The organism is Shewanella sp. GXUN23E, from assembly GCF_050865035.1.
Taxonomy (GTDB): domain Bacteria; phylum Pseudomonadota; class Gammaproteobacteria; order Enterobacterales; family Shewanellaceae; genus Shewanella.
In genome coordinates, this window is record NZ_JBOZWP010000001.1 from 230,686 (window position 1) to 288,356 (window position 57,671).

50 protein-coding genes and 1 pseudogene (2 of these 51 only partly in view) are annotated in these 57,671 nt (G+C 52.1%); 16 read left to right on the plus strand and 35 right to left on the minus strand.

The features are described 5' to 3' along the window. From ACRRUX_RS00995 to ACRRUX_RS01005, 3 genes are all read left to right on the plus strand, one after another. Window positions 1-1,874, plus strand: the 3' portion of a protein-coding gene (locus tag ACRRUX_RS00995) for an efflux RND transporter permease subunit (protein ID WP_432526335.1). It extends 1,282 nt beyond the left edge of the window; 1,874 of the gene's 3,156 nt are visible here — the last part of the coding sequence; the start codon falls outside the window, past its left edge; it ends in the stop codon at window positions 1,872-1,874. A gap of 132 nt (window positions 1,875-2,006) precedes the next feature. Beyond that, the gene (locus ACRRUX_RS01000; RefSeq protein ID WP_432526336.1) at window positions 2,007-2,609 is read left to right on the plus strand and encodes a TatD family nuclease-associated radical SAM protein; all 603 of its coding nucleotides are present in this window, start codon (window positions 2,007-2,009) and stop codon (window positions 2,607-2,609) included. Between the two features lie 101 nt (window positions 2,610-2,710). After that, entirely contained in the window at window positions 2,711-4,936 is a 2,226-nt protein-coding gene (locus ACRRUX_RS01005) for a PAS domain-containing protein (RefSeq protein WP_432526337.1), read from the plus strand. On the opposite strand, the gene ACRRUX_RS01010 is transcribed toward ACRRUX_RS01005, so the two are convergent. From ACRRUX_RS01010 to ACRRUX_RS01020, 3 genes are all read right to left on the minus strand, one after another. After that, window positions 4,920-6,380 carry a hypothetical protein gene (locus ACRRUX_RS01010; RefSeq protein WP_432526338.1) on the minus strand — a complete coding sequence of 487 codons (1,461 nt, stop codon included), beginning with the start codon at window positions 6,378-6,380 and terminating at the stop codon, window positions 4,920-4,922. The two genes, ACRRUX_RS01005 and ACRRUX_RS01010, sit on opposite strands and share 17 nt — an antisense overlap. A gap of 86 nt (window positions 6,381-6,466) precedes the next feature. Further along, on the minus strand, window positions 6,467-6,985 hold the full coding sequence (locus tag ACRRUX_RS01015; RefSeq protein WP_432526339.1) for a hypothetical protein: 519 nt from the start codon (window positions 6,983-6,985) through the stop codon (window positions 6,467-6,469). Then, window positions 6,978-7,736: a winged helix-turn-helix domain-containing protein gene (locus ACRRUX_RS01020; protein ID WP_432526340.1), complete on the minus strand. Its 759-nt coding sequence runs from the start codon at window positions 7,734-7,736 to the stop codon at window positions 6,978-6,980. The genes ACRRUX_RS01015 and ACRRUX_RS01020 overlap by 8 nt, the downstream gene beginning before the upstream one ends. Window positions 7,737-8,134: 398 nt before the next feature. Between ACRRUX_RS01020 and ACRRUX_RS01025 the strand changes: the two genes are divergently transcribed. After that, window positions 8,135-8,953, plus strand: a complete 819-nt coding sequence (locus tag ACRRUX_RS01025) for a cytochrome C (RefSeq protein ID WP_432526341.1) — start codon at window positions 8,135-8,137, stop codon at window positions 8,951-8,953. A 12-nt stretch (window positions 8,954-8,965) separates the two neighbouring features. Continuing rightward, complete coding sequence (locus ACRRUX_RS01030; RefSeq protein WP_432526342.1) at window positions 8,966-9,475, plus strand: hypothetical protein; 510 nt, start codon at window positions 8,966-8,968, stop codon at window positions 9,473-9,475. Between the two features lie 218 nt (window positions 9,476-9,693). Here ACRRUX_RS01030 and ACRRUX_RS01035 read toward each other — a convergent pair whose 3' ends face one another. From ACRRUX_RS01035 to tkt, 8 genes are all read right to left on the minus strand, one after another. Beyond that, window positions 9,694-10,200 carry a hypothetical protein gene (locus ACRRUX_RS01035; RefSeq protein WP_432526343.1) on the minus strand — a complete coding sequence of 169 codons (507 nt, stop codon included), beginning with the start codon at window positions 10,198-10,200 and terminating at the stop codon, window positions 9,694-9,696. 22 nt (window positions 10,201-10,222) lie between these two features. Further along, window positions 10,223-10,969, minus strand: coding sequence for a winged helix-turn-helix domain-containing protein (locus ACRRUX_RS01040; protein WP_432526344.1), 747 nt, complete (start codon window positions 10,967-10,969; stop codon window positions 10,223-10,225). A 250-nt stretch (window positions 10,970-11,219) separates the two neighbouring features. Continuing rightward, on the minus strand, window positions 11,220-12,602 hold the full coding sequence (nhaD, locus tag ACRRUX_RS01045; protein ID WP_432526738.1) for a sodium:proton antiporter NhaD: 1,383 nt from the start codon (window positions 12,600-12,602) through the stop codon (window positions 11,220-11,222). Window positions 12,603-12,680: 78 nt separating this feature from the next. Beyond that, on the minus strand, window positions 12,681-13,436 hold the full coding sequence (locus ACRRUX_RS01050; protein ID WP_432526345.1) for a DUF481 domain-containing protein: 756 nt from the start codon (window positions 13,434-13,436) through the stop codon (window positions 12,681-12,683). A 164-nt stretch (window positions 13,437-13,600) separates the two neighbouring features. Next, complete coding sequence (gene fba, locus ACRRUX_RS01055) at window positions 13,601-14,668, minus strand: class II fructose-bisphosphate aldolase (protein WP_432526346.1); 1,068 nt, start codon at window positions 14,666-14,668, stop codon at window positions 13,601-13,603. A 145-nt stretch (window positions 14,669-14,813) separates the two neighbouring features. Continuing rightward, window positions 14,814-15,989 (minus strand): phosphoglycerate kinase, encoded by a 1,176-nt coding sequence (locus ACRRUX_RS01060; protein ID WP_432526347.1) that lies wholly within the window; start codon window positions 15,987-15,989, stop codon window positions 14,814-14,816. 68 nt (window positions 15,990-16,057) lie between these two features. Beyond that, entirely contained in the window at window positions 16,058-17,083 is a 1,026-nt protein-coding gene (epd, locus tag ACRRUX_RS01065) for an erythrose-4-phosphate dehydrogenase (RefSeq protein WP_432526348.1), read from the minus strand. Between the two features lie 231 nt (window positions 17,084-17,314). Continuing rightward, window positions 17,315-19,312, minus strand: a complete 1,998-nt coding sequence (tkt, locus tag ACRRUX_RS01070; RefSeq protein ID WP_432526349.1) for a transketolase — start codon at window positions 19,310-19,312, stop codon at window positions 17,315-17,317. A gap of 528 nt (window positions 19,313-19,840) precedes the next feature. Here tkt and metK point away from each other — a divergent pair. Beyond that, entirely contained in the window at window positions 19,841-20,992 is a 1,152-nt protein-coding gene (gene metK / locus ACRRUX_RS01075) for a methionine adenosyltransferase (RefSeq protein ID WP_432526350.1), read from the plus strand. A gap of 122 nt (window positions 20,993-21,114) precedes the next feature. Here the strand turns inward: metK and ACRRUX_RS01080 are convergent, their stop codons facing one another. Beyond that, window positions 21,115-21,459, minus strand: coding sequence for a hypothetical protein (locus ACRRUX_RS01080; protein ID WP_432526351.1), 345 nt, complete (start codon window positions 21,457-21,459; stop codon window positions 21,115-21,117). Window positions 21,460-21,472: 13 nt separating this feature from the next. Then, window positions 21,473-22,006 (minus strand): GNAT family N-acetyltransferase, encoded by a 534-nt coding sequence (locus ACRRUX_RS01085; protein WP_432526352.1) that lies wholly within the window; start codon window positions 22,004-22,006, stop codon window positions 21,473-21,475. Window positions 22,007-22,116: 110 nt separating this feature from the next. Here ACRRUX_RS01085 and ACRRUX_RS01090 point away from each other — a divergent pair, with 110 nt between their 5' ends. Together ACRRUX_RS01090 and ACRRUX_RS01095 are read left to right on the plus strand one after the other, a co-directional pair. Then, on the plus strand, window positions 22,117-23,085 hold the full coding sequence (locus ACRRUX_RS01090; protein WP_432526353.1) for a GGDEF domain-containing protein: 969 nt from the start codon (window positions 22,117-22,119) through the stop codon (window positions 23,083-23,085). A gap of 365 nt (window positions 23,086-23,450) precedes the next feature. Further along, window positions 23,451-23,864, plus strand: a complete 414-nt coding sequence (locus ACRRUX_RS01095) for an META domain-containing protein (protein ID WP_432526354.1) — start codon at window positions 23,451-23,453, stop codon at window positions 23,862-23,864. 91 nt (window positions 23,865-23,955) lie between these two features. On the opposite strand, the gene ACRRUX_RS01100 is transcribed toward ACRRUX_RS01095, so the two are convergent. Next, window positions 23,956-25,281, minus strand: a complete 1,326-nt coding sequence (locus ACRRUX_RS01100) for a dicarboxylate/amino acid:cation symporter (RefSeq protein ID WP_432526355.1) — start codon at window positions 25,279-25,281, stop codon at window positions 23,956-23,958. A gap of 232 nt (window positions 25,282-25,513) precedes the next feature. Further along, the gene (locus ACRRUX_RS01105) at window positions 25,514-25,780 is read right to left on the minus strand and encodes a hypothetical protein (protein ID WP_432526356.1); all 267 of its coding nucleotides are present in this window, start codon (window positions 25,778-25,780) and stop codon (window positions 25,514-25,516) included. 134 nt (window positions 25,781-25,914) lie between these two features. Between ACRRUX_RS01105 and ACRRUX_RS01110 the strand changes: the two genes are divergently transcribed. Further along, window positions 25,915-26,358, plus strand: a complete 444-nt coding sequence (locus tag ACRRUX_RS01110; RefSeq protein WP_432526357.1) for a GNAT family N-acetyltransferase — start codon at window positions 25,915-25,917, stop codon at window positions 26,356-26,358. Window positions 26,359-26,422: 64 nt separating this feature from the next. On the opposite strand, the gene ACRRUX_RS01115 is transcribed toward ACRRUX_RS01110, so the two are convergent. From ACRRUX_RS01115 to ACRRUX_RS01125, 3 genes are all read right to left on the minus strand, one after another. Then, complete coding sequence (locus tag ACRRUX_RS01115) at window positions 26,423-27,784, minus strand: L-serine ammonia-lyase (protein ID WP_432526358.1); 1,362 nt, start codon at window positions 27,782-27,784, stop codon at window positions 26,423-26,425. An 87-nt stretch (window positions 27,785-27,871) separates the two neighbouring features. Further along, window positions 27,872-29,149, minus strand: a complete 1,278-nt coding sequence (locus tag ACRRUX_RS01120; protein ID WP_432526359.1) for an aromatic amino acid transport family protein — start codon at window positions 29,147-29,149, stop codon at window positions 27,872-27,874. Between the two features lie 530 nt (window positions 29,150-29,679). Further along, window positions 29,680-32,235 (minus strand): acylase, encoded by a 2,556-nt coding sequence (locus ACRRUX_RS01125; RefSeq protein ID WP_432526360.1) that lies wholly within the window; start codon window positions 32,233-32,235, stop codon window positions 29,680-29,682. A gap of 221 nt (window positions 32,236-32,456) precedes the next feature. Between ACRRUX_RS01125 and yjjX the strand changes: the two genes are divergently transcribed. The 5 genes from yjjX to ACRRUX_RS01150 all read left to right on the plus strand — a co-directional run bounded on the left by yjjX (window position 32,457) and on the right by ACRRUX_RS01150 (window position 36,944). After that, complete coding sequence (gene yjjX, locus ACRRUX_RS01130) at window positions 32,457-32,999, plus strand: inosine/xanthosine triphosphatase (protein ID WP_432526361.1); 543 nt, start codon at window positions 32,457-32,459, stop codon at window positions 32,997-32,999. 63 nt (window positions 33,000-33,062) lie between these two features. Further along, window positions 33,063-33,998, plus strand: a complete 936-nt coding sequence (locus ACRRUX_RS01135; RefSeq protein ID WP_432526362.1) for a bifunctional helix-turn-helix transcriptional regulator/GNAT family N-acetyltransferase — start codon at window positions 33,063-33,065, stop codon at window positions 33,996-33,998. A gap of 137 nt (window positions 33,999-34,135) precedes the next feature. Then, the gene (locus tag ACRRUX_RS01140; protein WP_432526363.1) at window positions 34,136-35,176 is read left to right on the plus strand and encodes an NADP(H)-dependent aldo-keto reductase; all 1,041 of its coding nucleotides are present in this window, start codon (window positions 34,136-34,138) and stop codon (window positions 35,174-35,176) included. Between the two features lie 74 nt (window positions 35,177-35,250). Continuing rightward, window positions 35,251-36,459: an aminotransferase class V-fold PLP-dependent enzyme gene (locus tag ACRRUX_RS01145; protein WP_432526364.1), complete on the plus strand. Its 1,209-nt coding sequence runs from the start codon at window positions 35,251-35,253 to the stop codon at window positions 36,457-36,459. 20 nt (window positions 36,460-36,479) lie between these two features. Beyond that, window positions 36,480-36,944 carry a SufE family protein gene (locus ACRRUX_RS01150; RefSeq protein ID WP_432526365.1) on the plus strand — a complete coding sequence of 155 codons (465 nt, stop codon included), beginning with the start codon at window positions 36,480-36,482 and terminating at the stop codon, window positions 36,942-36,944. Between the two features lie 460 nt (window positions 36,945-37,404). On the opposite strand, the gene ACRRUX_RS01155 is transcribed toward ACRRUX_RS01150, so the two are convergent. From ACRRUX_RS01155 to mdh, 5 genes and pseudogenes are all read right to left on the minus strand, one after another. Beyond that, complete coding sequence (locus tag ACRRUX_RS01155; RefSeq protein ID WP_432526366.1) at window positions 37,405-37,779, minus strand: PH domain-containing protein; 375 nt, start codon at window positions 37,777-37,779, stop codon at window positions 37,405-37,407. A 335-nt stretch (window positions 37,780-38,114) separates the two neighbouring features. Next, window positions 38,115-39,413: a methyl-accepting chemotaxis protein gene (locus tag ACRRUX_RS01160; protein ID WP_432526367.1), complete on the minus strand. Its 1,299-nt coding sequence runs from the start codon at window positions 39,411-39,413 to the stop codon at window positions 38,115-38,117. A 153-nt stretch (window positions 39,414-39,566) separates the two neighbouring features. Further along, on the minus strand, window positions 39,567-40,295 hold the full coding sequence (folM, locus tag ACRRUX_RS01165; RefSeq protein ID WP_432526368.1) for a dihydromonapterin reductase: 729 nt from the start codon (window positions 40,293-40,295) through the stop codon (window positions 39,567-39,569). 104 nt (window positions 40,296-40,399) lie between these two features. Beyond that, a pseudogene (gene folX / locus ACRRUX_RS01170) lies at window positions 40,400-40,744 on the minus strand (dihydroneopterin triphosphate 2'-epimerase); the annotation flags it as partial. A gap of 274 nt (window positions 40,745-41,018) precedes the next feature. After that, complete coding sequence (gene mdh / locus ACRRUX_RS01175) at window positions 41,019-41,954, minus strand: malate dehydrogenase (RefSeq protein WP_432526369.1); 936 nt, start codon at window positions 41,952-41,954, stop codon at window positions 41,019-41,021. 287 nt (window positions 41,955-42,241) lie between these two features. Here mdh and argR point away from each other — a divergent pair, with 287 nt between their 5' ends. Then, window positions 42,242-42,712, plus strand: a complete 471-nt coding sequence (argR, locus tag ACRRUX_RS01180; protein WP_432526370.1) for a transcriptional regulator ArgR — start codon at window positions 42,242-42,244, stop codon at window positions 42,710-42,712. A 69-nt stretch (window positions 42,713-42,781) separates the two neighbouring features. Here argR and ACRRUX_RS01185 read toward each other — a convergent pair whose 3' ends face one another. The 10 genes from ACRRUX_RS01185 to ACRRUX_RS01230 all read right to left on the minus strand — a co-directional run bounded on the left by ACRRUX_RS01185 (window position 42,782) and on the right by ACRRUX_RS01230 (window position 54,401). Continuing rightward, complete coding sequence (locus tag ACRRUX_RS01185) at window positions 42,782-43,717, minus strand: Dyp-type peroxidase (protein WP_432526371.1); 936 nt, start codon at window positions 43,715-43,717, stop codon at window positions 42,782-42,784. A 184-nt stretch (window positions 43,718-43,901) separates the two neighbouring features. Continuing rightward, window positions 43,902-45,596 (minus strand): gamma-glutamyltransferase, encoded by a 1,695-nt coding sequence (ggt, locus tag ACRRUX_RS01190; RefSeq protein ID WP_432526372.1) that lies wholly within the window; start codon window positions 45,594-45,596, stop codon window positions 43,902-43,904. 93 nt (window positions 45,597-45,689) lie between these two features. Continuing rightward, window positions 45,690-46,718, minus strand: a complete 1,029-nt coding sequence (locus ACRRUX_RS01195; protein WP_432526373.1) for an ABC transporter ATP-binding protein — start codon at window positions 46,716-46,718, stop codon at window positions 45,690-45,692. Window positions 46,719-46,720: 2 nt separating this feature from the next. Continuing rightward, window positions 46,721-48,352: an ABC transporter permease gene (locus tag ACRRUX_RS01200; RefSeq protein ID WP_432526374.1), complete on the minus strand. Its 1,632-nt coding sequence runs from the start codon at window positions 48,350-48,352 to the stop codon at window positions 46,721-46,723. Window positions 48,353-48,415: 63 nt separating this feature from the next. Then, a complete protein-coding gene (locus ACRRUX_RS01205) occupies window positions 48,416-49,435 on the minus strand; it encodes a Fe(3+) ABC transporter substrate-binding protein (protein ID WP_432526375.1) in 1,020 nt (339 codons plus the stop codon). A gap of 206 nt (window positions 49,436-49,641) precedes the next feature. Then, the gene (locus ACRRUX_RS01210) at window positions 49,642-50,244 is read right to left on the minus strand and encodes a glutathione S-transferase N-terminal domain-containing protein (protein WP_432526376.1); all 603 of its coding nucleotides are present in this window, start codon (window positions 50,242-50,244) and stop codon (window positions 49,642-49,644) included. Between the two features lie 13 nt (window positions 50,245-50,257). Then, window positions 50,258-51,001 (minus strand): ferredoxin--NADP reductase, encoded by a 744-nt coding sequence (locus ACRRUX_RS01215; protein ID WP_432526377.1) that lies wholly within the window; start codon window positions 50,999-51,001, stop codon window positions 50,258-50,260. 181 nt (window positions 51,002-51,182) lie between these two features. Then, window positions 51,183-51,713: a hypothetical protein gene (locus ACRRUX_RS01220; RefSeq protein ID WP_432526378.1), complete on the minus strand. Its 531-nt coding sequence runs from the start codon at window positions 51,711-51,713 to the stop codon at window positions 51,183-51,185. Between the two features lie 564 nt (window positions 51,714-52,277). Continuing rightward, window positions 52,278-52,526 carry a hypothetical protein gene (locus ACRRUX_RS01225; RefSeq protein ID WP_432526379.1) on the minus strand — a complete coding sequence of 83 codons (249 nt, stop codon included), beginning with the start codon at window positions 52,524-52,526 and terminating at the stop codon, window positions 52,278-52,280. Window positions 52,527-52,613: 87 nt separating this feature from the next. Then, window positions 52,614-54,401: an ABCB family ABC transporter ATP-binding protein/permease gene (locus tag ACRRUX_RS01230; protein WP_432526380.1), complete on the minus strand. Its 1,788-nt coding sequence runs from the start codon at window positions 54,399-54,401 to the stop codon at window positions 52,614-52,616. A gap of 303 nt (window positions 54,402-54,704) precedes the next feature. Between ACRRUX_RS01230 and ACRRUX_RS01235 the strand changes: the two genes are divergently transcribed. Continuing rightward, on the plus strand, window positions 54,705-54,884 hold the full coding sequence (locus ACRRUX_RS01235) for a hypothetical protein (RefSeq protein WP_432526381.1): 180 nt from the start codon (window positions 54,705-54,707) through the stop codon (window positions 54,882-54,884). Between the two features lie 669 nt (window positions 54,885-55,553). On the opposite strand, the gene aroG is transcribed toward ACRRUX_RS01235, so the two are convergent. Together aroG and ACRRUX_RS01245 are read right to left on the minus strand one after the other, a co-directional pair. After that, window positions 55,554-56,612: a 3-deoxy-7-phosphoheptulonate synthase AroG gene (gene aroG / locus ACRRUX_RS01240; protein WP_432526382.1), complete on the minus strand. Its 1,059-nt coding sequence runs from the start codon at window positions 56,610-56,612 to the stop codon at window positions 55,554-55,556. A 150-nt stretch (window positions 56,613-56,762) separates the two neighbouring features. Beyond that, window positions 56,763-57,671, minus strand: partial view of a tetratricopeptide repeat protein gene (locus ACRRUX_RS01245; RefSeq protein WP_432526383.1) — the 3' portion only. The gene runs 258 nt beyond the window's last position; the window shows 909 of its 1,167 coding nt (coding positions 259-1,167); its start codon lies off the right edge, out of view; the stop codon is at window positions 56,763-56,765.

Sequence of the window (57,671 nt, forward strand, 5' to 3'; positions counted from 1 at the left end):
TCCGTGGTGCCAAACGGGTTGCCATGCCTGCCACCTTCGGCGTACTGACCACCATAGTGGCTTTTGTGCCCATGCTGCTGGTATCTGGTCCCATGGGGATTATCTGGCAATCGATTGGCGCTGTGGTGATCCTGTGTCTGACCTTCTCGCTGATTGAATCCAAATTGATCCTGCCCGCGCACCTGGCCCATATGAAGGTGCGCGACAAACAGGCCAAGCGCGGCTGGTTTGGCCGTCAGAAAGACGCGTTCAACGCCCGTATTCACCACTTTATCCACCACAGTTACCGGCATTTTCTGCAGCGGGCAATCAAGCACAGATACAATGTGCTGGCCACCTTCACCGGGGTGCTGATTTTGTCGGTGGCGCTGGTTGCCAGCGGTAAGGTTCGCTGGATTTTCTTCCCTGATATTCCCTCCGACTTTATTCAGGTCAATCTGGAAATGGAGGAAGGCAGCTCTGAACTCAATACTCTCAACACTGTAGTGGCGCTGGAAGATGCCCTGTACCGCATGAATCACCAGATGGCAGATGAAACCGGTCAGGATGTGGTGAAGCACAGTTTTGTGTATATGGGGTCGCGTACCTCGGCTTTCGTCCTGGCTGAACTGACCAAAGGCGAAGATCGGGAAGTGGACGGTGTCGCCATTGCAGAGGCCTGGCGCAAAGCGCTGCCTGAGCTGTTGTCGGTCAAGTCGCTGGATATGAACGCCAGCACCAACAATGGCGGCGGCGATATTTCCTTCCTGCTGGAATCCTCTGATCTGCAGCAACTGCAGCAGGCTGCCGAAGATCTGAAAGTCAAACTGGCGGACTATGAGGGGGTCTATGACATTGCCGATAACTTCTCTTCCGGCAGCCAGGAGATCCGTCTGCAGATCCTGCCTGAGGCTGAGGCACTGGGATTGACGCTGTCGGATCTCGCCCGACAGGTACGGTACGGCTTCTATGGCTATGAAGCCCAGCGGATCCTGCGCAACAAGGAAGAGATCAAGGTCATGGTGCGTTACCCGCTGGAGCAAAGACGCACCATAGGCCACCTGGAAAACATGATGATCCGCACGCCCTCAGGTATCGCCGTGCCATTCCAGTCGGTTGCCAATATTGAACTGGGCGAGTCGTTCTCGGCCATCACCCGGGTCAATGGCAGACGGGCGATCACCGTCAGCGCGGATGTCAACAAGGCCAAGGTTGAGCCATCCAAGGTCGTCAGTGAAATTCAGCAGGATTTCCTGCCCAAACTGCAGGCCAAATATCCTCATATCCGCACCGAACTCGATGGTGCCAGTCAGGATGAAGCTGACGCCATGATAGGTCTGGCCCAGGGATTCCTGTTCACCATGTTCGCGATTTTCGCGCTGATGGCCGTGCCGCTGAAGTCATACAGCCAGCCGCTGATCATCATGTCGGTGATCCCCTTTGGCATGATTGGCGCCCTGTTTGGTCACTTCATTCTGGGACTGTCACTCAACATTCTCAGTCTGTGCGGCATTGTGGCGCTGGCCGGGGTAGTGGTGAATGACTCATTGATCCTGGTGGACTTTGTTAACCGCGCCCGACAGGAGGGATACTCGATTGCCGATTCCGCCATTGAGGCCGGTTGTCAGCGCTTCAGGGCGATTATCCTGACCTCACTGACCACCTTCTTCGGCCTGGTCCCCATCATTCTGGAGAAGAGTCTGCAGGCGCAGATTGTGATCCCAATGGCCACCTCGCTGGCGTTTGGTATTCTGTTCTCCACTGTGGTGACCCTGATTCTGGTACCGGCTCTGTATCTCATTCTCGATGATATCCTCCGTACCAGCCGCAAGCTGTTCAACCTTTACTGGCATGGCAGCACCACAGGTAAGCGTGAGCCGCCGCTGTCAAATTGAGTCTCTCGGCATCTGCGGTAAATCCGCAGCCAATAAGGGTCGCCACCGGCGACCCTTATTTGCGATCCCGGTAGCGGAAGCGACCATTGGATAAGGGTAAACTGAAGTAAATTCAAGCAGCCCGGTTATGGGATGAATACGCCAACCCTAGTCTACGATATCCGCCACAGCCGCTATCTGAATATCACAGGTCGCTGCACCCTCAGATGTACTTTCTGCCCCAAGCAACAGGGCAGTACTCAGGTACATGAGTATCAACTCAAACTTGATGCCCAGCCCAAGCCCGACGACCTCATACCATTGCTTGGCGAAGTCACTGACTTTGAGGAATATGTGTTTTGTGGTTACGGTGAGCCTACGCTGAATCTGCCAACTCTGCTGGCCGTGGCCAGCGAGATCAAGCGTCGTGGCGGCCGGGTGCGGATCAATACCGACGGCCTTGGAAATCTGTTTCACCGCCGCAATATTCTGCCGCAGTTGGCAGAATGTACCGATGCCCTGTCGGTCTCCCTGAACGCCCAGAATGAGGCACTGTACCGGCAGCACTGTCAGCCCAGACTGGCCGGATCCTGGCAGGCGGTCAATGAATTTATCCGGCTTGCCCCTCAGTACATCGACAAAGTTGAAGTGTCAGCCATCGATGGCCTGGAAGGTGTGGATATTGAAGCCTGCCGACAAATCGTAGAGGCTGCGGGTTGCACGTTCAAACATCGCCGGCTGGATATCGTTGGATAAGCAGCCAAATACACGCTGCAGTACGGAGCAATAGCTAACACTGGCGGCAAGCCGGGGTTTTCGTGTTAATATATCGCCATAATTTTGCGACTGTTTTTAACATGCTTAAACGAAACCTGGCGCCCTCTTCCAATCAATCTCTGCTGTTGCCATCCCAGGGCCCACACTGGTCACGTCAGCGTATTCTGGGGATCAGTGCCCAACTGGCGATGTTGCTGCTGGGCGCAGTGCTGTTTACCAATGTGATGATCACGCTGGGAGAGCAAAAGCTGCGACAGGACTGGGCTACCCAGAGATACAGCGAGCTGCAGACCACAGGCACACTGCTGGCCGATAAAGTGAATTTTCAGCAGTTCCGTACCCATATTTTCGCCCGGGGCGAATTGCTCAGACAGTATCTGGCCTCCCCTTCCCAAAGCCGGAAAACCCTGGTGCTGGATCACTGGCATGCACTGGTGCACAACATGCCCGATCTGCTGGGTATAGCACTTTATAATCCGTCAGGAAAACTGGTGTTTGCCAGCTCCGATATTTTCGGCGATGCCCGTCTGCCTGCGTCCTTGCTGGGGACCAACAGAACCATGGGCGGGGATGACATCTACACTTCGCCCATTGAACTGGTAGCCAATCAGGGACAACTGGAACCCTTTATGTATCAGCTGGCCTGGCTGGAAAATCAGGACCAGAGCATCAAGGGGTATCTGGTGACCTATAATTCGGTTTCCCGCACACTGACCAGCGTCAGGCCGCCCTATCCCGATGCCGCCTCACCGCTTATGCTGTTTGATAATCAAGGGCTTATGTACGTTGGCCAAAAGTCTCCCGGCCAGCCCAACCTGCCCGCCATACTGGGAGAATCTCTGGCTGAGAGTTTTCCCGAACTGTGGCAACAGATGAGTGGCAAGTACTATGGTCAGTTTCATGATGACAACGCCACCTATATTTTCATCAAGGTCGAGCTGACGACTCAGTACGAAACCAAGCGCGAACTGTATCTGGTCAGCTATATCAGCAATGCCGATGTGGCAGCGCGCTTCGCCAAATGGCGACAGATTCTGGTGACCTTCATGGTCATCATGACCAGTATGGCTGCGGCAGGCATAGTGCTCAGTCACCTGTACCGGCTTGAACAAAGGTCACGCATGCTGAACATTGAACTCAGCCGTGGATTATTCAATACCGATGCTGGCTGGATGATCGCCGGTGACAGCGGCCGCATAATCAAAGCCAACCGCGCCGCAGCACAGGCACTGAAACAGGATACCGATGCACTGGAAGACAGAAGTCTGCAATGGGCGTTACAGCTGGATGACCGGGCCTTCAGAGAGGTCAATGCACTGCTTAATGCCACGGGTTACTGGCAGGGAGAGCTGGATTTGAGTGGCCGGGGCGGCAGTACAGTACGTACCCGCATCCGTAAAATCCTGCTGCTGGATCAGCGCAAAGAGTACTTGCTGGTGAACATAGACAATATCACCGAGCTGACCCAGACCCGTCATGAAGCCTTCCTGTACCGCATGATGACAGAGGTCGATTCAGCGCTGGCGCTAACCAAAGCCGATGGTACTTTGCTGAAATACTCCAGCGAGTGCCAGAAATTACTGCAGCTTGAACCGGGAAATCCGGTCAACCTTGCCGATTGTCTGGATGATGACGGCGATGCCCAGTGGCACAGGATCACCGAGCAGCTAAATACCCATGGTTACTGGCGCGGTCAGCTGAGCTGTGGCCACCGCACTCCGGCAGCGACGTCCCTGCACGCCAGCTTTAAAGCTATCGTCAATCATGAAGGAGAGCTGGACTATATCGCCTGTCGCTTTGTTGAGTGCCAGACCAAGTCGGAGTCGGCTGACAACATGGTGCCTCATCGCTCCACCGTACTGGTCAATCATGCCAATCTGCAGCGATATTTTGATGCCTTGCCCACTGGCAGCAAAGATACCGCCAGCCTGATGCTGCTGGATGTCACGCCAGCCAGAATGCTCAGTCACATGAGTGATATTGGCCAGCTGGAGCAACGGGCCAGTCAGATTGAAACCCAGCTGCTGCGCGACCTGCCCCGCAGTTATCAGATGTCCCACTGGCAATTGGGAAAACTCATCATAGTGCTGCCGGACACGCCCCCGAAGAAGGCCCATGACTTTGCCGAGCAGATCCTGACCAAGCTTACTGAACTTGGTCTGTCCGAAGGATTGAGTATCGGTATTGCCGCCAATGCCGCGGGGCAATCCCTGCAGCAATTATTGAATAATGCTGAAATCGCCCTTCGCCGGGCCAGACAGCCTGGACAGCAGAATATCTGTCAGGCGTTTACCCGCTCTGTTTAGTATCCTGCGCAGCCTGGGCGACCGGGCTGAAGTTTTCCATGGGGCTGGCGATTTGCCCCGCCTCAATGGCGAGCACGCCTTCAGGAACCTGACTGCGGGTGATCTCAACAATCGCCGAGCGGTTCATGGTGATCTTGTATCTGGCGTATCGGGTCGGTTTGCGTCCTTCCCGCAGCGCCACCACCACATTCACCTGATAACGCCGCTCTGCAGATTCGTAGCTGACCTTACTGTCACGCTCCTGATAAACCTTAACCCGGCCGCGCTCCAGATAACGGGCAAACGGCACCAGTGAAAAGCTGATCTGTTCCTGCAACATGTTGTAGCCGGTCAGAAACTCTTCCTTGCTGACTTTAGTGCTGACACCATAGTGCAGAATCTCCGCATCGATACGGTTTTGTCTATGCCGGCGCTGTAAAATCTCATCCACCGCCTTGGGCAGATCCTGGGGACGCATAAAATCGAGCCATACCACTTGCCTGGCAACGGACTGACCACTGGTGGTATCACTCAGATTACGGCTCCAGCGCGGGCGACCACGCTGAATGCGGCGCCACATGGCATTACGGATATCGTCCTTGAATACCTCACGAAACGCGTAAATAACCGCCAGCGTTAATACCATAGCGATGGTCAGGCCGCTGAGCACCCCCTGAGCCTTCAGGATAAGTGCCGAGACCACCAGCATCACCAGACCTGTGGCAAAACCGGTAGTGGCCTTCTTAAGCCAGGTACCCAGTGTTCTTTGCTCCTCCTTGAGGACTACCCCACGCTGGATAAGCCGTCGCAGCAGCAACATCTTGTTGGAAATACGGTTGGCATCCTGCACTGTGCCGTGGGAGTTATATTTGCGATCCAGCCGATACTGAGCTTCCGCGCGACAAACCTGAAAAATCTCATCCCGCAACTCAGTAAAACCGCTGGAGCGGGGGCGGGCCGACATCAACTGCAACAGTTGCTGCTCACAGAACCAGGACAGATAGTTGTCGGCGTTTTCAAAGTAGGATTTCCATTTCTCATCCGCCGGTTCATTGCGGCGGAATTTTTTTAAGGTGGATTCAATTTGCCGCGCCAGCTCAACCACGGCGGGATAAAACACCTCGGCCTCATTCAGGTGCCTGAGCTCACCGGCATCATTTTCCACCGCGATGGCAAATTGGTATGCGAACAGATTGAGATATAAGCGAAACTCTTCAATGGTGCGTTTATTCAGGCTGACGAAACGACTCTGCACCAGCGGAATGTGCAACCCTTCGGAATAGTAGGAGCGGCGACCCAGAATGCCGCTGTGAAAATACTCCTGCTCGTCGAAACTTTTTGGGTTGATGCCCATTTCGTTGGGCAGCGAAAAATACAGATCGACACGGCAATTGGCACCGGCTTCGATAAGGTGGGTAACCTTGATGGAAAGAGCTTCTTCCTGCTTGATTTCAATTCTTGACACAGTCTGCCACATCCTCCCCAGGGTATCGTAAGCGATTGTTTAAGCTTACTCTGAATCACCCCGGCACGAAATGGCTGGGCTGCTGCTTATTGCACCAGTCGGCAACCACAGACAGTGTTGCTGGGCTGGAATAACACAATGGCATAATCATTGGTATTATCCCGCTCAAGCACTTCAACACTCAGTTGGTGGCTGCCTTTGTCGTTGAGATTCAGGCTACTGATGTATGAGATGTATTGCATATGAGATGGCGACTGACGCTCACCACCAGATACATCTTCATGTTTTTTATGCATATTCATAGTATAGAGCCGGTTATCCACTATTGCCTGAGCCAACTCGCCCTCCATCGCAATGGTGCCCAGATTACTGCCCTGAGTGTCGAAGTAGCGGTAATTGAGCTGTACCTGCTTGCCCTGCAAAATCAGATCGACCAATAGATAGGCGTCATCGCTGCCAACCTGCAGATGGTCATACAACTCAGACGAGCAGTTCATCATCACCGCTTTGTCCCGCCCGGCAGCCAGATGCCAAATCACCGCCAGGCTCAGCAGCAAACTGGAGAGGATCAGGATATTGATCAGCCACAAACGTTTTTTAGTCACAGATACCTACCTGCTGCAGCCAGCGCTGACTGACAAATTCCTTAGGATTGCGGGAGTCGCTGATTTTGAGATTGCGCACTTCCGATTGACCACGCTTCATGCCCCGCATGGTGAGATTCAGCACCTGATTGTCGTGGGACAAACTTAAATACACGTGTTGCCAGTGGCTCTGGCGGCACAGCGACAGGGTCTGCGCCAGAATACCCGCCTGCTGTTTGAGCAGTCCGGAATTGGTCTTGGATTTGGCATAGAGTGACAGCGCGATGGTCTGACCGGACGCCAGCCTGACACTGTCGGTCTGCAGCAGGGACACCGGCGGCGTAACCACTGGCGCTGGTGCAAACAGAAACCGGTGAAGTCCCCACAGGGCACTGAGCAGCACCGCAGCTCCCAGTAACAACAGCGCAGGCGTCTTAATCCCCGAGCGGCGCAAAACCTCAGGAAACGGCTCGTCGGAGTGAGGCTCCGGCAACAGCAGATATCCCTGACCCTTCACCGTTTCAATCAAGTATTCGTGGGATGGTCCGAGGAAACTTCTGAGCATAAAAACCGCGCGGGCCACTGAAGATTCACTCAGCATGGCGCCTTCTCCCTGGCCTTCCCTGAGCTGCTGCTTGCACACCAGTTGTCCCCGGTGTTGAGTCAGTAACCTGAGCACCTGCAACTCCGCCCGCGGAAGTTGCCATTCCTGTCCCTCGGGATTAACCAGTTTTCCCTGTTTTTCATGGAATTGACATCCACCAATCCGCATCAGTTTCTACCCTGAAAAAGTACACACTGGCAGTCTAGTCAGCAGAGCCTGTGTTGACTGTGATCGCCATTGAGATACCTGAGTAACAATCAGTGCCTCTTTGACAAAGTTGCGAATTCGGTCACCTTTTTTCAACAAAATCAAAGCAGCCCCGAATAATCATAAATTTACATAAATACCACAAATAAAGTGACATAAAGCACGCCACAAACGGTTTCTGCTGCCAACACTAAAGAAATCAATCGGCAACAGTGATTAACCATTGGCTGAGCCCCCCATAAACCATCATCCCGCCTTCAAGCCACAGAGATCACAATCTTCATCTGCCTACCCCCTAAACTGACTGCAACATCGGCCGCAGAACCTCTCTGCAGCCAGGGAATAAAAGGATGGATTATATGAACATGAACAGACGTGGAGCACTGCAGCGTATTGTAGGGATCAGTGGCATAGCCGCAGGGGCAACACTGATGGGAAGCAGTGTCATGGCAGCAACCCAGGAACCGGCCTACAAACTGCAACCCAAAGAAAAACTTAAGTATGTACCGCTCGATCCTATGGCTACTGCCAGACTCGCCTATGAAAGTGGCAATGGCTGTATGTATCAGGTGTTCCATTCTGTGGTGACCATGCTGGCACGCTCCAACAGTGTCGATGCTGAAAAGTTTGCCACCATTCCAACTGCGCTGGCGGCCTATGGCTTTGCAGGCGTCGTGGGTCAGGGCACCATCTGCGGGAACCTCAACGCTATCGGTATGCTGGTCAATATTCTGGATGACATCAATGGTCAGAACAATGCCGTGATTGATGCCACGTTCCGCTACTACGAGCACGAAACCCTGCCATGGAGCAACAAAGAGTTTGTGGAAGGCATTGGCTCTACTGAAGAAAAAACCGCACTGGTAGGCGCCTCTTCTGCCGCCAACAGCATACTGTGCCATTCCTCCATCAGTAACTGGTCAAGAGCATCAGGTTTACCATTCAGCAAGAAAGGCGAACGTTGCTACCGTCTGTCAGCCACCATGGCCTATGTGCTGGTTGAACTGCTCAACAAAGCCTATGAAGGCCAGCAAATAGCGGAAATGGATGGTGCAGGGGTGTCTGAGCTGACCAAACAATGTCAGATGTGCCACAGCTCCAGCGACCCAATGACCCCGGCGGCCAGTGTGAAAACCAATATGGAATGTAAAACCTGTCATACCGGCCACTTCTTCTAACAGGGAGGCAATATGAAAAAATTGTATATCACGGCTCTGCTGGCGTCCCTGACACTGATAGGTGGCTGCAGCGATGATGACGATGAGGTCATTGTACCGCCGGAGCCGCCTTTGGCAGTGGCCGACATTGATTCAGCCAGCGTCATTCTGCTTGAACTGGGCAGCTTCGACGGACCGAGCGGCGAACTGGGCTTCACCCTGAGTGATGATAAAGGGGTACGCTTAACGGGCGCTTCAGCTTACAGCATTCACTATCTGGGAATGCCGGATGAGCCTTCACGCAAGCCCAAATCGTGGCAACGCTGGCATGCCATCAGCAGCTTCCATTGCCCCGCCGACAACAGCGCACCCTGTACCGGCATCCTGGATGCAGTGGATGACAAGGGCAACTACCGCTTTACGGCCGATGGACTGGACTGGGACAGTCTGGCCACACCGGATGCGGTAGGCATCTACAAAGTCGCCATCCAGATACATGGCGCATTGGCAAGCAATCAAGTTGAACTGATGACAGCGAACTGACCTTGCAGGGAAAAGCTGCATTGCAGCACTTGGGCTGGTCCCAAACGATAAAGGCGCCTCAGGGCGCCTTTATCGTTATCGTATTGGTGATGGTGACCTTGGATATGATATCCGGATATTGTCATAACCGGCATGTCAGGCACAGTTCCTCCCCTTTGTAGAGGGAACATCCGAAGTTATCGCCGGAGCCTAGACGGGCCACAGGTGTAGCGTATAAGTTAATCCGCTTTGACGTTACACGCCCAGATATTATTGCCCGGATCGACATTCAGTATCGCAAACCCCTGCTTCAAATCCATTTCCGACATTTTCAGGGTAAACAACATGCCTTCATTCAGCTTGGATAGAAAGTTGATGTTTTCATCCAGAATCTTCTGCAGATAAGGGGGTAATTCAAGTTTGGAAATATCGCTGAGCACCTCACCTTTGGTCACGCGCACATGCAGACTCAGGGATGAGACCTCGAACCCGACAATTTCACCGGACATTCTGATCCCGCCCTGGAAATGACCATCGAGGAAATAGTCATAACCGATTACGGCATGCCCATTCTCACTGACGACAGTCAGCTTCACTTTACGGGGCATTTCATCCTGTTTGTCGGGCTTGTACAGCGTCCCGTCACAACTCAGGTTCCAGTCCTCTTTTTTGTCCGCAATGCCATGCAATCCCAGCACTACCAACAAAATCGTTATCATCATTACAGCAAGCGGCCAGACTTTCACTCCCTTGCTCCGTTGCAACGGATTAGCGCTCACACACCCCTGCCTTTTCCAGCCAGGCCGGATCGATAAAACTAATATTCACGTCTTTCTGATACACCTTGATATTCTCATATTCAGGCACCCCATTTTCCCGCTTAAATAACAGCAGATTCAGCATGTTGTCATCTACCGAGAAGGACGCTGACACCTGCTCCCAGGGCACCTGAGTACACTGTCTAAGTTGCTGGATAAAGTAATCGACCTGTTTTTCCCTGTCTTTGCGACCGGCGATCCGCGGCACAGGATAGACATTCACAGGTAACAGCGCGCCGCCCTGTAGGGTGACCTCATGGGTGTAATAACCCTCAATATTTCTTGGGGTATCAACTTCCGAATAAAGCCAGAACACCATCAACAGAATGGCAGCAGTCAGCAGGCTGTAGAGAACAACAGACATGGTTTGGTAAGGGGAATCAGTCAGACTTGAGCGGCTTCGCTTTAATCTGGTGTGCAGCATAAATCCCTGATCGGCAACAGTTTCAATCAAAGACTCATACTTGTCCCCCAAACTGGTTTTGAGGGTATGGATAATGTCCACCAACTCCAGCTCGGGATTGGCGTGCTCTTCCAGCACTGCCAGCAAGGCTTGCCTGGATACAACTTTATCCTGTTGGTTGACCAGCAATTCAAGCACATTGAACTCGTCATCACTCAGACACAGCACTTGCCCATCTTTCTGGCCAAACAACTGTCTTGCCGGAATATCAAACCAGCAATCGCCAATTTGCATTGAAACGCCAACCCCTAAAATAATAAATTCCCGGGGTTAGTATAACGGTCAAATATCAATAATTGGTGCATCAATTAGGTGGAACCGTGAACAAGCCGACATAATTTCTTATTTGCCGACACACAACGCTCACATTAAATCAATTTAACACCAGATTTTAAATTTTAAAAAAATTTAAAAATCAATTAGATATGATAAATAACAAAAACAAAAAGCAACTTAAGCAGAAATTAAGTTTAGACACTCATTTCTACATGTTAAGCCAGATGTGACAGGCAACGCTGGCAAAATATCCCAGCAAAATCACCGGCGTCCACTTCAAATGGCTGCTGAAAGTGTAAATCCCCCTGGCCTGCCCCATCAACGCTACCCCGGCGGCACTGCCGATGGAAAGCAGGCTGCCACCGACACCGGCCGTCAGGGTCACCAGCAACCATTGTCCGACCGCCATATCCGGTTCCATGGTCAATACCGCGTACATCACCGGAATATTATCCACCACAGCCGACAACAAACCAATGGAGATATTGGCCAGGGTGACATCCAGACTCTGGTAAATCAACTCAGATGCCAGCGCCAGATAGCCCATGGCGGCCAACCCACCAATACAGAGCATCAAACCGTAGAAGAACAACATGGTATCCCATTCAACCATAGAAATCCGGCTGAAAATATCGAATGGCTGTCGACCTTTCAGATAGGCTATCTGAGCGTCATCACCGTTGGCGTTGGCAGCCGCCATTTTCAGAGCTATGGAGCGCGGAAAACTGCGTCTGAGGTAATAAGCGAAGAACTGCAGCAATCCAAGCCCCAGCATCATCCCCAGCACAGGGGGCATGCCGAGCATCGAGTGTGCGCTGACGGCACAGATGATCGTCAGCAAAAACAGCGCCACAATCCGCCTTGCACCACGCTTGAGAATAATTTGCTCTTTTTCAACCTGAGGCCTGGCATTGTCGATAAACAAACTCATCACCACTGCCGGCAACATAAAGTTCACCAGCGAAGGAATAAACAAACTGAAAAACTGGGAAAACTCCACCACGCCCTTTTGCCACACCATCAGGGTCGTAATGTCACCAAATGGGCTGAATGCGCCACCGGCGTTGGCGGCAATCACAATGTTAATGCAGGAAACCGCAATAAATCCGGGTTGGCCTTTGCCAAGTTTGGTCACTACCGCGCACATCAGCAATGCGGTAGTCAGGTTGTCAGCAACCGGCGAGATGACAAATGACATCAACCCGGTAAGCCAGAACACCTGTCTGAGACTCAACCCCCGATTGACTATCCAGCCGCGCAATGCATCAAACAGTCCACGTTCTTCCATGGTGCTGATATAGGTCATCGCCACCATCAGAAACAGAAACAGCTCGGCATATTCCAGCAGGCTGTGTCGGAATGCTGCCTCAGCAACCACCGACAGTCCCTGCTCCCGATAGACCAGTGCCACAGTTATCCAAATAATGCCTGCCGCCAGCAACACAGGTTTGGATTTCTGTAAATGCAGTGATTCCTCAGCAATCACCAGAACATACGCAATCACAAAAACGGTAATGGCAAGGGCACCTGCTGCTGTATTGGTTAAATCCAGCCCCGTTGCAACAGCAGCCTCAGACAAAAATGGAAACATAGACACCTCACATCCCTGCTTAATATCAAGCCCATGAAACCCGAAAAAAAGCCCCGACTGCACAGGTCGGGGCTGATATCAAAATGCGTACAACAACGTCATATTGGTTTCAGTATCTGTCGATTTTTTCCCTGTCAGTGGCTCATCATCATAGCGCACCACAAAGGACAACTTCATCGCCAGCGCACCTATAACATTGGCGGTCAGAGACGTTTCCGAGCGCGCCAGCAGTTTGTCCCCGTAATCCGCCACAAACTTCTGTTTAAAGGTAGAACTGTCGCTGATTTTGGCTTCAAAGTTCATCACACCGTGAGCCACTACGCTGTCCTGAGAATCAAACCCCTGCAGCGTGGCTTCCTCACCGGTCAGCTTCTGGTACTGATAACCCGGACCGACTTCCAAATCCAGAAAGCTCGTTGCCGATTCATATGCCCGGTAACCATAACCGGCAGACGATGTGATAGTGTAATCGTAACCTGTTGATGGATCGCGATAATAATTAGCATTAGCGAACAAATAGCTGCGTCCGTCGAAGCGATAGTTGCCCTGGGCACCGGCCTGATAGCTTTGATTATCTGTCTTGCTGCCATCGCTGCTGTCAGTATTCTCGTTATACAGAGCTTCCAGCAAGTAGGTATTTTCCCAGTTTCCCAACTCATGCTTCATATTCAGCCGCCCTTTGATGGACGAACTTTCACTGTTACCCGTGGTCAGCGTACCACCCAGCTCGGCCTCACCGGCAAAGGTTTTGTCTCCCTCAATAAAATCCGCACCGGCTTGGGCATAAAAAGGCAATACTGCTGTGACAACCAGTGCACTCAGTAATTTATTCATCGGACATCAACTCCTGTATTGAATTCCACCAAAAAATCACCGAAAAATATTAACATTGATGCAACCACTTAGCTATCTTAGCACGCTGCAACAGGCCGTTTTATTCGCATTTAGTTGTAAAAAAGCCCGCATAAGCGGGCTCATCGGAACGGAGTCAGTGAATATTAAAAATTCACCTTAGGATCCAGTTCACCTGTCTGGTAACGCTTGTACATGGCCTGCAGTGACATCGGCTTGATCTTGGAGGCCATACCGGCGCAGCCGAAGGCTTCATAACGCTCGGTACAGATATCTGCCATGGCATCCATTGAGGCTTTCAGGAACTTACGTGGATCGAATTCACTTGGGTTCTCCGCCAGGAACTTACGTACCGCGCCGGTAGAAGCCAAACGCAGATCCGTATCGATATTCACTTTACGTACACCGTGCTTGATACCTTCAACGATCTCTTCCAGCGGCACGCCATAAGTTTCCGGAATGGCACCACCGTATTGGTTGATGATCTTCAGCCACTCCTGAGGTACAGACGAGCTGCCGTGCATCACCAGGTGAGTGTTGGGGATACGGGCGTGGATCTCTTTGATACGGTCGATACGCAGCACATCACCGGTAGGTTTACGGCTGAACTTGTAAGCACCATGGCTGGTACCGATGGCGATTGCCAGTGCATCCACATGGGTGTCAGCCACGAAACGGGCCGCTTCTTCCGGGCTGGTCAGCATCTGATCGTGGCTCAGCACGCCTTCAGCGCCAATACCATCTTCTTCACCGGCCATGCCGGTTTCCAGGCTGCCCAGACAGCCGATTTCACCTTCCACAGACACGCCACAGGCATGAGCGAAAGCGACTGTCTTACGGGTCACATCAACGTTGTAATCGTAAGAGGCCGGGGTTTTACCGTCAGCCATCAGTGAACCGTCCATCATCACTGAGCTCATGCCCAGCTGAATGGACCGCTGACACACATCTGGGTGAGTGCCGTGATCCTGGTGAATACACACAGGGATATCCGGATACTGCTCCAGTGCCGCATTCATCAGATACTTGAGGAACTGAGGACGGGCGTATTTGCGGGCACCGGCAGACGCCTGCACGATAACCGGACTGTCAGTCGCTTCGGCGGCCTGCATGATGGCGCGCATCTGTTCAAGGTTATTCACGTTGAATGCGGGAACACCGTAGCCGTGCTCTGCGGCGTGGTCCAGCAGCTGACGCAATGAAATTAAGGCCATAAGTTTGTTGCTCCAATACATAGGGTGACACAGTCACCGAGGTCTCTATCTTGGTTCTATTTTTATTCTGTCAGGCAACGAGGCCTGACAGAGTGATACTTATATTTATTGTTATTTCTGAAGATCTCTCGACCTTCAATGGTGCTCAGGCACCGCGCTCCTGCAGCATGGCTACCGCTGGCAGCTCTTTACCTTCCAGGAACTCCAGGAAAGCGCCGCCGCCGGTAGAGATGTAAGACACCTTATCGGCGATGCCATACTTGTCCACGGCCGCCAGAGTGTCACCGCCACCGGCGATGGAGAAGGCGCTGGACTCGGCAATTGCCTGAGCGATGCGCTTGGTACCTTCACCAAACTGATCAAACTCAAATACGCCTACCGGACCATTCCAAACAATGGTGCCAGCGTTGGCGATGATGTCAGCCAGCACTTCGGCACTGTCAGGACCGATGTCAAAGATCATCTCATCACTGCCAACCTCTGCCACGTTTTTGAGCACAGCAGCAGCTGCAGGGCTGAATTCAGTTGCAACCACCACGTCAGTAGGCACAGGAATGCTGCCGCCACGACTTTCTGCGTTGGCCACCAGGCGCTTGGCTTCATCGATCAGATCAGCCTCATACAATGACTTACCGACATTGTGACCGGCTGCAGCAATGAAGGTGTTGGCAATACCGCCACCGACCACCAGCTGATCAACAATACCGGACAGACTTTCCAGCACGGTCAGCTTGGTCGATACCTTGGAGCCACCCACAATCGCCACCAAAGGACGGGCCGGATTATCCAGTGCTTTACCCAGCGCTTCAAGCTCTGCAGCCAGCAGTGGACCCGCGCAGGCTACAGGAGCATGCATGCCCACACCATGGGTAGAAGCCTGAGCGCGGTGAGCCGTGCCGAAGGCATCCATCACATACACATCACACAAAGCCGCCAGCTTTTTGGACAGCGCCTCGTCGTTCTTCTTCTCGCCCTTGTTAAAGCGCACGTTTTCAAATACCACGACTTCGCCAACGTTGGCGTCGACACCGTCCAGATACTCAGTGGCCAGCCGCACAGGGCAGTCCAGTGCCTTCGTCAAATAGTCAACCACAGGCTGCATGGAGAAGGCAGCATCATATTCGCCTTCAGTCGGGCGCCCCAGGTGAGACATCACCATCACAGCCGCGCCTTTTTCCAGCGCCAGCTTAATGGTTGGCAGTGACGCACGCAGACGGGCATCACTGGTGACCACACCGTCTTTCACAGGGACATTCAGATCTTCACGGATAAGCACGCGCTTACCGGCCAGATCCAGATCCGTCATCTTGATAATCGCCATTTGGGATTTCCTTAAACAAATTACAAACCAAAAAATGACTGACGCCTTGGGCATCAGCCGGAATGCGGTTAATTCTGTTGTCCTTCAGTACAGTGCACCATCGCCAGACTGGTATCCAACATGCGATTAGCAAAGCCCCACTCGTTATCACACCACAAGAGCATCTTCACCAGCTGCCCATCACTGACCCGGGTCTGGGTGCCGTCCACTATGCTGGAACGGGGATCATGATTGAAATCGCAGGACACCAGTGGCTCATTGGTAAAACCGACAATGCCTTTGAAGCGCCCTTTGGTCTGGGCCTCAAGCTCACTGTTAACCGTCGCGATATCTACCCGGGTATTGAGGGTCACCGACAGATCAATCGCCGTGACATTCACTGTGGGTACTCGTACCGAGATCGCCTCAAACTTATCTTTCATCTGCGGCAGAATACGCTCAATGCCGCGGGCCAGTTTGGTATCAACGGGAATAATGGACTGTCCGGCGGCGCGGGTGCGGCGCAGATCATCGTGATAGGCATCAATCACCTGCTGATCATTCATGGCAGAGTGAATGGTGGTAATGGCGCCACTTTTGACGCCGAAGGCTTTATCCAGCACATCGATCACCGGCACCAGGCAATTGGTGGTGCAGGAGGCATTGGAAACTATCGTGTGGGATGGCCGTAAACTATCCTGATTGACGCCGTACACCACAGTGGCGTCGACATCCGGCGAGGCGGGGTGACTGATCAGCACCTTGCCGGCACCGGCCTGAATATGGGCTTCGCAACTCGCTCTGTCGACCAGAGCACCGGTACACTCCAGCACAATATCCACACCCAGCTGCCGCCAAGGCAAGCTGGCGGCATCAGCTTGATGCAACAACTGTATTCTGTCGTCGCCTATGACCATAGTGTCATCGTCCAGACTGACATCCAGCGCGAAGCGGCCGTGGGTGGTATCGTAGCGGGTCAAATGCACCATGGCATCAGGAGAGGCCAATTCATTAATGGCAACCAATTGGATCTGCCGGCGCTTGCCTGACTCGTACAGAGCCCTTAACACCGAGCGACCTATGCGGCCGTAACCATTGATGGCAATCCGAATCATCGGGCTATGATGCTCCTTTCCGTGAAACCTGGGTTTGCGACTAATCTCATCAGGGATAAGCACTGAAATTTACGCGCCTATACCTGATAAGACTGACTGTGCAGACTCTGCCCTGTATATTGAAAATATAAAGACGGCCTACCCACCCGGGGTAAGCCGTCTCGGCTGTTACCGTATTATTTCAACACAGCAGCGCATCTTTATCATCAACAACTTAACTCGACTTTAGGATTAAGCGAGCAAGCTGCTGGTGGTTTCAACCACGTTATCAACGGTGAAACCAAACATCTTGAACAGCTCACCGGCTGGCGCAGACTCACCAAAGGTAGTCATGCCGATGATGCGACCGTTCAGACCCAAATACTTGTACCAGTAATCGGCGATACCGGCTTCAACTGCCACACGGGCAGTCACGGCGGCAGGCAGCACAGCTTCTTTATAAGCGGCATCCTGGGCATCAAACAGATCGGTACATGGCATGGAAACCACGCGAACCTTGCGGCCCTGCTCAGCCAGCTGCGCCTGAGCCTTCACCGCCAGCTCAACTTCAGAGCCGGTAGCAATGATGATGGCTTCTGGCGTACCCTCACAATCAACCAGCACATAGCCGCCCTTTTCAACGGCAGCGAGCTGCTCGGCAGAGCGTGGCATCTGCGCCAGGTTCTGACGGGAGAAGATCAGCGCACTTGGGCCGTCTTTGCGCTCAATGGCGTGTTTCCAGGCGATGGCAGACTCAACCTGGTCACAGGGGCGCCAGGTGCTCATGTTAGGGGTCATGCGCAGGGAGGCAATCTGCTCAACCGGCTGGTGAGTCGGGCCGTCTTCCCCCAGACCGATAGAGTCATGGGTATACACCTGAATGTTCTGAATTTTCATCAGCGCAGCCATACGCATGGCGTTGCGGGCATATTCCATAAACATCAGGAAGGTCGCGCCGTAAGGCACGAAACCACCGTGCAGGGCAATACCGTTGATGATGGCGGTCATACCGAACTCACGCACACCATAGTGCAGGTAGTTACCTGAGGCATCTTGTGGAGTGATGGACTTGGACTGTGAGTACATGGTCAGGTTGGATGGTGCCAAATCGGCACTGCCGCCCAGGAACTCAGGCAGCATTTTGCCGAAGGCTTCCAGTGCGTTCTGAGACGCCTTACGGGAGGCGATATCAGCAGGGTTGGCCTGCAGCTGCTCGATATAGGCTTTAGCTTGAGCATCAAAGTCCGCTGGCAGTTCACCGGCCAGACGACGCTTCAGCTCAGCAGCCAACTCTGGGTATGCGGCTTCATAAGCGGCGAACTTGTCGTTCCAGCTGGCTTCGGCGGCCTTACCGGCTTCCTTGGCATCCCACTGACCATAGATGTCAGCAGGAATGTCGAATGGCGCTTCTTTCCAGCCCAGGAATTCACGGGCTGCTGCAATTTCGGCATCACCCAGCGGTGCACCGTGACAATCGTGGCTGCCAGACTTGTTTGGTGAACCAAAACCGATAACAGTCTTGGTACAGATCAGCGTTGGCTTACTGGTTTCGGCTTTGGCCGCTTCAATCGCTGCGTTGATGGCGTCGCTATCGTGACCATCAACAGCACGGATAACATGCCAGCCGTAAGATTCAAAACGTGCAGGGGTATCGTCGGTGAACCAGCCTTCTACGTGACCATCGATAGAGATACCGTTGTCATCCCAGAATGCAATCAACTTGCCCAGACCCAGAGTGCCGGCCAGCGAGCAGGCTTCGTGGGAGATACCTTCCATCAGACAGCCATCACCCATGAATACATAGGTGTGGTGATCAACCACATTGTGACCGTCACGGTTGAACTGGGCAGCCAGTACCTTCTCGGCAATCGCCATACCCACACCATTGGTGATGCCCTGACCCAGAGGACCGGTTGTGGTCTCTACGCCTGGCGCATAGCCATACTCAGGGTGGCCCGGAGTTTTGGAGTGCAGTTGACGGAAGTTTTTCAGATCATCGATGGACAGGTCATAACCTGTCAGGTGCAGCAGGGAGTAGATAAGCATTGAGCCATGGCCGTTTGACAGAACAAAACGATCGCGGTCGGCCCACAGAGGGTTGGTTGGGTTGTGCTTTAAGTGATCACGCCAAAGAACTTCGGCAATGTCAGCCATTCCCATTGGCGCCCCCGGGTGACCGGAATTGGCTTTCTGAACGGCATCCATACTTAACACACGGATTGCGTTGGCGAGTACTTTACGGGAAGACATGCTCTCTCCTGCTGATTTTAATGAAACACCATTTCATTTCGCACAAACCCTAAGCCTGCTTTAACGAAATGATATGGTGCTCCCCGGTCCTGTTCGGGGGCATATTTTCCCCTATGTCTTGGTGCATACGCAAATAAAATTGCGCCCATTGAGGGGCCGATTTGCAATAGCCTGATCTGGGTCGCCTGCCTAGAGTCGGTGGATTGAAATCATCAGGTGTTATCACTCTAAAAATCAGCGGGCCATAGGAGAACATGTCGGCGTGAACACAAATCCAGCCGTAAACTTTGCGTGCCAATCTGATATAAACACTTCAACTTTTACTAATTCATTGATTTTAAAGAACACAACAACTCATGCCTTAGTATGAAAACTGCCGTTTGGTCACAATCCAGATGAAATTTCGTCTACGGGGGATGATTAGCCGACCGATTTCAACTAGAATAGCCGTCTAGATGGAGAAGCATCCAAATGCTAGTTGGCTGCCCTCCCCGCAGAATTCATTTTTTACACGAGATTTTTTCCAAGATGGCAAAGCATTTGTTTACTTCTGAATCCGTATCAGAAGGACATCCAGATAAAATCGCCGATCAGATTTCTGATGCGGTATTGGACGCAATCCTGGCACAGGATCCTAAAGCTCGCGTAGCGTGCGAAACTTTCGTTAAAACCGGTATGGTTATGGTTGGTGGTGAAATCACCACTACGGCCTGGGTAGATATCGAAGAACTGACCCGTAACACCATCCGTGAAATCGGTTATGTGCACTCAGACATGGGCTTTGACGCCAATTCATGTGCCGTACTGAGCGCAATTGGTAAGCAGTCTCCAGACATCAACCAGGGTGTTGACCGCGCCGACCCTAAAGAACAGGGTGCCGGTGATCAGGGTCTGATGTTCGGTTACGCCAGCAACGAAACTGACGTGCTGATGCCAGCGCCTATCACCTATGCACACGCACTGGTGAAGCGTCAGTCTGAAGTCCGTAAAGAAGGCATCCTGCCCTGGCTGCGTCCAGACGCCAAGTCTCAGGTTACTTTCGCCTATGAAGAAGGCAAAATCGTGGGCATCGACGCCGTGGTTCTGTCTACTCAGCACTGCGACAGCGTAAACCAGAAAGACCTGATCGAAGGCGTGATGGAAACCATCATCAAGCCTGTGTTGCCTTCTCAGTGGCTGAACCAGGACACCAAGTTCTTCATCAACCCAACCGGTCGTTTCGTTATCGGCGGTCCTATGGGGGACTGTGGTCTGACTGGTCGTAAGATCATCGTAGATACTTACGGTGGTATGGCCCGTCACGGCGGTGGTGCTTTCTCCGGTAAAGACCCATCCAAAGTTGACCGCTCTGCTGCCTACGCAGCCCGCTACGTTGCCAAGAACATTGTTGCTGCCGGTCTGGCTGACCGCTGTGAAATTCAGGTGTCTTACGCTATCGGTGTTGCAGATCCTACCTCTATCAGCGTTGAAACCTTCGGTACTGCTAAAGTATCTGAAGAGGTGCTGGAGCGTCTGGTACGTCAGCACTTCGATCTGCGTCCATACGGTCTGCAGGAAATGCTGGATCTGGCTCGCCCAATCTATCAGGCTACTGCAGCCTATGGTCACTTCGGTCGTGAAGAGTTCCCATGGGAACGCACCGATAAAGCCGAAGCCCTGCGCGCTGACGCTGGTCTGTAATCTCCCGAAGATTCGGACAGATAAGATTCAGACAAATAAAAACCGCCGGCAGGCGGTTTTTTTATTACTATGTCAAACAGGTATCACTGCTATGACTGGCAACAGAAGCTAATTACGATGTCTTATTCACAGTGATCAAAATGTGCCGACTGCATGCACATGAGGGCAATTCGGTGGTCATCCAGCAGCGCAATCCCGACACTTTGAGCATCAGCCAAAGATACCGCCTCTGGCATAAAGGCAAACTGCGCCTGATAGTCATTGTCCCGGCCGCAGTCTATCCAGATACCTGCAATCTTGACCCAATACCTTGGCCTGCCATTGTGGCCTGCCGCAGTGCCAATGAAGGTCTCAACCCGAATGTCACTCAATGCCAACACACTGGCTATCAGCCTGAGATTGTCCAGCGCTGACAGTCTGAGTTCCCTGTATGGAGCCAGGGTGCGCTTAACCAACTCAATATCCATTATTTAACCGGCCTCAACACCCAACTGACAGTGATACCAGATAGTAGCCCCTGTCATCATACTCAACAAAATCAATTATCTGCATACCATCATCAGCGACATGAGCACGCAATGAAGCCTCATTATCTTCGGCAATCAGTCCGGCCAGGCGACGGTAACGCCCATTTAAATGAACAGCCAGTGCCTGCCACAGCTGGCGGCATATTTTTTGCCCACGAAATGCAGGATTAACCCAAACCGGTCCGTAGTGACAACAACTGCGTTCTGCATCCGGCCAATGAGATTTAAATTGTGCCAGAGCACGCCGCTGCAACGGCCAGTGGATATATTCCTGCCAGTCCCCACTGAGCACATAGCCGGCAATTTGTTCCTGCTGCTGTGCAATCAGTACCTGCTGGGCATCAATAAGTCGTTTGAGGGCTGCCTCAGAAAAGCTCTCGCCCTGCATCATACTCATCCGGCCGCCCAATTCATCGGACACATGCAAGCGTTCAAGCCGCAACAACTCCTGCAAATCCTGCGGTTCTGCCCGTCTAATCTGGACCATAAGGTCTCCCGTGTCCTGCTAAAGTGCGCATTATACTGTTCGGTTTGCGAAATAGCCCCTGTCGTACCACACTTATTCGAAAGACCTCTTATCTCATTGAGCTTAAAGACATGTTGCCGCATACCATCGAAACAGACATCAGCCTGCTCGAATACGACAGTCCCCAGGTCAATCTGGTGCGCTGGATGCATCAATGTGAACTGCTCAAGCGCTTTTATCAGGCCAGAGAGGTCATTGTGATTCAACATACCGCGCGTGGCTATGAAGTGATAGTCCGGGCTCCTTCTGACAGTCAGGAGTTTGTTGCCGGTACACTGCTGGATGATAACTGCAGCATCCTGGAGAAACTGGTGCTTTCACCACTTGAGGGTGTCCATATCGATCTGTCCGATGGCCGACTCCGTGGTTTGTCGAGCCTGTTCCAGAGCTACCAGCACCTGCTTGCCAGGCCAGTGATGTGGCCAGACTCCAGCCTGTTTGGATATCTGTGTGTACTGGATCCGGATCTAGATACCCAGGGGGACTTGGCACCACGTATGCTTGAGCCCTTCCAGCTTCTGCTGCAGCAGGAGTTGTCACTCTTGTGCCAACATCACCGCATTGAATCCATGTCGATGCGGGATCTCAAAACCGGCATGCTCAATGATCATGGCTTTATGATGATGGCCCCCAGACAACTCAGCCTGGGGCGACGCTTTGGCGCTCATGCGGGGGTGTTTGTATTTGAACTGGCACTGACCCCGGAATTAGAAGAAAGGCACCATAATCTGCTTGGCAGCATTTTACAAAACACCGTTCGGGCTGCCGACCTCGCCGCTCACTTTACCGCCACCGAGTTTGTGGTACTCGCATTCCTGGATTCCGAAATAGATATGGGCACCATAGTTAAACGGGTGCGCAATAAGTTGTATCAGCTGGATGAAACGTTGGAACTGAATGTCGGTTACTGCTTCTTCAGTCCTGACTCAACGGTCAGGCTGGCCAATATGCTCGCGCAGGCCAAAGAGGCGATGCATAAACACGATGAACAGCACAGTCCGCAGCAGAGTAAAGACGACTCACTGCAAACTTCCTCATAAGCATTGCTGCCTTGGGGAGTAAAACACCACCCAGATCACAGTCTTGAATCCATTTTCTCAACAGGCCACAAAAATCCACTTTTGCTTTATCGGCAAACTTGTCAAACTAACCCGAATTGACGCAACCAGATGGGCTTATTCCGCCTATCTGTGATTGCTGCCCAGGGATGTGGCAACAATTGACTCATCAGGTCAGTAGCAGGCAGTCTTGCGCCTGTGCAGGCTTTCGAAATAGCAGGAATAAGTTGCAGGTAATCTACGTGTGTATGCTTGCCGTGAACGGCGTTCGTGTTATTCCGTAAGCCAGCAGCTCTCAGGGGCTTATTGGCCAATTCCCGACTCTTTGTTAAATGTGGGATGTACACATGAATAAAAAATTCTTCTTTGCAGGTATTCTGGCTCTGGGTTTGGCCGGATGTCAGAGTGCTCCAGGTCAAAATGACCAGCAGATAAACTTAATCGGTGACTGGAAACTGGAAGTGATTATGGGTCAACCAACGGTTGATTACAGCCCAGCCCAGATCAACTTCGATAAAGATGGTCGCCTGTCCGGCAATAACAGCTGTAATAACTTCTTTGGCACCTTTACTCAGGAAGGCAACAAGCTGACCCTGAATCCTGCCGGCAGCACAATGAAGGCTTGTGTGGATGCACTGATGGCTCAGGAGCAATTGGTCAACCAGGCCATGCCACTGGTGCAAACTGCAACGATGAAAGATGGCAAACTGGAATTGCTGGGTGAAAATAACAAGCCGCTGCTGACGCTGACCAGGATCTAAGCCCTGCAATGTTGGTCACCGCTGTTATTGACGGAAAATCCAACAGACAAAAAAACCGCCGAAAGGCGGTTTTTTTATGACTGACTCTTTATCAGGCCTGAGCGGCCTGCGCATTCTGCTCGGCGATCAGTGCGCTTTCCTGCATATCAGCGTTATAGTGCACTTCGTCCAGCTCGTCCTCAGACTTGGCAATCACAGTTGTGGCAACCAGATCACCTGACACGTTAACCACAGTGCGAGCCATATCCAGAATACGGTCAATACCGGCAATCAGCGCAACCCCTTCCAGCGGCAGGCCGACAGTGGTCAGTACCAGAGTCAACATCACCAGACCGGCACCAGGTACCCCGGCAGTGCCAATGGAAGCCAGCGTAGCCGTAAGGATAATGGTCAGATAGTCCACCCAGGTCAGGTCAATACCGAATGCCTGAGCGACAAACAGCGCAGTCACCCCCTGATACAGAGCAGTTCCATCCATGTTAATGGTGGTGCCCAGAGGCAAAACAAAAGAAGAGATTTTCTTGTTGACCCCCAGATATTCACTGGCGCATTTCATACTGGCAGGCAACGTACCGGCAGAGCTTGACGTGGTAAAAGCCACTGCCATGGCATTGCTGATCCCTTTGAAGAAGTGAACCGGGTTCAGACCGGCAAACACCTTGAGCACCAGGCTGTAGAAACCAACCACATGCAGGAAACAGCCGATATATACTGCCAGGATAACCTTGATAAGCGGCAGCAACATGTCCACACCGTACTCACCTGCCACCCAGGCCATCAAACCAAACACCCCGTAAGGCGCCAGTTTCATCACCAGATCGGTCAGCTTGTACATGGCTTCTGCCAGACTCTCAAATACTTTAATGGCCGGCTTGCCATGGTCACCAATCAGTACCAGTGCAATCCCCAGGGCAACGGCGAATACAATCACCTGCAGAATCTGACCATTGGCCAACGCCGCAATGGGGTTAGTCGGAACTATGCCAATCAGCGTTTCCATCACGGAAGGAGCATGCTTGGCCTCCTGGACCAACTCAACCCCCTGCAATGACAGTCCTGCGCCCGGCTGCATGACATAACCCACAGCCAAGCCCACAGTAATGGCAATCGAGGTTGTTCCCAGATAGAAGGCAAATGACTTGAAGCCAATCCGGCCCATCCGGGCAGTATCCTGCATCGAAGTCACACCCACGATAAGTGAGCAGAACACCAGCGGCACGATCAACATTTTAATGGTATTGACGAACAGCGTGCCTATGGGTTTCAACACAATTGCCTGCTCACCCAGAGCCAGACCTGCGGCGATACCCAGCAGCATACCAATCAGAATTTGCAGCCATAAAGGAACGGCCATCCAAGCAGCCCACATTTTGCCCAAAGCTGAAGGACGGTGGGGAGAAGAGGAAGATTTAGTCATTATGTACACCCTGAATCATTAATGAACTCATCCTTCCCTGGTTCGAACTGAATTGACGCCAATTTGCCTGGCGCCTCAAACGACAGCGGAGAGTATCACGAAAGCCTGCGCCAACTGCGGCTACTCATTCAGTTTTTCAGGATTGATAAAGGTAAGCTCAACAATCTTCAGCAGAGCTGCACAGAAATTGTGAAATTAATAATTTCAGAGCAATATCAGCACTTACCGCTGATCAGGCATCAAAATAGGCGCGTGATTCACCGGAGTGACACACTTTGAGCGGATAGAGCGAAGCAGGCGGTTGCTCCCGCTCAATCAGGTAACTCCAGTAATCATGATCGAAAATATGAAACAGCGAAAAACTGCGCTTCTGGGCACGTTGGATTAGATACCACCAGATTGGTGCCCATAACCCCAGAGTCACCAACGTCAGCACGAAATGCAACAGCGGATTGGGAAATTCAGATTTATCACCTGAGTGTTGTTTGCAAGACATCATGAATCTCCTTGGGTGCAAGGTTTTATCAGTCTAGCAAACACTCGACTTTAGTCTAATACCCTGTCGATATCTGTGGCTTGTATATCCGCCTTCAATTGAGATAATACGCTGAAGTCCAACAATAAAAATATTCTATGAAAATTCGACAGGCACACCCTGACGACTGGCAATCACTGGTGGAATTCAACCAGGCGATGGCCATGGAAACCGAAGGGCTGACACTGAACCGCGATACCCTGACGCTGGGTGTCACCACGCTGCTCAATCATCCTGAAAAAGGTTTTTATTTGGTGGCTGACATTGAGGGTCAATTGGCAGGCTCGCTGATGGTCACCTTTGAGTGGAGTGACTGGCGCGCCAAAGACTATTACTGGATCCAGAGCGTCTACATCAAACCTGAGTTCCGCCGACAGGGGATTTATCGCCAGTTGTATACCGAGGTAAAGCGGATTGCAGAGGCCAATGGTGGCGCCGCCAGCTTTCGCCTGTATGTGGAGCAAGAGAATACCCGCGCCCAACAAACCTACTCGTCACTGGGTATGGAGCAAAGCTACTACCTGATGTACGAAGAGAAATAGCGTGCTGATAAGCAGAGACAAAAAAGCCGGCGTGATGCCGGCTTTTGAGTTTTGAGGCAGTACCTTAGACGTTCAGTACCTTGATGGCCAAACCACCCTGACTGGTCTCGCGGTACTTGGGCAGCATGTCTTTACCGGTTTCGTACATGGTGGCAATCACCTTGTCCAGGCTCACGGTAGGATCGCTGTTACGGCGCATCGCCATACGGGCTGAGTTAATCGCTTTCACCGAGGCAATGGCGTTTCGCTCAATACAAGGTACCTGTACCTGACCGGCAACCGGGTCGCACGTCAGACCCAGGTTGTGCTCCATGCCGATTTCGGCGGCAATACATACCTGAGCAGGGTTCGCACCCATCAGCTCGGCCAGACCTGCAGCCGCCATGGAGCAAGCCACGCCCACTTCACCCTGACACCCCACTTCGGCACCTGAGATAGACGCATTACGCTTGTACAGACCACCGATCACAGCTGCGGTCAGGTAGAACTTGGTGTACTCCTTCTCGCCCACTGGCTGGATGAACTTGTTGTAGTAAGCAATAACCGCCGGGATGATACCGGCAGCGCCGTTAGTCGGAGAAGTCACCACGCGGCCACCGGCAGCATTTTCTTCACTCACGGCCAGGGCAAACATGTTCACCCAGTCAACAATCATCATAGGATCGGAAGTCAGACGCTCGCTGGTGACCAATTGACGGTACAGGGCTGGCGCGCGACGAGGTACACGTAGTGGGCCGGCCAGCACACCTTCAGTGTGACAGCCACGCTCAATGCCTTCAGACATCACTTTCCACACTTTTGCAAAGCCGGTATGGATGTCTGCTTCGCTGCGGAAAGCTTTTTCGTTTTCCAGCGCCAGCTTGCTGATGCTCAGGCCATGCTCGCTGCACAGTGCCAACAGCTCGTCAGCGTTGGTGTAGTTGTAAGGCACGGCAACTTCCTGCTCACTGTCTTTACCGAAGTTTTCTTCATCAACGATAAAGCCACCACCGATAGAGTAGTAAGTCTTGCTGTATTCCAGCTTGTCACCAATCCAGGCGTGGATCTTCATGCCATTCTCATGCAGCGGCAGCGCCTGCGGATGCATGATCAGTGAGCCTTCCGGGAAATCGACTGTGTGGCAATGCATACCCACAGGCAGACGGCCGGTTTGCTCAACACGCTGAATAAATTCAGGAATGGCTTCAATATCAACAGTCTCAGGGCTGTTACCACCCAGACCCATAATAATGGCGATATCTGTGTGGTGACCTTTACCGGTCAGCGACAGAGAACCGTATACATCTACAGTAATCTTGGTGATGTCCCGCAGAGTACCTTTGGCACGCAGGTCATCAATGAATTCTTTGGCGGCTTTCATCGGGCCCACAGTGTGGGAGCTTGAGGGGCCAACCCCAATCTTAAAAATATCAAATGCGCTAAACATGAACTACACCCCGAAACGAGTAAAAGGACCGGGTTTTACAACCCGATCCCTGGAACAGTTAAAACTTGGATTTACTGCCGTATTGGATTACAGCAGGCCATACAGGATGGCGGTCATTGACGCCAGACCGGCGATGATGACGAAAATGTTGGTTACACGGCCACGGTAGGCTTTCAGTGCGTCAACTTTGTACACAGCGTACATTGGCATCAGGTACAGAATCGCCGCAATGATTGGACCACCCAGAGCTTCAATCATACCCAGTACACTTGGGTTGATGATGGCTACAGCCCAGATAGAGAAGAACATGAAGGCCAGGATACCTTTGTCCAGTTTCTTCTCGTCAACTTCTTTGCCGTTACCTTCAATCTGCTTCACGATGATACCGCGCATACCTTCACTCGCACCCAGGTAGTGACCGAAGAAGGAAGACACAATCGCGATGAAGGCGATGAATGGTGCAAAGTAGGTGATAAACGCACTGTCATACACGTTAGCCAGGTAAGACAGAATTGGCAGGTTCTCTGCTTTAGCTTGAGCCAGCTGCTCTGGAGACAGAGACAGTACACAAGAGAACACGAACAGCATTACAAAGCCCACCAGCATCAGCGAGGTATTACGCAGAATCACGTCAGCTTTTCGAGAAGCGTCTTTACCGTGCTCACGCTTCAGCGATACAGAGAACTGAGAGATCGCAGGAGAGTGGTTGAAAGCAAAGATCAGTACTGGAATGGTCAGCCAGATAGTACCAATAAAGTCACCGGCAGATGGCAGTTGCATCAGCGCATCGACTTTCCAGTTTGGCACCATGTACAGCGCCAGGAACGCCAGGATAACAACCAGTGGGTATACCAGGAACTGAGTCACTTTGAGCATCAGTTTTTCACCGGCTACCATCACAGACATCATGGCCAGGATCAGACCGCCAGACAGCAACCAACGTGGCAGTGAATCCATGCCCAGCTGGTTAACCATAAAGCTGTCTACCACGTTGGTGATACTTACACCGTAGATAAGTACGATTGGATAGATGGCGAAGAAATACAGTACGGTAATGGCTTTACCAGCGCCTTTACCAAAGTGTTCTTCTACAACCTGAGTAATGTCACTGCCTTGAATGTTTGAAGAACACACGAAACGTGACAGACCACGGTGAGCCAAATAGGTCATAGGACCGATAATAAGAGCCATGACCAGCAGAGGCCAGAAACCACCCATACCGGCATTGATAGGCAGGAACAGAATACCAGCACCTACGGCGGTACCGAACAGGCTCAGCATCCAGGTGGTATCCTGGGCAGTCCAGGGCAGCTTGGCGTTCTCAGTCGCCTTGTTGTCCTGAGCTTTGATAGCTTCTTTTTGCATATAAGTTACCTTAACGCTGTTTACAGCAATAATTGATTTCGGCGCAAAGGATATAGCATTACTGCGCCGAAAAGGTGATCTGCGCCCATATTCGGTAAATGAATTTCAGAATAAGCTGATATTGAGATCATGATCCCGGATTTTCTGTAATAAAACACCAATTTCGTTTCATAGGGATCACCACAGAACAAACATTAAGCAACATTGTTGCTACCTAATTTAGCCAGTCACGAATTAACCAGCAAAAATAACCCTCTAGCAAACGTGATCAAACGTCGTGTTTCAGGTCAATTTGTGACAGTAGTCAAATTTGAATTGGATTATGCACAGACAGATCACGCTTTGATGTCAGGATTGGCAGAATACCAGCCATGGGCGGGCTTTCGGAAGCAAGATTAACGAAAAGTCATGCACTGAAATGGCGAAAAATATGCAAATGCTATGCACCAAATCGATAACCTGTCAAAAAGCACAGCCCCGCCAATCGGCGGGGCTGCATCAATGAACCAGCTGAACTACATCAGATGGGTTTACTTCTGTTTACTCAACGCCAGTGTGGATACCAAACCGGACACTATCTCATCTTCGGTATACAGCAATGGGTGCAACCCCACCCCTTGTGAGTAGCCTATCGTTTGGTCAGCAAACTCAGGGCGCAGAATGTTATTGGTTTGCGAATAGGTCAGTATGCCTTTGGCCTGAGGTCCAGTATCAGTGAAACTGACCACATACATCCAGCTGGAGCCATAACGCACCTGATAGCCCTGCTCAGTCAATCCTGATGCCAGCGCCTTGCCAGTAACCACATCGGTGACGCTGGGGTAACTGTGCTGCGGCATCAGGGTATCGTCGCCAGTCAACCGGGTAGAGAACACATTAAAGCCCCCTTCCACATGATGAGAGCCGGGCCAGGGCAATTTTTGCCCGGAAGGTAAACCGTTGGGCAACGACCGCTCGACAAACTGTACCGTTCCCAGTGGCGCGGCCACGTCAAATCCAGCCTTTTCCAGATTCAGCGTCGCTTGTGCCAGTGCTTTCAGCGCGCTGCCATCGGCCACCAGAGTGTTGGGTGTGATCGCTGCGTTGGCAGGGTCAAAAGGCACGGTCAGCATAGTGTCCTGGTTGAACAGATGTGCAAACTCGCGGATAAGCGCGCCCGCGATGCTGTCGTTGTTCTGATGGCCATTCCAGGTTGCCAGCGCCGCGCAGGCACCGGAAATATCCTTACTCAGACCAGATGCGACAACAACCGGCTCGCTGCCCTGAGCATCACACTGAGCCAGCAACTCCGGCAATACCAGTTCCGGCAGGTAAGCACGATTATTGGTCAGCATAATAGAAAGCTCATCCAGGCTGAATTTGCCATCGCTGCCTGCGGCATCATCCATCATCTTCAGACCCATACGGGTGCGCATGCTCAGTTGACCACGCTCCTGACCATACATGGGCGAGAAGTATTCCAGTGGCTGATTGAGGTTGGTCGACCAGAATGAATCATTGGAGTTTTGCACAAAATCGGTGCGCAGCAACTTGGGAGACAAGGCGTGCGGTGTTGCGCCATCGAATGCAAACAGCGAAGTATTGCCCGGCAGTATGGTGAATCCCGCCTGCTCGCGCAGTGCTTTCAACTCAGGAGAAGTACGCAGCAACACTACAGCGGCATCAGACAAACCCGGCACCGCCGAATCATCAATATAGAAGGCATTACCTTCTTTATCCGCATACATGGTGTTGTTAAAAATCAGGCCGTCATAGTCAACAAAAGTCTGCTGAAACTCCGCCAGATTGGTCGCACGGTTCATCGCCAGCCAATGATCCAGTGGATCCATATTGGCCATGTTCACATCCTGAACCATAAAAGCCTGACTATCGTCCCAGCCAAAAGGTGCCAGTGCCGGAGGCGCTTCCAGGATAGGGCCCTTGTCGGTAAAGAAGATATCTTTCTCAAACGGGACTATCTGTCCGCCACCCACATTCACATTGACAGTCACTGTCTCTGACTTGATTGGCATGGGTGCGCCATCAAACAGGTATTGCGTACGATCGCCGGACTTAAGCTCCAGCTGGTACACCACGAAATGCTCGGCGGTGGAGAAGGTGTGGGTCCAGCCCAGGTTCTCGTTAAAACCAATATTCACCAGCCCTGGCATGCCCACCAGGGAGCCGCCCATCATATTGATATGGCCAGGTATGGTCGTGTGTGACTGCCAGAATCTCAGATTACCTGTATGCGGAAAGTGCGGATTACCCAGCACCATCCCCTTGCCATTTTCGGTTTTATCCGCTCCCAATCCCCAACCATTTGAACCCAGTTCCCTGTGATTCGGTTCGGGGGTTTTAATTGCCGCCATGGCCGACTGCAGGCCTTTATCCAGTTTGTTACTGAAAGCCGCTACCTGCTGAGGGCTCTGGGCCGGGCGTGGCAGGTACTCATTGCCATCACCCGGGTTGGCGAAGAAAATCAAGTCCAGGAAATTGGCCGCGCCGGGGAGCACGGTAATGGAGAATACATAAGTCAGATAGTCCACTTCTGTGATGGGCTGTACCCATGGACCGTTGGCACAGAAGAGTTCGACATTGGTCTCCTTGCCCGACTCAATATCCGCCAGATATTGGTTGTAGCCCTGAACAAAGCCGGAGATCATAGCGCGGGAATTTTCGCTCATCTGCGGCAATTTCTGCTCGGCAAGTTCACGAATTTTCAGTGCCTTGTAACCAAAGTCAGAAATGATGTTGGCGTTATCCTCAGCGACAGGCGTCATGGTGGTGAAGTCCAGCGTATGAGGGCCGAAGAACTGGGAGCGCTGGGAGTTGGCTTTGACAAAACCATCGGCCAGAATGCAAAGATTATCCTGGGCCTGCACATAGCCGCTGCCAAACGCCAGACTTTCAAGGTTGTCAGCCTGAATGTGAGGTACTCCGTAAGTGGTTCTTCTGACGGTGGCCTGTAACTTGCCATCCGGGGCGAAAGCCTTTAATGAGGTATCTGGCTCAGGTAGGATAACGGTTTCCGAGTCGCTGCCGCAGCCGCCAAGAAATGCAGCCATGGCAACGCCGATGGCCAACTTGAGTTTGTTGAATTCCATGTTATTGTCTCTCGATTGAGTCTCGTCCTGATCCCGTGAGAACACGGGCATAGGGTAACCACGGTGTCGGGCTCTCACCTGATCTGCCGTCCATTTTCCCGCCGATCTTTTGCCGGCTATTTCGCGGAAAATGGTTTGAAGCGGATAAACTCCGCCGCAAGGTTACCAAGTCATTAAACCAATGTTTCAAACAGGCGTCCATATTGATAAATAAAATCCCTATGAACAAGCAAACCATCAACCTGATAGTGGGTTCCACCAACCCGGTGAAAGTGCAGGCAGCAAAAGAAGCCTTCAAATTACAGTTTCCAGGCGCGCAAATCATCGCCACCGGTCTGAGCGCCCCCTCCAAAGTGGCAGATCAACCTATGACGACCAAAGAAACCCGTGATGGTGCGGTTAACCGGGTCGAGTATTGCAGAGCCCGGACTGATGCAGACTACTATTTGGCAATGGAAGGCGGTGTGGATATGTTTGAAGATGGCCCGGCTACCTTCGCCTATGTGGCAGTGGCTACCCGGGACGCCTTAAGTGTCGGGCGCAGCGCCAATCTGCCGCTGCCAGGATGTGTCTATGAAGCACTTGAGCAGGGGGAAGAACTGGGGCATGTGATGGACAGACTGTTCAACACCACCAATATCAAGCAAGCCGGCGGCGCCATCGGCCTGCTGACCAATGGCATCGCCACCAGAGGCAGCATTTACACCCAGGCAATCCTGCTTGCCATGGCCCCATTGATGCACCAGGAACTTTACAGAAAATAAGCACTTGCCATTTTATTGCCGAGTTTATAATTTAGTTGCAAAGAGCAACTTAACGGCAACAAGATGACCCAGAACAAGGAATCCCAGTCGCTGACACTGACCCGTCACAGTGAAGCATTCAGCCGTTTACTGGGGCGGTTGTGTAAACCCTTAACGCTGGAGCTGGGGCTTTCGCACCAGCAACTGGCCTTAATGAAGGAAGTAGAACGTCAGAGCCTGTCGGTCAAACAGCTGGCCGCTCTGCTGGGAGTGGATAAATCCAATGCCAGCCGAACGCTGGCGCAGCTGGCTGACAAAGGACTGTTGCGCAGTCAGGCCAGCCCCAGAGATCAGCGCATGCTGAGAGTCGAGCTGACCACCGCAGGCCGCAATCTGATGGCCCAATGGTGGCAGGCTCATGCCAATCATTTTGAATCCGCACTGGCGCAATTGCTGCCAGAGCAGCGCCAGCAAACGCTGGATACTCTCATTCGCCTCAATCGCGCCATGGAACAGGCACAGGCACAGTCGGACTTTGAAATCCGCCTGTTGCAGGCGGCAGATAACGCCGACATCGCCAGGGTTATCCGCACCGTTTCCAGTGAATACGGTTTAACGCCGGATAAAGGCTATGGTGTTGCCGATCCGACTCTCGATTGCCTCAGCGACGTTTATCAACAGCCCCGCTCCTGTTACTGGGTGATCTCCGATGGCTCGCAGGTATTGGGCGGTGGTGGCATCGCTCCATTGGCGAGCCGGGAAAATACCGATGATGTCTGTGAATTGCAGAAAATGTATTTCCTGCCTCAGCTCAGAGGCAAGGGATTTGCTCGCCGCCTGACCCTGCAGGCACTGGCCTTTGCCAAAGAGCAGGGATATCGCTGTTGTTATCTGGAAACCACTGCCTGCCTGCATGAAGCGGTCAGATTGTATGAATCCATGGGCTTTGAACATCTCAACAGGCCGATGGGCAACACCGGGCACGATGCCTGCGAATTACCCATGCTCAAACATTTATAGGTTGGCAGACTTTGGGGAAATCCCCAAGAGATCCGCTTGCGTTCGCCCATTTGGGTGTTAGCCTCAAGGTATGCACTGGTTGGATTGACAAAAACGCATCCCAATCAGGCACCGAGGCGTCAAGGAGAATCCGTTACATGGAATATTATCGCCTGCCCCACTCCACGCTGGATATCAGCGCATTGTCTCTGGGCACCATGACCTGGGGGGAACAGAATACTCCCGCCGAAGCTTTCTCACAGCTGGACTGTGCCATCGCCAATGGCATTAACTTTATCGACACAGCAGAAATGTATCCTGTGCCACCAAGGCCGGAAACCCAGGGAGAAACCGAAAAAATTCTGGGTCAGTACCTTAAAAAAAGCGGCAACAGAGACAAGTTAGTGATCGCCTCCAAGGTCTCAGCACCCGGCGGCCGCAGCGACTATATCCGCCCCAATATGGCGCTGGACTGGCGTAATCTGCAATTGGCCGTCGACGCTTCACTCAGCCGTCTGGGAGTAGACTGCATCGATCTGTACCAAATCCACTGGCCACACCGCAGCACCAATTTCTTTGGCCAGCTGGGGTATGAACAACAGGAAACCGAATCACAGACTCCTATCTTTGATACCCTTGAAGCCCTTGCGGAGCTGCAAAGACTCGGCAAAATCCGCTATGTTGGCGTCTCCAATGAAACCCCCTGGGGGCTGATGAAGTATCTGCATCTGGCAGAGAAACATGGCCTGCCCCGCATCGTCAGCGTGCAGAATCCCTACAATCTTCTCAACCGCAGCTTTGAAGTGGGTATGGCGGAAATTGCCCATCGGGAAGATCTTCCTTTACTGGCTTATTCACCGCTGGCATTTGGCACCCTCAGCGGGAAATATCTTAATGATCAATGGCCAGAGCAGGCAAGACTGACGCTTTTCAAGCGATTTGTCCGCTATAACGGCTCGCAGAATGCACTGGCAGCGACCCAGGCTTACTGTGAACTGGCGCGGGAATTTGGTCTGTCACCGGCACAAATGGCGCTGGCCTATGTGCAATCGCGCCCCTTTGTCGCAAGCACCCTGCTTGGGGCCACCACCATAAAGCAGCTTGAAGAGAATATCAGCAGTGCCAATCTCGTCCTCAATCAACAGCTGCACAGCCGTATCTCAGCCTTGGGAGAACAATTCCCCATTCCTTGCCCCTGATGAGCGCCGGGCTTGCATTGCGCGGGCAGATCCCCCAAGATCTGCCCCGCCCGGTTTTTACTGCCAGCCTGAATATGAATATCGATCTTAAATCCCAGTTTCCCGCTCTCAACCAAGAGTTTGAAGGCTATCCCCTCTGCTATCTGGATACGGCCGCCACCAGCCAGAAACCCCAGTCAGTGATCGATGCCATGAGCAACTTTTACCAGCACAGCAATGCCAACGTGCATCGGGCCGCCCATCGATTGTCTGCCCGTGCAACCCAAGCGTTTGAGGCGGTCAGAGAAAAGGTGGCAGAATTTATTAATGCCGGGCAAAATGCCGAAGTTATTTTTACCTCAGGCACAACACACAGTATTAACCTGCTGGCCTGGGGATTAACTCCCCGGCTCGCTGCTGATGAGGTTATTCTCATCGACAGTGCCGCCCACCATGCCAATATTGTCCCCTGGCAGGAACTGGCCAGACGCTCCGGCGCCACCGTCATTCCTATTCCCCTGCGCCAGGATTTAACACTGGATGAACAGGCGTTTTTGACTCTGCTCCAGACACACAAGGTCAAAATCGTTGCCCTTTGCCATGTGTCCAACGTACTTGGCACCATCAATGATATTGCCGCGTTGGCTGAGCAGGCCCACAGGTATGGTGCACTGGTTGCCGTGGATGGCGCACAGGCGGTGGCCCATCATAAAGTGGACGTTCAGGCACTGGGATGTGACTTTTACAGTTTCTCCGGTCACAAGATGTATGGCCCGGCCGGTGTCGGCATCCTTTGGGGGCGTTTCATTCAGCTCGATCGCCTGACTCCGCTGATGACTGGTGGAGAGATGATTGACACGGTCAGCTTCTCAGGTACCACCTATGGTCAACTGCCCAACCGGCTTGAAGCGGGTACGCCAGCTATCGCCGATGTTATTGGCCTGGGCGCCGCAATCGATTTTATGAGGTCGCTGCCAGCTGCCGCCTTTGCACATGAGCAACAGATGCTGATACAGCTGCGCAGCCGGCTCGAAGCGCTGCCCGGGATCCTGGTGTATGGCAATCCACATCAACAATCCGGCGCAGTCGCTTTTAACCTGTCAGGCGAGCATCATCAGGATATTGGTATTCTGCTCGATCAACAGGGCGTCGCCGTGCGATGCGGACACCACTGCGCGCAACCACTGATGCAGCTGATGCAGATCAGCGGTTGCTGCCGGGCATCGGTGGGTATTTATACTACACAGCAAGATATTGACCGCTTTATCCACGCCATGCAGGATGCCATTGAGCTGCTTGCCTGAATTTGATGTCGAGAAAACCTATGTCCCCAATACCCGCGCAGGAAGACTTTCTGTTTCCCATTGATGCGCTGAAAGATGCCAAGGATAAAATCCAGACAGCCAATAACTGGCAGGAAAAATACAGACAAATCATGTTGATGGGAAAGCTACTCCCGTCACTGAACAGCCAGTTCCATACCGATGAAGCTCAGGTAAGAGGGTGCGAAAGCAAGGCCTGGCTGTACCACACCAGATTGGATAACCGGCACTACTTTCTGGCAGACAGTGACGCCAGAATCGTTAAAGGTCTGGCCGCCCTGCTGCTGGCTCAATGCCAGGGAGCAAGTGGTGATCAGCTCAGGAATTTTGATGCGTCAGCCTATTTCCAGGCGCTGGGACTTGAAGGGCAACTAAGCCCTTCCCGCACCAATGGGCTGATGGCCCTGGTAACACAAATGCAGGCAGCGGCGGATTCAGACGAACAGGATAACGCCGGCAGCCAATAACGCCCACAGGCTGATGTAGGTCAGTTCTTTCCAGATACGGGTCAGAAAATACATTGCGCAATTCCTTCTACAAATGACATACAGGCGGGAGACGGGCTTTCTGACAGGAGCCTACCTCCAACTCTCTCAATCCCGAATGTATCCTGTTGAAACAATGAGAAGTGAGATCGGCGTCACCCTGGATATTAATCTTGATTAATCATTTAACAAATTCGCATCAAAAATTAGAAGACGACTTAAGTCTAGTCGCCTTACATCGACCAACTGATAAATAACCTGATTAAAACCAAGAAGATTCTATTGCGTACAATACAAATAGGATAATGCACCCTCTGAGTTGAGTGCATCATTATGCAAAATAACTCGATTGCTCATCCGCCCGCAGCAGTATTCCCTATAAGCATGACGAAATAATCACCATCCATCACCATGAGTCGCGGCTAAAGTGGTCCTGGTCTGGTCAGAGCATGAAGTTGGCGATGGTTTTTTGGATTCCCACCACATCGGTACCTCTTTTCAATTCTTTGATTAGCGGCTCTTTTTGACCTGAAATATACAACTTGAGCTCGGCATCCAAATCAAAACGCCCGGCGGTTTCCACTTCAAAGAAAGTGATGGATTTATAAGGAATCGACTGGTAACTCACCTTCTTCCCTGTAACTCCCTGTTTATCAATCAGGATCAATCGTTTGTTGGTAAATACAAACATATCCCGAATCAGCTTGTAGGCCAGTGCCAGCTCTTCGGTATCTGCCAGTATCGGCTGCAATTCCTGTTGCAACTCCGGTAAGTTCACCTCAGAAGCATTTCCCATCAGGGCATCAAGCAGTCCCATTCCTTTCTCCTTAATCACGCAGACATTCAATCAGTTAATCTTAAGGGAGTGTAATGGGCTGACGACATGACGGCAATCAGGCAGATGGATAGGCTGGCAGCGTTACCCAAGTAATTAATCGCAGTGAGCTTGTCTGTGCCCGTTGGCCAACGGGGGGAATATAACCGGCACACTTAATTGGGATAGCAGATCACCTCAGGCAGCCATGAGTTATCTGCAATAGCAGCTTGTACACAGTACAAATGAGCTGATCAGGCAGGAGCCCAAAAAACAAAGGACCCGCAGCATACGGAGTAATGACTGCGGGCCAATGGGCTTTCGGTTAATATTGGTAATTACTGGATGTTAGCAACGGTCTGCGACACATTCTCGGCGCCGACACGGATTTCTTCCATCACCTGGGCAACCTGATTGATCTGATCCTTACCGGACTCAGCCGTTTGTGCCACTTTATTCATCATAGCCGTGGCACTTGCCGTCAAATTACGGTTTTCGCTAACGACAGAGGCAATTTCATCGGTCGACTGACTGGTTCTGGCCGCCAGCTGTCTGACTTCATCGGCGACCACTGCGAATCCCCGTCCCTGATCCCCCGCCCGCGCAGCTTCAATGGCGGCATTGAGCGCCAGCAGATTGGTTTGCTCGGCAATCGCGCTGATAGTGGAAACGATGGCTTCGATGTTTTTGGACTGCTCATTCAACTGGTTGATGGATTCGGTGGTGCGCTGCACCTGCTCGGCGATGGCACTTGAAGTTTCCACACTGTTGCGTAACAAAGACGCTCCCTGCACTGCGATTTGTGCCGTCTCTTCCGAGGTAGAGTAGGCCACTTCGGCCGCCTCCCTGACGGCCTGTTCTTTCAGCACTCTCTCGGTGATATCAGAGCAGAACTTAATCACCTTCTGCACTTCACCAGAGCCACTGATAATGGGGTTGTATACGGCTTCGAGCCACAGTACCTGTCCACCGGCACCGCGGCGCTCAAACATGCCTGACTTGAATTGGCCAGCCTTCAGATCAGCCCAGAAACCGGGGTTATCCTGATAGAATTTGTCGGTGCAGAACATTCTGTGGTGTTTACCCTCAATCTGTTCCTTGCTGTAACCTACGGCGCTGAGGAAATTCTTGTTGGCATTGAGAATAGTGCCATCGGGGGTAAATTCGATAATCGCCTGAGCCCGATCCAACGCTTGAAATACGGCGGCCTGTTCATCCAGACGCTGCTTTTGTTCAGTGATATCTGACGCCAGCTTAAACACCTTCACTACTTCGCCTTTATGGCGGACAGGAATATAAGTAGCCTGCAACCAAAGTTCATCACCGGCTTTGTTCAGGCGGCTGAACATTCCGCCCTGTGGCATGCCATTGGCCAAATCCGCCCAAAACTGACGATATTGCGGGGAATTGACATATTTGGGATGACAAAACATCCGGTGATGTTTTCCACGGATCTCATCAATACTGTATCCCACCGCATTCAGAAATAGGGTATTGGCGTCCTTGATGGTTCCGTCCGGCGTAAATTCGATGTAGGCAACGGAGTTTTTGATGGAGTCAATCATGGCCGCATCCAGCGGTGCACTGTGTTCAACAGCTGATGAGGCCGGCTCCTGCTTGGCTTTGAAATTAAACATGGGTTATTTCCTGCTGTTGGCATTCATTAATCGTCGTCTGCTCTATCACTTTGTATTGATAACCAACATCTTGACGGTTAAAAACACTTAAGATTGAGGATAGCAGGGATTTATGAACTCACAGGAAATGGCACATAAAATCATGCCTGATACTTATCTGAGATGGCGTCCACCATCCAGAGGCAATATTCGTCCGGTTATGTAATGACTGGCAAGCAGCAGATCAACACAGGCCAGCAGCTCTTCATAACCGGCTTCTCTTGGCAATAAGGCTTTACTCAGCGCCTTGACCCGATATGCCTCATCATCCGTCTCATTAAAACAAACCAGTGCCGGAGCAATGCTGTTGACTTTGACGTGCGGAGCCAGTTTGGCGGCAAATGACAATGTCAGATTATCCATGGCCGCCTTGCTGGCAGCATAGGCAATGTGCTTCCCGCTGCCTTTGGATGCCACAAAATCACTGATATGGATGATATCTCCCCGCCCGGCCCGCAATTTATCGGCAAACGCCAAATTGAGCTGGTAGGGCACACTGGCATGTACACACATCATTCGTGCCATGACATCCCGGCAATCCGCCAAATCACCATCCTTCAGCCAATCCGACGCATTGTGAATAATGGCTCTGAGTACAGGATACCCGTGGTGGATCTTCTCTATAAAACCATCTACCTGAGCCGCCTGATAAAAATCCACCTGATGGAGATCTGCTCCGGCCTCCAACAGCGAATCGATGGCAGGATAGTGCGTTCGATAGGTACCCACAACCGGGATCCCCCGGGAAAGAAATGTCCGGGCCAGAAAAAGCCCGATGCGTTTACCTACACCGGTAATGACAACCGGCGCATTGGCGGGCGCTTTTAAAGCAGGGTCAGTCATGGTTTGATTCTCTACAGGTTAACAACTCAATCGGCAGCAGGCATGCTGCTACCGGCGTCACCAATACCAGAAAGCGATGACTCCGCCACTGGTAGAGCACGGCTCTCCAGCGTTAACGACACCGAATCGGCAAAGCGCAGCGCATGGGGTTTGTCCACCGTGACCCTTGCCAGGGTAACACTGGGATGCTCGCCGGCAATGGCCAAAAGATCGGCCACCAGCTTTTCCAGCAACAGAAACCGTCCCTCTTCGACATGCTGAATAACTCTCTTGGTGATGGTTTTGTAGTTGAGGGCATCGGCAACATTGTCTGTTTCAAACGACTTGTCTGCAGGATAATGGATTTCCATATTGATAATCACATCCTGCTGTTTCTGCTGCTCTTCCGGGTTAAAACCTATATAGGTTCTTAATCTGAGATTGGTCACCCTGATAATGGCATGGCTCAGCACCATGGAGGTTACTCTGTGTGGCATATGTTACTCCCGAAATACGTCTGTCAGTTGCTGCAAGATCAACCTGTTCTGAAGGTTAACTCATTGATCATGAAGAATGAACAGGGTTTGCTCAACACACTTACCGAATCCTACAGCAGCGGAACAAGCCTTGGATGACAGAGCACTCAACGACCGGTGCCAACTCCATGCAAGGCGGGCAATCAAGGCATAAAAAAAGCGAAGGTCAGGCCTTCGCTTTTATTTTAAGCAGCTGCAACGGTCTGGATTACTTGACGAAGTCCACACCCAACTGAATATCACCTTTCAGGGTATCGAGCATACCATCACGGGCATTGGCTTCGAACGCACTGATTTCACCGTAAGGCAGCACTTTTTCCACGCCGTTTTTACCCAGCAGCACTGGTTGGGCGAAGAAAACCGCATGCTCACTGCCACCATCAATGTAAGCACATTCAACTACATTGGCTTGCCCCTGCAGGCCACGAACCAGTGACATACAGAAACGGAATGCTGCCTGCCCCATGGACAGCGTCGCACTGCCGCCACCGGCTTTGGCTTCAACCACTTCAGTACCGGCATTCTGGATACGGTGGGTCAATGCAGCCACTTCCTCGTCGGAGAAGGTCACACCTTCCACCTGAGACAGCAAAGGCAGAATGGTTACGCCGCTGTGGCCACCAATCACATTGATCTTTACATCGTCCACTTTCAGGCCTTTTGCTTCTGCAATAAAGGTTTCGGAGCGGATAACGTCCAGAGTGGTCACGCCGAACAGACGGTTCTTGTCATAAACACCGGCCTTTTTCAGCACTTCAGCAGCAATAGCCACAGTCGTGTTAACCGGGTTGGTGATCACACCGACCAAGGCTTTTGGACAGGTTACTGCAACCTTTTCAATCAGGTTGCGCACAATGCCGGCATTGATATTGAACAGATCGCTGCGATCCATACCTGGCTTACGGGCAACACCCGCAGAGATAAGTACGATATCAGCGCCTTCCAGCGCAGGAGTTGGGTCCTCGCCAGCAAATCCCTTTACATCTACGTCAGTGGGGATATGGCTCAGATCCACAGCAACACCCGGGGTAACAGGTGCAATATCATACAGGGACAATTTCGAACCGGCAGGCAGTTGGGTTTTCAACAACAACGCCAGGGCCTGACCAATACCACCAGCAGCACCAAGAACAGCAACTTTCATAGTTATCTCCGTCTAAGCTTCGGATATATGTGACATACATCCAATTCCATGATGGCGCCACATTACTTTATCGTCATCCAAATATCAATGAGACTTAAGCCGAATGCCCCTCCATTGGAGTGGTGCAATTTGCTGACATCCTTTATGAAATCAGCATCACAGTGCTGGCTGAAACTAATTCAACCTTGTGCCTTAATGCATTTTTATTCACCAAAAGCGGCAAAATGTTGACATATTTGCCGCTGGTATTCACAATCTCCGGGTCGAATGAATAAGATGAAAAACTTATGACCACAAGCAAAAATCAGGATGAACTCATCAAGGTGTTCAAAGCGCTGCTGAAAGAGGAGCGTTTCGGCTCTCAAAGCGAAATCGTGACCGCCTTGCAGGCTGAAGGATTCAGCAATATCAACCAGTCCAAAGTCTCCCGAATGCTGAGCAAATTTGGCGCAGTGCGCACCCGCAATGCCAAGCAGGAGATGGTGTATTGTTTGCCAGCTGAACTGGGGGTTCCCACTGCCGGCAGTCCGGTAAAAAATCTGGTACTGGACGTTGACCACAACCAGGCCATGATAGTGGTGCGTACCAGCCCTGGTGCCGCACAGTTGATTGCCAGACTGCTTGATTCCATGGGCAAGCCGGAAGGCATCCTGGGTACCATTGCCGGAGATGACACCATCTTTATTTGCCCGGCCAATATCAAGGATATTGAAAGTACGCTGGACACAGTCAAAGATCTGTTCAATTACACAGAGTGATTCTGTGACATTGACAAAAAACGCGCCATCCGGCGCGTTTTTTGTATCATGTCGATTTATTGCTTCAGCTCAATCTGCATACCTGAGCATATAATCCAGCGATGGCGCAAAGAACGATGAGCCGGTCAACGCCTGGGTAAAGTGCATCAGGTGATCATGATGACCTGCTCCATCACCATGAACCATGGATGCCAGCATTTTTTCGAAATGACTGGATGTACGGCACACAGAAATAAACATCAGTCCCTGCTCACGTACACTGCCGTAGGGCATACTCTGACGCAGGATTTCCATAGAGTTTCCCTGCTCATCCTTCAGATTCACCCGCTTGATATGACTGGTCAGCGGCTTGTCTTCAGAGGCATACTCAATATTATCCTGCTTGGTACGGCCAATGATGTCTTCCTGTTTTTTGATTGGCAAACGATGCCACTTGCTCAGGTTATGGGCATACTTCTGCACATGCACATAGCTGCCACCGGTAAATCCCACATCCTCCTCTCCTACCAGTGCAACCTGCTGACGATGACGACCTTTGGGATTTTCAGTTCCATCCACAAACCCGGTCAGATCGCGATTGTCCATAAAGCGGAATCCCCGCTCTTCATCAACCAGCTCAACCAATCCTTCCAGCATCTGAGCCACTTCATTGGCCACCAGATGCAGAATATCCAGCCGGTCACAGCGAAGGTGCACAAACAGATCAAACTCAATAGCCGGGGCATCGCGATTCCCCGCTTCCATAGCCGGGAATGGCTTTAGCTGAGCCGGACGGGCGTGGGGATACAGCGCATCCCAGAAATTGGCACCAATGGCCACAAAGCCGTTGAAGGCACTGTCGGCATACTGATCCGCCAGTTCATGAATATACTGAGCGACATTGGCAAGACAGGGGCGCAACTGTTGTTCCACGCCATCATTGGCATTAAACATCAGGTAAACACTGTGTAAGTTCCCTTCCGCGCAGACTCCAAGTTGTTCACGGGGCATAACCTGGTTTTCCATTATCATCTCACCTTGTGCATTTGAAATTTGTCGGCAACATAGGGTTGCAACTTTACCCCAATCTGCATACAGACAGCACACTCAGGTGTAAAAATGTGACATAACCCAAATCCGCTGATTTAACAGACTTTGCTGGGTGCCAATCGGCTATTGGGTGTGCTCATCAAGCAACCACAGGCCGACGTTAATAACCTGCTGCCTGACCATCCTTGCGACTCTCGGATGCCCCGCGGTAAACACCGCGCTGTACATCCCTGCCGATAGCCTGATAGCCGCCGAATATCCCCACACTGTCGCGAATAACGTGCCCTTTTTCGGCCAGTTCTCTGCGGGTTTCCATCGGGAAGCCTGACTCCAGACTCACATAGCCGCCGTCTGTCATGGTCTCACCTGTGGGCTGAGCGGAGTGCGAATGTACAATCCGCGGCGCATCCCCGGCTTCCTGCAGATTCATACCAAAATCAATCAGATTGATCATGATCTGCGCATGCATCTGCGGCTGAGTTGCACCACCCATTACGCCGAAACTCAACCATGGCTGACCATCTTTGGTCACAAAAGCCGGAATAATAGTGTGAAACGGCCGCTTACCCGGCGCATAGGAATTGAACCGCCCGGGTGTCAAATCGAATAGCTGCCCCCGGTCCTGCAGCACAAAACCAAGTCCTGGCGGAGTCATTCCCGAGCCCATACCGCGGAAATTACTTTGAATAAGCGACACCATATTACCGTCCCGATCAGCAGTGGTGAGGTAAACAGTGTCACCATGTTGCAGATTGGGATTCCCCGGTGCCACGCTTTTGGCAGCTTTGCCAGGATCGATAAGTCCGGCACGCTCACGGTTATATTGTTCTGAAATCAGTGCCGCTACCGGAATATCGTTAAAAGCTGGATCAGCATAGAATTTCGCCCTGTCGGCAAAGGCCAGTTTCTTGGCCTCGACAAACAAGTGCACATACTCGGCGCTGGTCTGCCCCATCTTTGCCAAATCAAAAGGCTCAAGGGTTTTCAGAATCTGCTGTGCTGCTATGCCCTGACCATTGGGCGGCAATTCCCAAAGATCATAACCTCGGTAATTTACCGCCACTGGGTCAACCCACTCGCTGGTGTGGGAGGCCAAATCCTCATAGGAGAGATATCCCCCCTGAGATTGCATGTACTGCGCGATGGTGCGGGCGATTTCGCCTTTGTAGAAGGCCTCGCGGCCACCCTTTGAAATTTTGCGGTAACTGCTTGCAAGCGCGGGATTACGGAACAGTTCGCCGGTCGCAGGCGTCTTACCCGCTGGCATGAATACCTGCGCAAAGCCCGGATATTGCGCTAACCGCGCAGCGTTTTTCTGCAGGTAATAGGCAATAAGCTCAGACACCGGAAAACCCTGTTCGGCATACTCGATGGAAGGATTGAGAATGGCCGTCATGGGCAGCTTGCCAAATCTGTCATGCAATTCAAACCAGCCATCGACAGTGCCGGGCACAGAGACAGACAAAGGTCCATAAGGCGGCAGGTATTCCAGCCCCATGGCAGTCAACATATCGAGAGTCAGAGATTTTGGACTGCGGCCCGACGCATTCAGGCCATAGAGGCGTTTATCTTTGGCAGACCAGACAATTGCGAACAAATCGCCGCCAATTCCAGCGCCGGTAGGCTCCACCAATCCCAGCATGGCGTTGGCGGCGATGGCCGCATCAACGGCATTGCCACCCTGTTTGAGTATATCCAGTGCGACCTGGGTTGCCAGAGGCTGACTGGTTGCCGCCATTCCCTGGGTTGCATAAACCTCTGAACGCGTTGCAAACGACTTGCCGGTGATTCTGTCCATGGTCCATCCGGGGAATGCCAGCAGCACCGCCAGCCATACCCCTCTCCTTATTATCATTTTCATTGTTACTGTCACTGTGCAGTTTTTGCTCTGTCTAAGCTAACACAATGATGTGAAAACGAAACCAGGATTTACCAAGAGAACGATGGGTTAGAAAATCACCAGAGGATGGTCCTGAGTCAGCAGCCTGACTCTTTGTCCGGGCTGCAGCTGAGTTAATTGACTGCGAACCTGTAATTGCTCACCCGCCTGAGCCACTGTGTAATGGCAGACATTTCCCAGAAAACGCCGCTCAACAACAACGGCCTCACCATTATCATCCGCGTGTAAAGTCAATTGCTGCGGCCGCAGCAGCACCTCGCCCTGATAACCTTCGGGGAACCTGAGCATCTGGCTGCTGCGAAGCTGACCTAGAGGGCTGTCAATGTGAAACGCATCGATAACGTCAATGGGCAGATAGTTTCCCTGTCCAAGGAAATCAGCCACATAGCGTTCACTGGGTTGATAATAAAGCTCCTCTGCACTGCCGTGCTGCACCAGATGACCGCCCTTGAACAGCGCCAGTTTATCCGCAAACACGAAGGCCTCGTCCTTACTGTGAGTTACAAATACAGCACTGACCTTACGACTTTTCAAAATCGCGCGGATCTCGAGCATCAACTCATGGCGAACCTGACCATCGATATTGGAAAATGGCTCATCCAACAGCAACAGCCTTGGTTTGCAGGCCAGCGCTCTGGCAATCGCTACCCGCTGCTGCTGGCCTCCGGACAGTTCATGGGGATAACGCAGCTCAAGCCCGGACAGCTTCACCAGCGCCAGCATTTCCTCAAGCAGAGCATTACGCCGGAATCTGTCTTTCTCAACCACACCAAACAGCACATTATCGGCAACGGTTAAATGAGGAAACAAGGCATAATCCTGAAAGATCATACCGATCCCGCGCTGCTCACTGGGGACAAACAGACCATCATCGTTGACGCTCTGCCCCTGAACCGCAATGCTGCCGGCGGAAATAGCCTGCAATCCGGCAATGGCCCGCAGCAAAGTCGTTTTACCACAGCCGCTGGGGCCCAGCAGTGCCAGTATTTCCCCCTGAGCCATCTCCAGATCCAGCTGCTTGAGCACCTGAACCCCGGCATATTCACTGCAAACACCTTTAAGGGATAACGCCGACATACTCAGTTTTCCTGTTCAAAAGAACGGTTCAAATAAATCAGTGGCAGCAAACCCACCAATACAATCACTATGGCTGCCAGCGCGCCATGTTCCAGTTGTTCATCGGAGACGTACTGGAATACATGGGTGGCAAGATTCTCGTATCCGGGCGGCCGCAGCAGCAAGGCGGCAGGCAACTCTTTCATGGCTTCGATAAACACCAGCAACATGCCGGCAAACAGGCCTTTGCGCAGTAACGGCAGATGAATTTGCGAAAACAGTGCCAGTGGCGACTTGCCCATGGTGACAGTCGCCATATCCATCGAGGGAGAAATACGCTTGTAACTGCCCTCAATACTGCCAATCGCAATGGCAGCAAAGCGGATACAGAAGGCGAACACCAGAGCCAAGGTGGTACCGGTAAAGATCAGTCCGGGGCCGGATGTACCATACCAGGCGAACACATCATTGATGGCGAAATCCGCCACGGTCAGCGGTCCCAACACACCGATGGCCAGTACCGTCCCTGGCAGTGCATACCCAAAAGATGCCAACCTCACAGGCAGTCTGTCTCTGGCAGCCGGGCTGATACGCTGCACAAACAGCAATGTCAGGGCGACAACAGTGCAAATCAGACTGACCATCGCCGCCAGCATCAGACTGTTGAGGCTGTAACGGAAGAACGCTATGTTCCAGCTGGACTCAAAATAATCAATGGCATACCCAAGTAAAATAGCGAAAGGCAACAGGAAGGCCAGGATCAGCAACAATAAACAGTAAGCGGTCGCCAACTTGGCATTAGTCGCCGACAGCGGATGTAACTCCAGACCTGTGTGGAAGCTGTTCTTCTGATACAGCTGCTGTCGATGACGGGACGCCCGCTCCAGCGCAGCAAGTACTAACACCACCAGCAAAATCATCAACGACAGACGCGCAGCCGCACTCAGACTGCCATGACTGAGCCAGGTGTCATACACAGCTGTGGTCAGGGTCGGCACGGCAAAATAGCTGACCGTCGCAAAATCCGCTGCAGTTTCCATCGCGACCAATGCCACTCCGGCCGCCAGCGCCGGTCTTGCCATTGGCAGATTCAAACGCCAGAAGCTGCGCCATGGCGAACAGCCCATCACTCTGGCGGCCTGATTCAAACTGATGGATTGTTCACTGAAAGCAGTGCGTGCAAGCAGATAGATGTAAGGAAACAGCACCAGCGCCAACATCAATGCGGCGCCGCCCAGCGAGCGAACATCAGGAAACCAGTAATCAGTCGGAGATTGCCAGCCAAACCAGGCTCTGACGCTGCGCTGCACCGGGCCGGCGTAATCCAGTAAATCCGTGTAAACGTAGGCCACCAGATAGGCTGGCATCGCCAACGGCAGTAACAATGCCCACTGCAACCAGCGGCGTCCGGGGAACTGGCAACGAGCCACCAGCCAGGCTGCGGGGATAGCCAGCAGCAGCGCGCCAAGACTGACCAGAACCATCAGTAACAGCGAATTACCAATATAGGTGGGCAGCACGGTTGCAAACAGATGAGCAAAAACCTGCTCATCCGGCATCAGGGCCTGCAGCAACAGCGCCAGAAAAGGAGTGCAGAGCAATCCGGCAAGTAAGTAAGTCGATACCGACCAGCGAGAGGATAGTCCAAGAATCATATTTATTACCCGGCACAGTCCGGCCAACCATTGCCGGACTGTACACTGACTGCAGGCGGGGGCTTAAAGGTCGAACTTCACCTCATCCAATAATTTGACTGCCGCTCTGTGATTATCAGCCAACGCCTGGATCGCCAGTGGATCTGCCTTGAATGCCCCCCAGGAAGCAACCAGCTCGGACACAGGTACATCGACCTTCACCGGGTATTCGAAGTTAAGCTCCGCATAGCTGGCCTGTGCCCGGTCAGACGACAGGTACTCCATCAGCTTGAGTGCCGCCGCTTTGTTCGGTGCATGTTTGGTCATTGCCATACCGGAAATATTGATATGGGCACCACGGTCATCCTGATTGGTAAAGTTGATTTCCACGGCTTCAGCCCAGGCACGCTGCTCGGGATCGGCCAGCATCTTGCCCAGATAATAGCTGTTACCAATGGCGATATCGCACAGACCTTCTTTCACCGCTTTCACCTGGCTGCGATCATTGCCCTGCGGGCGACGGGCCAGATTCCCTTTGACGCCCTCAAGCCACACTTTGGTGTCCGCTTCGCCGTGATGGGCAATCATGGATGCTACCATCGCAATGTTGTAAGGATGTTTGCCACTGCGGGTACAAATTTTTCCCTTGAACTCGGGTTTGGCCAAATCTTCGAGATCCAGTGCCAGCTTTCCCAGCCGCGCTTTGGCCGAATAAACGTTACGCACCCGCATGGTCAGTGCGTACCAATCGTTGTCTGCAGAGCGAAACTGGGCAGGAATATTCTGTGCCAGCGTATCGCTCACCGCCGGTGACACTAGGCCTTTATCAACCATTTCCATCAGCCGGGAGAAATCTGACGTCAGTACGATATCTGCAGGAGACAGGCGTCCTTCCCTGGCAACCCGCTCGGCCAGACCATCTTTGGCGAACACCAGTTGCACCTCGATACCTGACTGGCGGGTAAAATCTTCAAGGATAGGCTCAATCAGAAAAGGCTGGCGGTAGGAGTAAACTGTGACCTTATCTGCAGCCAGCGCAGACCAGGAGATCATTCCCGCCAAACACACGGCACCCACTTTGGTGATACGCTTAACCAACTTCATTCCCTGCTCTCCATATCGACCGAAACAACACCAGATGATTATTGTAATGATAATGGTTATCAATGCACAAAGAGTACAGAAACTTGTTGATACGGGCAACCTGAATCGCTGATTGGGCGGCACTGTCTGGTGCAAATTTATCCGATGAGATACGCAGAGGAATGCCGCAAAGACTGTGCGGCAATAGGTTGACGTGAAGCAGTTTGTTAAGGTGTCGGACGGGAGCGGCCAAATACCTCTGTCTTGGCAACCTGGGTCAACCACAGCGCTGTTGCAGGCGCCAGATTGCGCCAGTTCAGGCCCGGATGACGAAAATCCAGATATTCAAGTAAACACACAAGCGCAATCCGCTCGGCCGTCAAACTGTCATCATTGAGCAGGCCTGAATGCTCTATCTGCCGAACACCTCGCAGTAACGCCTGTTCAAATCTGGCTTTCCAGAACAACGAAGAGCAGCCTTCCTCGGCGCGAAGCTGCTCTTGTCTGAGTGCGACCGCACTGTCCAGCATGCCCTTGAGCATTGACCACAGACAATGCCTGGCCCAGTGGCTGTCTGCGGGTGCAAACAGACGAGACTGACCGTACTCGACATCCAGATATCGGCAAATCACCTCAGAATCAAACAGCGCACTGCCATCCCCCAACACCAGACAGGGCACTTTACCCAGCGGATTGGCGTCGACAAAAGCTTCTTCATTATCAAAGGGATTAGTCGACCGTAATTGAATATGGTGCAGTTGCAGATGGTCGATAATTACCCTCACCATCCTGGCGTATGGAGAAGCGTCTGAATAATAGAGGATTGTCATTGCCGGTACTCCTTCACCAATATTTTTCCATGGTAATTTGCCCCGGTGCACGCCGCAGATTTTTGGCAAGCCCCCGCCCCTGCAGCCAGCTGAGTGAATCTGCCACCATGCCAGGATTACCGCATATCATCACCTGACTGTCTGTCGGAGTAATACTGAAGCCAGCCAGAGCCTCAATACTGCCATTTTCCAGGCCCTCCGGAATACGGCAGCTCAGGCCGTCGGTCATCTCTTCACGGGTTACACAGGGGATCAGCGTCAGTCTGCCGGAGTATTTGGCTGCAAGCTGGTTAAGTGCCTGCCAATAAGCCAGATCCTCTTTGAGGCGAACGCCATAGACCAGCACGATTTTCTCAAATCGCTGCCAGGGAGTCTCAGTCATGAGCATCGAGATAAAGGGACCCACGGCAGTGCCTGTGGCCAGCAGCCACAAGTGTTTTCCCATATCTGCAGGTAACTCATCCAGCGTCATAAAGCCCGCTGCCTTGGGCGAAATGTCAACCACATCCCCGGCATTCAGGGTATGCAGTGCCGGTGACAGCAAACCATCCGCAACGTGCACAGCCAATACTTCAAGATATTCAGCATCCGGAGGATTGACCAGCGAATAAGCCCGGGCGATCCGTTTCCCATCCCGTTCCTGACTCAGCTTAATAAATTGCCCGGCAATGAAGGGCTCAATCCGGGCTTTCAACCTGAGCGTGAAGAGCTTGTCGTTCCAGTCGATGCGCTCGATCACAGTCGCGCCAGTCCACATAATTCAGATCTCCTTAACACCGACAACCGGGTGCTGTTGATACCAGCGGTATTAAATTCAGCATATCGCTTTCGAACAGGTACAAAAACCCTTTTATTAAGGCGGGTTATCTGAACATAGCAGAAATCGGCAGGCTCGGAGTGAGCAAAGCCTGCGACACTAAGCGGGGGGAATGATTGCCTCAGCGGGCAAAGCCAAACGATGCTCCGCTCGCTCCAGCAATCAGCAACGAAGACACCTGATTTTGCCAGTCCCGCTGTAATTTCAGGCGACTGTCCGCCAGACTTTGTCTGATTTCAGGATTGCCGCCCAGACTATCCAGGGTTGCCATCGCGTTGGCAAAACCTTCATCCAAAGCCGCCCCCAGTGCCATCAATGGTGATAGACCCGCGTATTGCAGGGCGGTTGGCGGCCCCATGCGCCTGCTGCCGTACTGCAGCGCCATGCCAAACAAATCGGTTGAGGGCTCCTGCAATGCCTCATACTTGTTGCGCAAAAACCCGCTGATTCCACTGTCAGCAAAGGCATCGTCAAGCGTCTGACGGATCTGTCCCCAGGCAAGTTGCCACAGCATGTTGTCATCAACACCACCGCCAACCTTAACGCTCAAGGTACTGTCCTTAACCACAGGTTCAGCAGAAATCCCTGCACGAGCAGCCTGACGCAGCAAGTTTGCCCCAAATGACCCGCTTATCGTTTGAATTGCCGACATGACAGCCTCCATTTGCCTCAACAGATTATCGGCCCGACAACAGAACTCTCCAGCGCAAATATTCGCCGAAAATTACGACACCAGCACCCAACCAAATCGCAACCAAATGGCAACAATTAAAATTAAATCAACCTTTTAGGGCAAATTGATTTGAAAACAGACAGACATCGCATTATCATAACCGTCGATTCGTGCTCCGGGTCACACTATTTGATTTTTTGCGACCCGCAAGCCATAACCAGGGAACTCATGATTATGAATGCCGTATCTTCAACCCCTCTGAAAGGTTCATCCCACAGTAGTTGCAAAAATTGCCGCCGCTTTACAGAGTTGGAAGGAGCACTCCTGTGTTATCGGGAGGGCAGTATTACCCCTCTGGAGCCCAAAAAGCTGGAACAATTTAAACCCGGCACCGCCTGTGAAGCGTGGCAGGCAGACAAGCACTGCCGCTAGTCCCAACAAACGCTGCAGAAAATTGGCGTAAACACCCCGCATCGACGGGGTGTTTTGTTTTCCGTACGTGGAGAAATTTGCCAGGGTAAAAATAACAACATCCAATGATGGCTATATGCGGGATAGTCCGGTCAGCGGCAGATCCATCGGCTCCTGCGGCAGACAGGAACCCGGGTTAATGCGTCCAAGCGTCAACCCGCGGGTCGTCACCCGTACGCCGGCACACAACTGAGTATGCAGCCCCACTAATTCTGATGATGAAACTGCACGTAAAGTCAGTGTCCTGGAGATGGTCAGCCAGTCCGTGTCAACACTGTGACTGCAGCCCTCAACCTTGACCCTTAATCTGATGTTTTCCATGATGAGCCTCCCAATGCGGAAACACATCATGATCGGTCCAGCCTGAACCGGGCCTGTACCAATTGAGCAAACAGCGGGATTTGCTTGTTATGCAACGCTTTGCTGGTGCTGCATCGCCCACAGCTTGGCATATTCCCCCTGTATCGCCAGTAATGACTGGTGGGTTCCCTGTTCGACAATTCGCCCGCCGTTCAGCACCAGAATGCGATCAGCATCCACAACCGTCGACAATCTGTGGGCCACCACCAGCGATGTTCTGTCTGCAGCCACATCATCCAGCGCTGATAAAATCGCCTGCTCTGCACCACTGTCCAGCGACGAGGTGGCCTCATCAAAGACCAGCACCGAAGCGCCTTTCAATATCGCCCTGGCAATTGCTACCCGCTGTTTCTCGCCACCGGACAATTTCATTCCCCGCTCGCCAACCCGGGTGTTCAGTCCCTGGGGTAGTCGTGATACCAGTGTCTGTAAATGCGCCAGTTTCACTGCCTCCTGAATATCGCCTTCACTGGCTTCCGGCCGTCCATAGCGGATATTTTCATATAGGGTATCGTTAAACAGCACAGTATCCTGAGGCACGATTGCCAGTTGTTTTCTGAGGCTGTCCTGGCTCAAACGGCGAATGTCCGTGCCATCAAGCAGAATCGCGCCGCCAGCAACATCATAAAAACGAAACAGCAGCTTGATGATGGTGGACTTGCCGCCACCGCTTTCACCGACAATAGCAACCTTTTCTCCCGGTGCCAGACTGAAACTTACATCAGTAAGTACCTGCCGCTCACCATAGGCAAAACTCACCCGCTCAAAACTCAGCTCGCCGCGTCCCGGTTGACTGTCCAGGGCATCCGGGGCGTCCACCACTCCGGGCTGCTCATCCAGCAGTGAGAACAGTTTTTCAATATTGGCCAGAGCGCCGCGGATCTCGCGATAAACAAACCCCAGGAAATTAAGAGGCAAAAAGAGTTGCATCATGAAAGCATTGACCAGCACAAAGTCCCCCAGGGTCATCTCCCCGGCCACCACTTCGGCGGCAGCCAGCCACATCATCACTGTCATGGCGGCAGCAATAATCAATGCCTGCCCGGCGTTCAGAGCAAACAGCGACAAACGGTTGTCCCGTTTGGCTTTCTCCCAGCGCTCCAGCGCCCGATCGTATTGCTTGAATTCGTAGGCCTCGTTGTTGAAATACTTGACCGTTTCATAGTTGAGCAAACTGTCAATCGCCCGGGTATTACTACTGGAGTCAGCCAGCGCGGCTTCGCGTACGTAGGAGGTTCGCCACTCGGTGGCGATCACCGAGAACACCCCGTAAGCGACGACTGCCAGCGCCGTGACCAGCGCAAATGTCCAGCCATAGTTGTACCAGAAGATCCCCACCACCACGCCGATTTCCAGCAACGTTGGCACTATGTTGAACACCATAAACCGCATCAGAAAGGACACACCGCTGGTACCACGCTCAATATCACGGGAAAGACCACCGGTTTGGCGATCCAGATGAAAAGCAAGATCCAGAGAGTGCAGATGGCGAAATACATTCAATCCCAGTCGACGAATGGCCCGCTCTGTCACCCGCCCGAACAGGGTATCGCGCACCTCACCGATAATCGCTGATAGAAATCTCAGCCCGCCATAAGCCACAACCAGCGCAATAGGTACCGCCAGCGCCGTGTGTACTTTGTCGACATCCAGGGTGTTAACCAGATCCTTGAGGACAAAAGGCATGGCAATTCCGGCCAGTTTGGCAGCAATCAGACACAACAATGCCAGCGCCACCCGAAATTTAAACTCCAGCAGATAAGGCCACAACAATCCCAGTACCTGCCAATGCAGTCGTTCTGGGGGAGTCTGTTCCACATACCGGGAAGGACGCATAAAACCCGCCTGTTATCAATGTGATGGATAAAGTATCAAGGAGTATACCAGCTGCAGCAAGCGTTAGTTGCCTGATATGAACATCGAATAATTCACCGGAATTTAACACTGATGAACAGGATTAATCTGTATCATCCTGATAAAACTGCCGTTAAACCGCAGAATATTTCTCCTGTTTGGTATTATCTGATGCGCCGTAATCTGATACTCTTCAATGACGCCTGCATAACATCAATACACTACAACAGGCGATAAAATTTAATATAAAACCACTTATAACAAATATGCTTTGAAGGACGATTTATGTTGGATTCCACAAAAGTTCAATACCCACCGCTACCGCTGTTGAAAACCTGGGTATGGATGATGATCGAATCGGACAACCCCGAAATTCGCGAAAAAGGGAAAAAAAACCTGATTGCTTCGTTTGGCACTCTTGCCAAAGCCAATGAGTACATTTCCCAACAGTTGAAAAACTCGTAACAGGAGTCACAGTCCGCATTCAATCGCCGACAAACGGGCACAACAGGGACGTCAGCTCAGTGCAAAATAGGGCCTTGCCACACCAGCACACCGGCGATACCAGGGTTATCAATCACAGCGGCGTGCAACTGAGATGGCTTACTCAAGCGACTGCAGGGCACATCTGACAGGGGGCCACGAAACTCTGACGCTGTCTCGGCAGCGCGCCTGTGTCGATAGTTGCAGATCGAAGAAAACAGTTGTCAGGAGCTTTTGAGTATCTGCCGTCAGGAAAAGGAGTTTCGCTGCAATGCGGTTTTTTAACGCCCGGATATCAAGGGTGACGCTGTATACCAACTTCATTAATAGTTTGATCAATTCAGAGCGTGTCAGGGATTCAATGCACTTGATACTGTGCTCAGCCGTCTTGACATAGCACCGCTATGACTTCGCCGGCTCGCAAGCGACAAGGATGTGGTGAATGTCATTAACGCACGACTGCATGGATGCGGGAGGTAGCGCAGCGCAGGAGCAGTTGCCAAGGAGCGGTCAATGACCTTGTCTCAAGCGCATTGAACTCCCGCAGGAACAGATCAACGATTAAATGGAACTGGCATTATATGCAGGTCAAACAGTAACCGGCACAAAAAAGAGGGGCATAAGCCCCTCTTTTGCTATTCATCACCACAACTAGCCCGCGTTTCTGCGGGCAATCACGCTGGCATTTAACCCTGCCAGCAGCGTTTCGGTATCTTCCCAGCCAATACAGGCATCCGTGATGCTCTGGCCGTAGGTCAAAGCGTGTCCCGGCACATGATCCTGACGACCAGCCACCAGATGACTCTCCACCATCACCCCAAAAATAGCCTGTTCACCACCGGCAATCTGCCCGCCGACATCTTCGGCCACCTGCATCTGACGCTGGTATTGTTTAGCACTGTTGGCATGACTGAAGTCAATCATCAGGCTCGGCTTCAAACCTTCTGTCTGTAATTGGGCTGAAATTGTCCGGACATGATCGGCGCTGTAATTTGGGGTCTTACCGCCGCGCAAAATAATGTGACAATCCGGGTTACCTTTAGTCGACACAATAGCTGAATGGCCATACTTGGTGACCGACATGAAATGGTGTGGAGCGGCGGCGGCACCAATAGCATCAATGGCGACCTTGATAGTACCGTCGGTGCCATTTTTGAATCCCACCGGGCAGGAAAGACCAGAAGCCAGCTCTCGGTGAACTTGAGACTCAGTCGTGCGGGCGCCTATCGCTCCCCAGCACATCAGATCTGCCAGATACTGCGGAGTGATCATGTCAAGAAACTCGCCTGCAGTGGGCATTCCCATATGATTGAGATCCAACAGCAACTTTCTGGCCTTGCGCAGCCCCTCGTTCAGTTGAAAGCTGTTGTCCATAAAAGGGTCATTGATCAGCCCCTTCCATCCCACAGTTGTGCGCGGCTTTTCAAAATATACCCGCATCACAATTTCCAGCTGATCCCGATACTCCTGTCGCAGCGCCAGCAGCTTCTGCCCGTATTCCAGTGCCGCTTTGGGATCGTGAATGGAACAGGGACCAATTACCACCAGCAAACGATCATCTTTGCCGGCCAGAATATTGGCAATCGCGCGACGGGTGGTAAACACAGTTTCGGAGGCCGCCTCTGAGGCAGGAAATCGTTCCAGAATGGCGACAGGCGGAAGCAATTCCTTAACTTCATTAATACGGACATCGTCATTCTGGTAATACATAGGGAGCCTCATCGTTATATATTGTTTTACAGTCAATCTAACGATTTACCCCATGCATTGCAACGCAATCACCATTTATTTCAATAACATTGTTTATTACATTGTTTTCATTGGTTTTTACAAAAACAAAATAACAAGATTCAACAGCCATCAACCACGATGTTCAGCATTACGCCGCATGGCTTTCAGTTTGTATTGATATCTTTGCCGGTCTTCTCCATCAGTAGCCAGGTTTATCGCTTTATTCATATTGGACTCCGCCTTGTCTCTGTCTCCCAGTCGCCAATAGGACTTGGACAAACCAACAAAAAACTCCGGCTGGTAGTCGGCCAGTTTTACTGCCCGCCAATACCAGTCCAGCGCCTGACTGTAGTCATTTCGGGCAAAGGCTTCTTCGGCCATATCATAGTAGTAATAAGGATTGCGGATGCGCGCCAGCTCCAGCTTCCTGTGTATTTGGGCCCACTCGTCCAATCGCCCCTGCTCACCCAACAGCAATGCCAGGTTACTCAGCGAATTAAGATTCTCTCCGGAAAGAGCAACCGCATAGCGGTAAGCAGCTTCAGCGGCATCAGCCATCCCCGCCCGCCGATAAACTACGCCCAAGGTATTGATTGCCTGGACAAAGTCAGGCTTAAGCTGAATGCTCATTTTCGCCAGCGCATAAGCCATGTCCGGCTGGCTATTGACCAGCGCTTCTGCGGCCAGATTGTTGTAAAACATGGCCATGACGGTGAGTTGATCGACTCTGTGGGTGCCATAGGCGCGAATTGCCCGCTCCGGCAGGAAATCCACCAGCACAGACTGGGCGCTGACGCTAATCGAGCGATTGTCTGAAGGTGGCGCAAGGCGAATATTGATATGACCATTGATCAAATAAAATTGTCCCCACTTGTCCCAAACCGGCTCTACCTCAACCTCCTGAAACTGCACCGGCACATTGAGGGCATCAGCAAGCGCCGTTGTCAGTACCACCAGGCTCAGACAGTTACCCTCGCGGCGATGGAACGTCTCTGTGGCGCTGCGGGTGAAATGATCCCGATACTGGAATCCGCCATC

What these genes read in the sequence shown, in the direction of transcription:
- ACRRUX_RS01000 (WP_432526336.1), top strand. Translation starts at nt 2,007, where the DNA reads ATGAATACGCCAACCCTAGTCTACGATATCCGCCACAGCCGCTATCTG.
- ACRRUX_RS01005 (WP_432526337.1), top strand. Translation starts at nt 2,711, where the DNA reads ATGCTTAAACGAAACCTGGCGCCCTCTTCCAATCAATCTCTGCTGTTG.
- ACRRUX_RS01020 (WP_432526340.1), bottom strand. Translation starts at nt 7,736, where the DNA reads ATGCGGATTGGTGGATGTCAATTCCATGAAAAACAGGGAAAACTGGTT.
- ACRRUX_RS01025 (WP_432526341.1), top strand. Translation starts at nt 8,135, where the DNA reads ATGAACATGAACAGACGTGGAGCACTGCAGCGTATTGTAGGGATCAGT.
- ACRRUX_RS01030 (WP_432526342.1), top strand. Translation starts at nt 8,966, where the DNA reads ATGAAAAAATTGTATATCACGGCTCTGCTGGCGTCCCTGACACTGATA.
- ACRRUX_RS01040 (WP_432526344.1), bottom strand. Translation starts at nt 10,969, where the DNA reads ATGCAAATTGGCGATTGCTGGTTTGATATTCCGGCAAGACAGTTGTTT.
- nhaD (WP_432526738.1), bottom strand. Translation starts at nt 12,602, where the DNA reads ATGTTTCCATTTTTGTCTGAGGCTGCTGTTGCAACGGGGCTGGATTTA.
- ACRRUX_RS01050 (WP_432526345.1), bottom strand. Translation starts at nt 13,436, where the DNA reads ATGAATAAATTACTGAGTGCACTGGTTGTCACAGCAGTATTGCCTTTT.
- fba (WP_432526346.1), bottom strand. Translation starts at nt 14,668, where the DNA reads ATGGCCTTAATTTCATTGCGTCAGCTGCTGGACCACGCCGCAGAGCAC.
- ACRRUX_RS01060 (WP_432526347.1), bottom strand. Translation starts at nt 15,989, where the DNA reads ATGGCGATTATCAAGATGACGGATCTGGATCTGGCCGGTAAGCGCGTG.
- epd (WP_432526348.1), bottom strand. Translation starts at nt 17,083, where the DNA reads ATGATTCGGATTGCCATCAATGGTTACGGCCGCATAGGTCGCTCGGTG.
- tkt (WP_432526349.1), bottom strand. Translation starts at nt 19,312, where the DNA reads ATGTCTTCCCGTAAAGTACTCGCCAACGCAATCCGTGTGTTAAGTATG.
- metK (WP_432526350.1), top strand. Translation starts at nt 19,841, where the DNA reads ATGGCAAAGCATTTGTTTACTTCTGAATCCGTATCAGAAGGACATCCA.
- ACRRUX_RS01080 (WP_432526351.1), bottom strand. Translation starts at nt 21,459, where the DNA reads ATGGATATTGAGTTGGTTAAGCGCACCCTGGCTCCATACAGGGAACTC.
- ACRRUX_RS01085 (WP_432526352.1), bottom strand. Translation starts at nt 22,006, where the DNA reads ATGGTCCAGATTAGACGGGCAGAACCGCAGGATTTGCAGGAGTTGTTG.
- ACRRUX_RS01090 (WP_432526353.1), top strand. Translation starts at nt 22,117, where the DNA reads ATGTTGCCGCATACCATCGAAACAGACATCAGCCTGCTCGAATACGAC.
- ACRRUX_RS01095 (WP_432526354.1), top strand. Translation starts at nt 23,451, where the DNA reads ATGAATAAAAAATTCTTCTTTGCAGGTATTCTGGCTCTGGGTTTGGCC.
- ACRRUX_RS01100 (WP_432526355.1), bottom strand. Translation starts at nt 25,281, where the DNA reads ATGACTAAATCTTCCTCTTCTCCCCACCGTCCTTCAGCTTTGGGCAAA.
- ACRRUX_RS01105 (WP_432526356.1), bottom strand. Translation starts at nt 25,780, where the DNA reads ATGATGTCTTGCAAACAACACTCAGGTGATAAATCTGAATTTCCCAAT.
- ACRRUX_RS01110 (WP_432526357.1), top strand. Translation starts at nt 25,915, where the DNA reads ATGAAAATTCGACAGGCACACCCTGACGACTGGCAATCACTGGTGGAA.
- ACRRUX_RS01115 (WP_432526358.1), bottom strand. Translation starts at nt 27,784, where the DNA reads ATGTTTAGCGCATTTGATATTTTTAAGATTGGGGTTGGCCCCTCAAGC.
- ACRRUX_RS01120 (WP_432526359.1), bottom strand. Translation starts at nt 29,149, where the DNA reads ATGCAAAAAGAAGCTATCAAAGCTCAGGACAACAAGGCGACTGAGAAC.
- ACRRUX_RS01125 (WP_432526360.1), bottom strand. Translation starts at nt 32,235, where the DNA reads ATGGAATTCAACAAACTCAAGTTGGCCATCGGCGTTGCCATGGCTGCA.
- yjjX (WP_432526361.1), top strand. Translation starts at nt 32,457, where the DNA reads ATGAACAAGCAAACCATCAACCTGATAGTGGGTTCCACCAACCCGGTG.
- ACRRUX_RS01135 (WP_432526362.1), top strand. Translation starts at nt 33,063, where the DNA reads ATGACCCAGAACAAGGAATCCCAGTCGCTGACACTGACCCGTCACAGT.
- ACRRUX_RS01140 (WP_432526363.1), top strand. Translation starts at nt 34,136, where the DNA reads ATGGAATATTATCGCCTGCCCCACTCCACGCTGGATATCAGCGCATTG.
- ACRRUX_RS01145 (WP_432526364.1), top strand. Translation starts at nt 35,251, where the DNA reads ATGAATATCGATCTTAAATCCCAGTTTCCCGCTCTCAACCAAGAGTTT.
- ACRRUX_RS01150 (WP_432526365.1), top strand. Translation starts at nt 36,480, where the DNA reads ATGTCCCCAATACCCGCGCAGGAAGACTTTCTGTTTCCCATTGATGCG.
- ACRRUX_RS01155 (WP_432526366.1), bottom strand. Translation starts at nt 37,779, where the DNA reads ATGGGACTGCTTGATGCCCTGATGGGAAATGCTTCTGAGGTGAACTTA.
- ACRRUX_RS01160 (WP_432526367.1), bottom strand. Translation starts at nt 39,413, where the DNA reads ATGTTTAATTTCAAAGCCAAGCAGGAGCCGGCCTCATCAGCTGTTGAA.
- folM (WP_432526368.1), bottom strand. Translation starts at nt 40,295, where the DNA reads ATGACTGACCCTGCTTTAAAAGCGCCCGCCAATGCGCCGGTTGTCATT.
- mdh (WP_432526369.1), bottom strand. Translation starts at nt 41,954, where the DNA reads ATGAAAGTTGCTGTTCTTGGTGCTGCTGGTGGTATTGGTCAGGCCCTG.
- argR (WP_432526370.1), top strand. Translation starts at nt 42,242, where the DNA reads ATGACCACAAGCAAAAATCAGGATGAACTCATCAAGGTGTTCAAAGCG.
- ACRRUX_RS01185 (WP_432526371.1), bottom strand. Translation starts at nt 43,717, where the DNA reads ATGGAAAACCAGGTTATGCCCCGTGAACAACTTGGAGTCTGCGCGGAA.
- ggt (WP_432526372.1), bottom strand. Translation starts at nt 45,596, where the DNA reads ATGATAATAAGGAGAGGGGTATGGCTGGCGGTGCTGCTGGCATTCCCC.
- ACRRUX_RS01195 (WP_432526373.1), bottom strand. Translation starts at nt 46,718, where the DNA reads ATGTCGGCGTTATCCCTTAAAGGTGTTTGCAGTGAATATGCCGGGGTT.
- ACRRUX_RS01200 (WP_432526374.1), bottom strand. Translation starts at nt 48,352, where the DNA reads ATGATTCTTGGACTATCCTCTCGCTGGTCGGTATCGACTTACTTACTT.
- ACRRUX_RS01205 (WP_432526375.1), bottom strand. Translation starts at nt 49,435, where the DNA reads ATGAAGTTGGTTAAGCGTATCACCAAAGTGGGTGCCGTGTGTTTGGCG.
- ACRRUX_RS01210 (WP_432526376.1), bottom strand. Translation starts at nt 50,244, where the DNA reads ATGACAATCCTCTATTATTCAGACGCTTCTCCATACGCCAGGATGGTG.
- ACRRUX_RS01215 (WP_432526377.1), bottom strand. Translation starts at nt 51,001, where the DNA reads ATGTGGACTGGCGCGACTGTGATCGAGCGCATCGACTGGAACGACAAG.
- ACRRUX_RS01220 (WP_432526378.1), bottom strand. Translation starts at nt 51,713, where the DNA reads ATGTCGGCAATTCAAACGATAAGCGGGTCATTTGGGGCAAACTTGCTG.
- ACRRUX_RS01225 (WP_432526379.1), bottom strand. Translation starts at nt 52,526, where the DNA reads ATGGAAAACATCAGATTAAGGGTCAAGGTTGAGGGCTGCAGTCACAGT.
- ACRRUX_RS01230 (WP_432526380.1), bottom strand. Translation starts at nt 54,401, where the DNA reads ATGCGTCCTTCCCGGTATGTGGAACAGACTCCCCCAGAACGACTGCAT.
- ACRRUX_RS01235 (WP_432526381.1), top strand. Translation starts at nt 54,705, where the DNA reads ATGTTGGATTCCACAAAAGTTCAATACCCACCGCTACCGCTGTTGAAA.
- aroG (WP_432526382.1), bottom strand. Translation starts at nt 56,612, where the DNA reads ATGTATTACCAGAATGACGATGTCCGTATTAATGAAGTTAAGGAATTG.